Raw genomic sequence first — 54,911 nt, forward strand, 5'->3', positions numbered from 1 at the left:
CTCGGACCTCGGACCTCGGACCTCGGACCTCGGACCTCGGACCTCGGACCTCGGACCTCGGACCTCGGACCTCGGACCTCGGACGGGCAGAACTGGGCCTAAGCCCCGAAAAGCGCCGGCGCGGCCACGCTGTGCGCGGCACGGTGAAGTGGGGGCAGATGATGGAGGCCGCCCGCGAACAGGCCTTACGCTACGTGCGCGCCCTGCCGGCGAGTGAGCCCCGGCCGCCATTCATCGTGGTGGTGGACGTGGGGCACTGCCTCGACCTCTACGCCAACTTTGCCGGGGTGGGCGACAGCTACGTGCCCTTTCCCGATTCCAATAGTTTCCGGGTGATGCTGCCGGCGCTGGCCGATGCCCCGCAGCGCGAGCGACTCCGGCTGCTTTTCACCGACCCGCAGCAGCTCGACCAGAGCCGCCGGGCTGCCCTTGTTACGCGCCAGCTGGCCCGGCACCTGGCCGGCCTCAGCAGCCAGTTGGAGCGCGCCGGCCACGCCCCCGACGTGGTGGCGCAGTTCCTGATGCGCTGCCTGTTCACGATGTTTGCCGAGGACGTGGAGCTGATTCCGAAAAACTCGTTTTCGGACATGCTGCGCGAACACGCCAACGACCAGCGCCTCGCTCAGCTGCCCAAGGCGCTGGAGAACCTGTGGGCCGTGATGGACACTGGCGGCTACGCGCCCACGCTCTACGCCGACGTGCGCCGGTTCAATGGCAAGCTTTTCCACCACGCCACGGCGCTGCCCCTGAACGCCGACCAGCTCGAACTGCTCCGCGAAGCCGCCAAGGCCGACTGGACCCAAGTGGAACCCGCCATCTTCGGCACCCTGCTCGAACGCGCCCTCGACCCCCGCGAGCGCCACAGCCTGGGCGCGCACTACACCCCGCGCCGCTACGTGGAGCGCCTCGTGCTTCCCACCGTGATGGAGCCGCTGCGCCGCGAGTGGGCCGCCGCCCAGGCCGCCAGCGCCCAGCGCCTCGAAACCGGCAAGGGCAAAAAGGCCGTGGCCGAAGCCCGCGCCGAGCTGCTGCGCTTCCTGCACCGCCTCACCAGCGTGCGCATCCTGGACCCGGCCTGCGGCTCCGGCAATTTCCTATACGTGACCCTGGAGCACCTCAAGCGCCTGGAAGGGGAGGTGCTCGCCGCCCTGGCCCAGCTGGGCCAGTCGGGCCGCCTGGAGCTGGGCGACGGCATCACCGTGGGCCCGCGCCAGCTGCTGGGCCTGGAGCTGAACCCCCGCGCCGCCGCCATCGCCGACGTGGTGCTGCGCATCGGCTACCTGCAGTGGCACCTGCGCACCTACGGCCTCACCCAGCTGCGCGAGCCCCTGCTCGACGACTACCAGAACATCCGCCAGCAGGACGCCGTGCTCGCCGCCGACGGCCCCGACTACCGTAACCCGCGCCCCGCGCCGTGGCCCGAGGCCGAGTTCATCGTAGGCAACCCGCCGTTTTTGGGCGACAAAGCCATGCGCGGTTCGTTGGGAGATGTTTACGTGGAGGCGCTGCGCAAAGCATACAAAGGACAAGTGCCTGAATCGGCCGACTTGGTTATGTATTGGTGGGAAAAGGCCGCTGAAATCGTGCGACAGGGCAAAGCTGAGGCCTTCGGCTTTATCACGACGAATTCCATTGTCCAAACCTTTAACCGGCGCATCATTCAGCGTCACTTGGAAGCTGAGCCGCCGCTGTCTCTAACCTTCGCCATTGCTGACCATCCTTGGGTAGATAGTGCCCAAGGCGCTGCAGTCCGCATTGCGCTGAGTGTGGCAAGAGCGGGCAAACTGACTGGTAAAACAGGTGAGTTGCTTCGCGAAACAGCCACCAGCGACGATGATGCCCATGACGTTGAACTGAGTGAGCGCGAAGGCATCATCAATGCCGACTTCACGATTGGGGCTGACCTGAACAGCGCCACGAGTTTGCAAGCCAATAAAGACCTCGCTAATGTTGGTATGGGCCTATACGGCGGCGGTTTTCTGATTACTCCAGATGAAGCCCCACGATTGGGACTAGGCATTCGTCCTAGACTTGACAACTATATCAAACCATACCTGAATGGCCGTGATTTATCGCAGAAGTCGCGTGGGCTCTTGGTAATCGATTTATTTGGCTTGCAGCCAGCAGAAATTATTGACCGCTACCCCGAAGTTTATCAGCACATTTTCGAGCGGGTGAAGCCTGAGCGAGATAAAAACAACCGCGAATCCTACCGCAAAAAGTGGTGGATTTTTGGTGAGCCACGGGCAAATTTTCGCCCAGCAATGCCAGGACTTAAAAAGTATATCGTTACAACACAAACTGCCAAGCATCGCATTTTCAGCTTCGTTGACGGCAATACTATTTGTGATTCTAAGCTTGTTGTATTTGCATTGGAAGATGCGTATTGGCTTGGGATACTCTCAAGCCAAATGCATCAAGTATGGGCATTCGCTACTGGTGGATGGTTGGGTGTAGGCAACGACTCAGTATACAGCCATACGAGTTGCTTCTTGAAATTTCCATTCCCCGACGCCACGCCTGCCCAGCAAGCCCGCATCCGCGAGCTGGCCGAAGCCCTCGATGCCCACCGTAAGCGCCAGCAGGCCCTGCACCCCAGCCTCACCCTCACCGACCTCTACAACGTGGTGGAGAAGCTGCGCGCCGGCCAGCCCCTCACCGCCAAGGAGCAGGCCACCCACGAGCACGGCCTGGCCGCCGTCGTCCTCAGCCTGCACCAGCAGCTCGACGCCGCCGTGGCCGCCGCCTACCACTGGCCCGCCGACCTGCCCGCGCCCGACCTGCTCACCCGCCTCGTGCAGCTCAACCACCAGCGCCAGCAGGAAGAAGCCGCCGGCACCATCCGCTACCTGCGCCCCGCCTACCAGGCAAAATCAGTGAGCAGTGAACAGTTAACAATGAACAGTAGCCTGCCAAACGCTGCCAAATTGCTCACTGATAACTATTCACTGTCAACTGCCATTCCCTGGCCCCCCGAGCTCTACCAGCAAATGCAGCTCGTGCGCGGCGTCATCGTCGATTCACCCACACCCCTGGGCAGTGCGCAGGTGGCGGCCCGCTTCCAGCGCGGCAGCGTGAAGAAAATCCAGCCCCTGCTCGATACCCTGGCCGCCATGTTCCTGGTGCGGCAGGTGGAAGGGGAGCGGGCGTATGCGGGGTAAGGGCTGCTGCGTAGCTTGTGATAGGAAAGCACGAGTGCTTTTCGCCTTCCACCTTAATCAGTGGCCATGAAGCCCGTGTATTTCCCCGTCCACCCGGCCCTCCAGGCTTTTGTGAGCCACATCATGGTGGTCGACGTCCGGCTTGATGGTCCGGCCTACAGCCGGCTGGCCCCGTTTCCGCCCACGCCCCAAAATTGCCTCAATTTCTATCCCGGCGATGTGACCCGCAGCCGGCAGGGGCAGCACGCCTTTCACGACCTGCCGGCCTGCACCATCGTGGGCCCCCAAACCACCAAAGTTGATTTGGCGATGGGCCCGCGGCACCGGTTCGTGTCGGTGGCCTTCCAGCCCGGCGGGCTGTTTCGACTGCTGCGCCTGCCCCTGCACGAGCTGCGCGATGCACCCCTCAACGGCGCCGACCTGCTGGGGCCGGAACTGCGCGAAGTCAGCGAAAAGCTCCAGGCCGCCACTCAGCCCCAGGCCCTAAAAAACATCGTGGAAGCCTACCTGCTGCGCAAAATGAGCCCGGCGGCCACCAGCCCATTCGAGCGGGCCATCAAATTATTACTCAGCGGCAATCCTGCCTACGCCATCGATGACATCGCGGCGCTGGCCTGCCTCAGCAACCGCCAATTCGAGCGCAAATCCCACGACGTGCTGGGTTATTCGCCCAAGTTCTTCGCCCGCCTGGTGCGCTTCTCCAAAGCCTACCGCCTGAAAGTAAACCAGCCCCAGGCCAGCTGGACCACCATCAGCCACCGCAGCGGCTACTACGACCAGATGCACCTCATCCGGGACTTTAAAGCCTTCACCGCCACCACGCCCAAGCTTTTGGCGCTGGAAATGCTGAATTCCCCGCTGAAAATACAGGCCGGCCCGCGCCTCTAATGGCCCGACAGGCCCCGCCGGCCGCCCCCAGCGAAGGATGTCGTTTTCATACTATTTTCTGGCTTCCACGCCCGGTACTTTTGGCCCAACACCAGTACGGTATCCATGAAAGCAACGCTAGCAACGACCCTTTTACTGCTTATTACCACCCGTGCCTTTGCCCAGATGGACACGGTGAGCTACGCCAAAGAGCGCCGGGAAATAAAAACCCTGCTTCACAGCCCCGGTGCCGCCAACGGCCCCGCCACCTGCAACGATATTGTCATGGTGGGTGCCAAAGGCGACATTTCCTTCTCCGCCCAGGAGCACAAAGCCGTGCAGACCAAGGAAAAGCTGGTTTTCAAGTCCGTGAAGCCCGTGCCCGGCACCGAAATCATCCGCATCTACGGCGGCACCTCGGCCGTCGTCAACTGGCTGGCCGATGTGCAGTTGAACGTCGACGGGCGCGACATCGCCCTCAAAGTGCGCCGGCTGGAAGTTTACGTTAAAAAAGCCGCCGGCTGGTGCCGGGTGGCCGGCCAGGGGACCGAAGTCGATGAGAAGATGTTCCCCATCCGGTAGGCCGCTCCCTCACTCGCCCATCAGCGTGATGACCAACGAGCGCCGGCCGCCGTGGTCGCGGTGCTCGCCCAGGTAAATGCCCTGCCAGGTGCCCAGTGCCAGCCGTCCGTTCGCGACCGGGATACTGACGCTGCTGCCCAGCAGCGCCGCTTTTAGGTGGGCCGGCATGTCGTCGGGGCCCTCGGAGTTGTGGCGGAAGTAGGGGGCATTCTCGGGTGCCAGGCGATTAAAAAACTGCTCGAAATCATGCCGCACCGTGGGGTCGGCGTTTTCATTGATGCACAGGCTGGCCGAGGTGTGCTGAATGAACACATGCAGCAGGCCGGCCCGCACCCGCGCCAACTCAGGCAGTTCCTGCAGCACGTACTCGGTGATGAGGTGGAAGCCCCGGCGCATGGCCGGCAGCCGCAGCTGTTTCTGAAAAACCATTGGTCGGGCAAGGATAATATGGGAGTCATACGGCCGGCCGGTGCGAGGGTAGGTGTCGACCGCTGAAACCAAAGGAAATATTTCCCCGTTGTCAGGGAAATATTTCCCATCTTTGGGTAAGAACTCATTTCGCATCCCCATGACCGCCCTCGCCACTCCGCCCGCCGCCGTGTACTCGCCCGCCCTGCGGGGCCTGCAAGCCACCGTGGCCGATTCTTTCGCCCTCGTGATGGAAGCCCGCACCGGCGTGCCGGCCAAAATCGCCTTCGACGTGGCCGCTCTCCTCAAGCTCAGCGCCGACGAGCTGGCCGACCTCCTGCACACCACCACCAAAACCCTGCGCGCCTACCGCGAAGGCAAAAAGCGCCTTGGCCCCGCCGCCAGCGAGCAAATCCTCAAACTATTGGCCCTCGCCCGCCAGGGCGAAGAGGTCTTCGGCGCCCTGCCCGCCTTCCGCCGCTGGCTCGACAAGCCCGCCTACGGCCTCGACAACCAGCCCCCGCTAGCCCTGCTCGAAACCAGCGGCGGCATCGACCTAGTGGCCGACGAAGTCGACCGCATCGCCCACGGCGACTTTGCATAGGCTCAATTAGCAGGCCGTCATGCTGAGCGCAGTCGAAGCATCTCTACCGCGCAAGTAATTTTTCCGATTGGATTAGGTTGCGCGGTAGAGATGCTTCGACTGCGCTCAGCATGACGGCCCTTTTTGTCATTAGCTCCTTAGACTGCTCAACCCGCCCCCAGTGGAAATCTACCGCATCTGCCTGGCCAAATACGCAGGCGAGCTTGTCGCCTCCGGCAATCCCGGCCGCTGGAACCTGCGCGGCCAGCTGGTCATCTACGCTGCCGGCAGCCGCGCCTTGGCTTGCCTCGAAAACGTGGTGCACCGCAGCGGCGAAGGCCTCAACAGCCTCTTCAAAGTCGTCCGAATCGACGTGCCCGACGCCCTATCCGTCGAAGAGCTAACGCTGGACCAAATGCCGCCCGAGTGGCAGCTGCCGCGCCACTACGCCCGTTGCCAGCCCCTGGGCGCTGCCTGGTACCAGCGCCAAACGGCGGCCGTTCTGCGCGTCCCGTCCTCCATCATCGCCCACGAGCACAACTACGTACTCAACACCCGCCACCCGGATTTCGCGCAGATTCGCATTGCGGGCTGGGAGGATTTTGAGTTCGACCCGCGAATTAAGCAGGATGAACCTTAGCCGTTGCGCTCAAAAAGTCTCAGTCTTTTCAACAGGTAGGGAATGAATTTACAAACCTTGGAAGAAGCATTAATAGCGGGAAGCTTTCGCGGTTGGTACCTAAACGGCGGCTTGTTGAGCGAGACTTACACCATCGGTAAAACCGCTCAAGGCTGGGAGGTTTATTACAGCGAAAGGGACCAGAAGTCTAGTCGGAAAGATTTTGCCAGCGAATCCGAAGCGTGTCAATACTTTTTGAATACCATCAGTAGCGACAACTCAACGAAGATTTAAGTATTTATAACACCAGAAAGCCCAGCTGTCACAACCGGGCTTTCTGGTGTTATAAATGAAGGCCTACCGCACGCCCAGCCGGTTCCGCCGCCACCCAGATACCTCCGCGCCACCAGTTTCGCCAGTTGTGGCAGCTGCTTTGGGTTTCTTGGTTTCCAGCAGCAGGGCGCCCAGCGCGGCGGCTACTTTGGCCGTGGCCTCGTCCGGCGCGGCGGGGGCGAGGGTGGTGGGCGTGAAATGGTCTTTGATGAAATTGGTGTCGAAGTCGCCGCTCACGAAGGCGGGGTGCGTCAGCACGTAGCGGCCGAAGCCCAGCGTGGTTTCGATGCCCGTGATTTGATACTCCTCGATGGCGCGCAGCATGCGGGCGATGGCCTCGGCGCGGTCGGCCCCGAAGGTGACCAGCTTGGCAATCATCGGGTCGTAGTAAATCGGAATGTCCATACCCTGCTCGAAGCCGTCGTCGACGCGCACGCCGGGGCCTTGGGGGCGCACGTAAGTGGTCAGGGTGCCGATGTCGGGCAGGAAGTTGTTCTGCGGGTCTTCGGCGTACACGCGCAGCTCCAGGGCGTGGCCGGTGATGGTCAGGTCCTCCTGCGCGAAGGCGAGGGGTTCGCCCTGGGCCACTTTGATTTGCTCCTTTACCAGGTCGAGGCCGGTGATTTGCTCCGTCACGGGGTGCTCCACCTGCAGGCGGGTATTCATCTCCAGAAAGTAAAAATTGCGCTTATCATCCAGCAGGAATTCCACGGTGCCGGCGCCGGTATATTCGCAGGCGCGGGCCACGTCCACGGCGCACTGGCCCATGCGGGCGCGCAGCTCGGGCGTGAGCACCGATGAGGGCGCTTCCTCAATCACCTTCTGGTGGCGGCGCTGAATGCTGCACTCGCGCTCAAACAAATGCACGATGTTACCGTGCTCGTCGCCCAGCACCTGGATTTCGATATGGCGCGGACCGGTCACGAACTTCTCAATAAACACCGCGCCGTCGCCAAATGCCGACACGGCTTCATTAATGGCCAGTTGCATCTGCTCCTCAAACTCGTCGGCATTATTAACAATCCGCATCCCCTTGCCGCCGCCACCGGCCGAGGCTTTAATGAGGATAGGGAAGCCAACTTCCTGCGCAATCAGCTTGGCCGCGGGCACGTCGGAAATGGCTTCGGCCGTGCCGGGCACCAGGGGGATATTATAGGCCTGCACCGCCTGCTTGGCCGAGAGCTTGTCGCCCATGATTTCCATCGCCTCGGGGCTCGGCCCCACGAAAATCAGGCCCGCCTCACGCACGGCGCGGGCAAAGCCGGCATTCTCCGAGAGGAAGCCGTAGCCGGGGTGAATGGCATCGACGCCTAGCTGCTTGCAGACTTCCAGAATCTTGTCGCCGCGCAGGTAGCTGTCTTTCGAAGCGGGCGGGCCCACGCACACGGCCTCGTCGGCGTAGCGGACGTGCAGGGCGTGGCGGTCGGCCTCGGAGTAGATGGCCACGGTGGCAATGCCCATTTCCTTGGCCGAGCGCAGCACGCGCAGGGCAATTTCGCCCCGGTTGGCGACGAGCAGCTTGGTGATTTTTTTCATGTGGGTGGGAGGGGAGAACGGGGAAAAGCCTTTGGGTTTAATCGAACGTCATGCTGAGCGCAGTCGAAGCATCTTTACCGCGGTAGTAATTCAATCGACAGAATTAGTTGCGCGGTAAAGATGCTTCGCTGCGCTCTGCATGGCGTTCCGTTTACTCTGATTTGCTCGAATGGCCCGCAAAGAAACTGCGAAACCCGGGCCTAACCCCAAACCCCGCAGCCATTACCCGGTTGTTAAGCCCAAATTATGTACATCCGCAACGCGGGGTTACCTTTGTGGTTAGCCCCGTTTTAGGAGTGCGAAGCCAATTCGCACTCCTAAAACGACAGTTTTCCTGCCTTTTCTCACCCTATTTCCGTTTTTCAGTGGATATTTTTGACCGGGTTTCGGCCAACCGCGGGCCTTTGGGCTCGCATTCAAGCTACGCGCACGGCTACTTCGCCTTCCCCAAGCTGGAAGGTGAAATCAAGCCCCGCATGATTTTCCGGGGCAAAGAAGTGCTCACCTGGAGTTTGAATAACTACCTCGGCCTGGCCAACCACCCCGAGGTGCGCAAGGCCGACGCCGACGGTGCGGCCGAGTATGGCATGGCCCTGCCCATGGGCGCGCGCATGATGAGCGGCAACTCGACCCTGCACGAGCAGCTGGAAGACGAACTGGCCGAGATGGTGATGAAGCCCAGCGCCACGCTGCTCAACTTCGGCTACCAGGGCGTGGTGTCCATCATCGACGCCATGGTGAACCGCCACGACGTGATTGTGTACGACGCCGAGTCGCACGCCTGCATCATCGACGGGGTGCGCCTGCACGCCGGCAAGCGCTTTGTGTACACCCACAACAACATGGCCAGCCTCGAAAAGCAGCTGGAGCGCGCCAAGCGCCTGACCGACGAAACCGGCGGCGGCATCTTTGTCATCACCGAAGGCGTGTTCGGCATGTCGGGCAACCAGGGCGACCTGCGCGGCGTGGTGGCGCTGAAGGAAAAATACAGCTTCCGCCTGTTCGTCGACGATGCTCATGGTTTTGGCACGATGGGGGCCACCGGGGCCGGAACGGGCGAAGAACAGGGCGTACAGGACGGTATCGACCTTTATTTTTCGACCTTTGCTAAGAGCATGGCCAGCATCGGCGCGTTCGTGGCCGGGCCCGAAAGCGTAATTGACTATTTGCGTTACAACATGCGCAGCCAGATTTTCGCCAAATCGCTGCCCATGCCCCTGGTGGTGGGCGCGCTAAAGCGGTTGGAGTTGCTGCGCACCCAGCCGCAGCTCAAGGAAAACCTCTGGACGATTGTGCGGGCCATGCAGAGCGGCCTGCGCGAAAAAGGCTTCAACCTGGGCACCACCACCTCGTGCGTAACGCCCGTGCTGCTGGAGGGCGACATCCCCGACGCTACCCAAATAACGCTGGATTTGCGTGAAAATCACGGTATTTTCTGCTCCATCGTGGTGTATCCGGTGGTGCCCAAGGGCGTGATTATGCTGCGCATCATCCCCACGGCGGCCCACACGCTGGAAGACGTGGAGGAAACGATTGTGGCGTTTACCGCCGTGGCCGAGAAGCTCAAAAAGGGCCTCTACAGCCGTACGACTGCGATTCCGGAGGCGGTGTAAAAACACCTCGCCAAGTGCCGACGCGGGCTGCCTGAGAAGGTGGCCCGCGTTTTTGTTTTTGGACTATTCCAAGAGGGCGGCCGTTTGCTCGTTTTGTGCAAAGGGCCTTTTTATTGGCGAAATCGGCCTCTGAAAGCCGGAGAGGGGTTTTTAAAAAAAAGTGAAAAACTTGCTTGCATTTGAAATCCCTGTATATTAGGGCCGGCTTAACACCACCACAAACTCATTTTTCACCCCCAATCCCAACTTCCAATGAACAATTTTGGTAAACTGAAGGACCTCGTGATGTCGCTCGAAGACGATTTCTCGAAATTCTACGACAAGCAGAACGCTGCTGCCGGCACCCGCGTGCGCAAAGGCATGCAGGAGCTGAAGACGATGGCCCAGGCGTTCCGCACCGAAGTGCAGAACACCAAAAACGCTGGTGCTGCCACGGCTGCTCCCGCTGCTAAAAAAGCCGCTCCGGCTGCTAAAAAGGCTGCTCCAGCCAAAGCTGCTCCGGCCGCTAAGAAGCCCGCTGCTAAGAAGTAATTCCGACCACGGATTCGCGCGGATTCTTCGGATTTCGCGGATTTCGTAGACGAATGAAAAAAGCCCTACCGATTGGTGGGGCTTTTTTTGTGTGGTTGAACGTCATGCAGCGCGCGGCGAGGCATCTCGCGTGCGTGCCGACACTAACCTAATCTTTAGGCTTCCCTCTCTTTTGGAGAGGGGTCGGGGGTGGGGTTTCCCGCGTCGGACGGCGCGAGCGATATGCTGCGCTGCGCGCTGCATGACGTTCAATGGCACATTACACCAATTCCACGAGGAAGTAGTTCTTCTTGCCTTTCTGCACCACCAAATACTTGTCGGCCAGATGCTGCAAATCGGCCACCGACGCATCGGGCGAGGCTACTTTTTCGCGGTTAATGCTCACGCCGCCAGATTGAATCAACCTGCGGGCTTCGCCTTTGGATGGGAAGATTTTGTTCTCAGTAAAGTCGCTGAGGAAGGTGGCAGCGTCCAGGTCGGCCAGTCCGGTGCGGGGCACGCGCAGGTGCGGTACGCCGGCGAATACGTCGAGCAGCGTGGAGGCATCGAGCGAGGCGAGGTCGCCGCCGCCGAAGAGGACTTGCGAGGCAGCAATGGCCGCTTCGGTGGCTTCAGCGGAATGCACGCGGGTGGTGACGTCTGCGGCCAAGGCCTTTTGCAGGGTGCGTAGATGCGGGGCGGCGGCGTGCTCGGCTTCAATGGCCTCGATTTCCTCCTTGCTCAACAGCGTGAACACGCGGATGAGGCGCGGGGCGTCGGCATCGGCTGAGTTGAGGAAGAACTGGTAGAACTGGTAGGGCGAAGTCAGGGCCGGGTCGAGCCAGACGGTGCCGGTTTCAGACTTGCCGTACTTGGTGCCGTCGGCCTTGGTGATGAGCTGGCCGGTGAGGGCGTAGGCTTTAGCTTCGGTGCCCTCGGCATTGGCCAGGCGGCGGATGAGCTCGGTGCCGGTCGTGATGTTGCCCCACTGGTCGGAGGCGCCCATTTGCAGGGTGCAGCCGAGTGTTTTGTGGAGGTGCACGAAGTCATAGCCCTGCAGCAGCTGGTAGCTGAACTCTGTGTAGCTGATGCCGTCGGTGCCGCTGTCCTCGTTGCCACTGATGCGGCGCTTCACCGAATCCTTGGCCATCATATAATTCACCGTGAGGTGCTTGCCCACTTCGCGCAGGAAGCCCAGGAAGCCGATTTCCTTGAACCAGTCGTAGTTGTTTACGACCAGCGCGCCGGTGGGGCCTGCCGAGAAGTCCAGAAACTTCTCCAACTGGGCCTGGATGCCGGCCTGGTTATGGCGCAGGGTAGCTTCGTCGAGCAGGTTGCGCTCGGCCGATTTGCCGCTGGGGTCGCCAATCATGCCGGTGGCGCCGCCCACCAGGGCCACGGGGCGGTGGCCGGCGCGCTGCAGGTGCACCAGCAGCATGATGGTGGCCAGGTTGCCGATGTGCAGCGAGGCGGCCGTGGGGTCGAAGCCGATGTAGCCGGTGATGGGCGCGTTGGTGGCCAGGTGTTCGGCGGTGCCGGGCATGGCGTCGTGGTACATGCCGCGCCAGGTTAGTTCTTCAATCAGGGACATGGGGTCTTGGGGACTAGGGGACTTGGTTTTTGCTCGTCTGGGAACATCGAACGGCTAAACCACGTCGGTAATAAAGAGCGGCAAAGGTAGGGGCGGGCATAGGCAGGCGCTAATTTTGCGCCGGGGTAGCAAATCCAAGTCCCCAAGTTCTCAAGACCACCATGCCCCAATTAGAAGCCGACGCGATACTCAAGCAGCTGCAGCAGCGGCAGTTTCAGCCCGTGTATTTTTTGCAGGGCGAGGAGCCGTACTACATCGACGTGGTGGCTGATTTGATTGAGAAAACCGCGCTGGCTGAGCACGAGCGCAGTTTCAACCAGGTGGTGGTGTACGGCAAGGATGTGGACGTGACGGCTATTCTGGGCCAGGCCAAGCGGTTTCCGATGATGGCCGAGCGTTCGGTCGTCATCGTGAAAGAGGCCCAGACTGTGGCCGACCTGGAGCAGGAGCGGAGCTGGCCTTTCCTGGAGGCCTACCTTAAAAACCCGCTGCCCAGTACTGTTCTGGTGTTTTGCTACAAGCACAAAACGCTGGACTCGCGCAAGAAGCTGGGCAAGCTGCTGGCCGGCAAAGACTCGCCCGCTGTGCTCATGACCAGCAAGAAGCTCTACGAAAACCAGGTGCCGCAGTGGCTCACGGCCAACGTGCGGGCGCGCAACCTGCAGATTACCGGGCAGGCCACCGCCATGCTGGCCGAGTACATCGGGGCCGACCTGGGCCGGCTGGCGAATGAAGTGGATAAGCTGGCGCTCAACCTGAAGCCCAACCAACCCATCGACGAGGAGCTGGTGCAGCGCATGGTGGGCATCAGCAAGGACTACAACATTTTCGAGCTGCAAAAGGCGCTGGTGCAGCGCGACGTGCTCAAGGCCAACCGCATTCTGGCCTACTTCGCCGCCAACCCCAAGGCCAACCCGCTCATTCCGAACCTGACGCTGCTGTTCAACTTTTTCACGCGGTTGCTCGTGCTGCACCAGGCCGGCCCCAACCCGCCCGATGGCGTGTTCAAGAGCCTGGGCATTATGAACAGCTTCGCCCAGAAGGAGTATCAGCAGGCCCTGCGCGTGTTTCCGCCCGAGCGGGTGGTGGGCCTCATCCACAGCATCCGGCGGGCCGACGCGCAGAGCAAGGGCATCGAAAGCGGCTCGATGGACGACGCTGAGATTCTGCGGGAGCTGGTGTGGCTGATTCTGCACAACGTGCCCGCCGGGGTGCTGGCGTAACGCGCCCGGCGTGGGCGCCGTAGAAGTCAGATATTCACCTTAAATCTGATTTCACTCATGAGCAATACCCTTGGAGGCATGATTGCCAGCCTGTTTGGCGGACGTAAAAACGATGACGGTACCCGCGCCGGTGGTTCTACGGGCGGTAGCCTGGTTAAAGGCGCTCTGCTGGCGGCTGGTGCGGCTTATCTGTACAAGCGTTATAAGAATGGCAATTTGAACGTGCCCGGCATCACGCCCAAGTTCAAAGAGTAGAAAGCCAATAAATCAGGAAGGCTATGGCTTTCCAAAAACACAAGAAGCCCCGTTAGCGACTGCTGCCGGGGCTTTTCGTTTCTAGTTAAGGTGAGTTTCAATTGGCTGGTATTCATTCATTCTGCAACTCAAACGTGGCCCGCGGCTGCCATTGTTGGCCATCGTGCCTGAAAAGGGTGAAAGTGCGAACGGCAAACGTGCCGATATAAGTGCGGGCGGCAAACAGCTCGCGCAACGTCGGCACCTGCGCGGGCGGCAGGTCGCGGGTGGCCAGCGTGAGGTGGGGGGTAAAAGGGCGATTTTCGGGCCGCACTTCCGGCAAGTGGATTTGGCTCCAGCGCATAAGCGCCGCGTGAAAGGCCTGTAGCGCCTGTGCCTCACTCACCCGCACGAAAAGCGTGCGGTCGTAGAACCAGGCAAAACCGTCCAGGCTCACGCTAAACGGCCGTTGCGTGGCGGCAAAGCCGGCCAGCGCGGCCGTGCAGGCCGACTCAAACGCATCAAGGTGGCGGATAGGCGGCACGAGCGTGATGTGCGGCGGCAGGCGCACGGCGTTGCGGCTGCCGGTGAGGCGGTGCACCTCCTGCTTCAGGGCCCAGGTTTGGGAAAAAACCGGTTCCGGGGGCAGCAGGGCCACGAGGTAAAGCGCGTTCATAGCCAGAGCAACTATTGCGTGGGCAGCACCGGATACTTTTCAAACAGCGCCGCCACGGTCGCGTCAATCTGCTTGGCAAGTTTATCGGCCTTGGGGCTGAGGATGCTTTTGACGGAGCCCTGCCAGATGAGTTCCTGGCGGGCGGCATCCACGATTTCGACCGTGGCGGTGCCTTCTTCGTAGCGGCCCACCACCACGTCCTGGCTTTGCCAGTGGTAGTTGCGCTGGCCCAGGTAGATGGGCGCGTCGTGCAGGTCGGTTTCGCGGGTCTGCACCTTGTCCTGCGTCACCACGCCGATGTTCACCAACAAGTCGGGCGAGGCGGCCAGCTGGTAACCGCGGCGTTCCATTTCGCGGCCAATGGCTTGCTTGAGGGTTTCGATGCCGTTGCCCGGGCTCGGAAGCGCCGCTGCGTTGCGGGCGGTCACGTCCATGAAATTATAGGTTTTGTAAGCCCGGAAATCGACGTTGGGTTGCTGTTCGGTGCGCTGCACTTGTTCGGTGGCGCAGCCCATAAGCGCCAATAGGAGCAGCAAAAGGAAGAGTTTCATGAGCGACGACGGAGGCTTGAGTGGCTTGGGTATACGCTCAGGACCGGCTGGCGGCTGTGGTGGCGCTTAGCGGCCGGGTTGGTGAAATAAAAGGCCGTACAGCACACGTTATTTATTAATAAATAACGTCCAAAATTTCAGACAAGATGAAATCAGACGCACTGTGTTGGGGAATCGGAATCATTCTGGCCGTTGTGGCGGGGCACAGCTATTGGCAGCACCGACAGTCGCAAGTGGTGCTGCAGCTGCTGGATGCGGCGCTGCAGGTAAGCAACGAGCGCGCTCAAACCGAGGCGGAAATGACCATCCATAAAATGCACCAGCTGATGGAGCGAAACCAGAATCAGCCCCGCGACATGGTCCTGCTCCGGGAAACGGAAGAAATCCACCGCCGGGCCGACAAGGCGGTGAAAACCATCCGCGCAATTCGTCGTGATTTACAGCTGAAGCAAGCTGCAAAGCCCCACCAGGGCGGCCCGGCAGAGGCCCGGGAACGGGCCGGCCAGGAGGTGCTGGCCTACACGACCTACCTCAAACAGCTAATGACGGCCTCGACCGAAGGCAAAATGGCTGCCTTGCAATTTCTGGTCGCAAAACACCGCCAGGCCGGCTGGCCCACCGGCTATTCTCTGCCAGTCGAACTGGCGCTGCTCACGCAGCAGGAAGCGACCATTCGGGAGTACGAGCGGCTGGCTTTGCAGCATCAAAATGAAAAAATAGGCTGTGGCTTAAACATCATTTTTGATGCATTCGGCGCCTTTGCTTCTGCTGAAGCAAACACAGTGGCCGTGGGTGACAAATACAAAGCGGAGCTATTCCTGGCTTCCGCATACGGCTCGCCCGTGCTGGGCATGACCGTGAATGGCCGTCCCATAGCCGTAGGGCCGGACAAGCGCGGCCACGTAGAATTCACGGTGCCGCCGCCTGCGGGACCGGGCGGAAAAGCCTACTGGACCGGCCGGATTCGGGCCTTGGTGAAAGGCCGGGATTCCATCTTCACCGTGAAGGTGCCCTACACGGTGCGGGCCAACTAAAGCCGGGCAGGGCAGGCTCAGCATGGCAATGAAACCCGCCTTTCGGCGTTGGCTGGGCAACCTACGGGCATTTATCGCTACTTTTGGCGAGTTCCCGGGCCCAGTGCGGCCCCTCCACGACAGGTATTTTCATGAAGCTATTTCCCCGGCTGGCGCTGGCCGCCACCCTGAGCGCGGCGGCGCCTCTGGCCGCCCAGGCCCAGCAAACCCAGGTTTTCGCCTCCGATGAGCGGCACTTTCAGGAAGGGTTGGAATTGTTTGACCGCGGGCAGTACGGCGCGGCCCAGGAGGCGTTTCGGGCGTACCTGGCCATTGAGCCGGTGCGCGCTAGCCAGGCCGGCCCCGCGTCCGGCGACCGCACCGCCGATGCCGAGTACTATTACGCCGTGAGCGGCCTCTACCTCTCGCACCCCGACGCCGAGGGCCTGATTCTGGATTTCGCGGCCCACCACCCGGCCCACCCGCGCGCCGCCTCGGCCTATTTCGAGCTGGGCAAGTTCTACTTCGACCAGAAAAACTACGAGTCGGCCGTCCGCTACTTCACCAAAGTGGCGCCCGATAACCTGAGCAACGACCAGCGCGCCGAGTCCGATTTCAAGCTGGCCTACAGCTACTTCGAGCAGAAGGACTACGAAAAAGCCCGCCTGCTCTTCGACCGCAACAAGCAGGTGCAGAGCCAGTACAAGTACGCCAGCGCCTACTACGCCGGCTACTTGGGCTACCGCGCCGGCGACTACGCCGCCGCCCGCGCCGACCTGGCCGTGGCCGAGCAAAACGACGCCTACAAGCCCGTGGTGCCGGCCGTGATGACCCAGATTTACTACCGCGAGGGCAACTACGACGGCCTCATCAGCTACGCCACCAAGTCGCTGCAGGACACCCCGCCGCCCCAGAACGCCGACGAAATTCAACTGCTTCTCGGCGACGCCTATTACCAGAAAGGGCAGTACAAGGAAGCGGCTGAGAACTTCGACAAGTACGCCAGCCTGCACAAGGGCCGGATTGAGCCGGCGCTGGAGTACAAGATTGGTTTCGCCAACTACAAGATGGGCGACTTCAAGGGCGCCATTGCCAGCCTGCGCAACGTGGCCGTGCGCCGCGACTCGCTGGGCCAGAACGCCGCCTACCACCTGGGGTTGAGCTACATTCAGACCAACCAGAAGCCCCAGGCCGTGACGGCGTTTGACGCCGCCCGGCAGTCGACTATTGATAAGGGTATTGCCGAAAATGCCACGCTCAAGCTGGGCCAGGTGCAGTACGAATTGGGAAATTTGCCCGAAACCATTGCCGTGCTGCGCGATTTCCGCAAGAAATTCCCGCGCTCGAAAAACCAACCGGTAGTGGATGATTTGCTGAGCAAAAGCTTCCTGTCTTCCACCGACTACAACCAGGCGCTCACCTACCTCGAAAGCATCGACGACCGCAGCGCCCAGCTCGACGCTACCTACCAGCGCGTGGCTTACTCACAGGCCGCCACGCTCTACAACAACGGCAACTACGCCGAGGCGCTGCCGCTGCTGGACAAGTCGCTGAAATTCCCTTCGGATGACGCCTTGCGGGCGGCGGCCCAGGTGCTGCGCGGCGAGATTTTCAGCGTGGGCCAGCAATACCCCGATGCCATTACGGCCTACGTGGCGGCGGCCCGCTCGGCCCGGCAGGGTGGCGTGAGCCCCGAGGAAAAGGACTTCGAGCAAAAGGCCCGCTACGGCCTCGGCTACGCCTACTACAACACCAAACAGTACGACAAGGCCCGCCCGCAGTTCAACGCTTTCCTGAACGACGACGCGGCCAAGCCCGATGACCCCAACTACTACGACGCCACCCTGCGCCTGGCCGATACCTACTATGTATCGAAAAGCTACGCGCAGGCCCTGACGCTTTACGACAAAGTCATCACAGCCAACGCGGCCGATAAGGACTACGCCTACTACCAGAAAGGCCGCACCCTAGGCCTGATGGGCCGCCGCGACGAAGCCAACAGCACCCTGGCCGCGCTGCTCAAAAGCAGCCCCAACTCGCGCTACGCCGAGGACGCCGTGTTCCAGCAGGCGCAGCTTTCATTTGAGGCCGGCGAGTACCAGCCCGCCGTCGATGGGTTCTCTAAGCTGATTGCCAACCGGCCCAACAGCCCGCTGATTCCGCAGGCGCTGCAGAAGCGCGGCGTGTCGTACGCCAACCTGCAGCAGCAGGACAAAGCCGTGGCCGACTTCCAGAAAGTGCTGGCCGACTACCCACGCAGCGAGGCCGCCTCGCAGGCCATCTACAGCCTGCAGGAAAGCCTCACGGCCCTGGGCCGCACGGAGGAATTTGACGCGGCGCTGGCTTCGTTCAAGATTCAAAACCCCGACAGCAAAGCCACCGAGAGTGTGGAATTCGAGGCGGCGAAGTCGCTGTATCTGGCTGAGAAATACAAGCCCGCCATCCTGCGCCTGGAGTCTTACTTGAAGCAGTACCCGCAGTCGGCCCTGGGGCCCGATGCCCGGTTCTTCCTGGCCGATTCCTACGTAAAAACCGGCGACAAGCAGCAGGGGCTGACCCGCCTGCGCGATGTGGTGACCGAAGGCAAAAGCGAGTTCGTGAACCGCGCCGTGGGCCGCCTGGCCGACCTCGAATACGAAAACAAGAACTACGCCGAGGCCGCCAAATATTACGAGCGCCTGCGCGGCGCCAGCACCAACCGGCGCGAAGTAGCCAACGCCACCCTGGGCCAGATGCGCAGCCTCTACGAAGCTGGCGACTACCCCGGTACCCGCCGCGTGGCCGAAGAACTGCGAGCCCAGGCCGGCGCCACCGCCAACGCCACCAATTCAGCTCTGCTTTACCTAGGCAAGGCCAACTACCGCGCCGAGAACTACGACCAGGCCGCCACCGAGCTAGCCGCCGCCGTGGCCGCCGCGCCCAACGATGTGAACGGCGCCGAAGCCCAGTACTTCCTGGCCCAGACGCTGTTCAAGCAAAAGAAGAACCAAGAGGCCATCGCCGCTGCCCTGAAAGTGAATTCCGACTTCAGCAGCTACCCGCTGTGGCAGGGCCGGGCCTTCCTGCTGGTGGCTGATGTGTACGCGGCCGAGGGCGACAACTTCCAGGCCCGCGGCACGCTGAACTCCCTCATCGACAATAATTTCCCCGTGGCCGAAGTGCTGGAAGCCGCCAAGCAGCGCCTCAAAACCTTGGGCGCCGACCAGCCCGAGGAAACCGAGCCCACGCCCAAAGCGCCCACCAAAGCCCCGGCCAAGACGCCAACGCCCACCAAAGCCACTACGCCGGCTACCAAGCCCGCCACCGCGCCCGCGCCAGCCAAGGGCAAAACCACCGTGCCCCGCACCAACCTGCGCGGCACCACCACCGCCCCGGCCGATACGGCCACCCAACGCTAGGCCCGGCGTATTTTCTCATTGAATAATTATTTGCTGATGAAGCGTTTGCTCACCAAACAGAACTTGCCGAAAGCCCGTCGGGGCGCGGGTTGGGCGCTGGCCGCCGTGCTGGTGGCCGGCGCGGCCCCGGCCGCTTTGGCCCAGCCCACCAAGCCCCGAAACACGGGCAAGATTGAAGAAGCCGAGATTGAAATCGTGAAGGAGCGGGTGAACCAGCTGCCCGAGGCCACCCGCAACTTCAACAAAATCGCGCTGCCCGCGCCGCCCCAGGTGGAGCGTAAGGTGGCCTACACCTTCCCCGATTTCCGTCTGCCCGCCGACCGGCTCAACCCCTCGGTGAAGGTGCTCACCATCCGGGCCGAGGAGCCCGCGCCGCTCACCGGCAACCTCGTGAAAGTGGGCATCGGCAACTACGGCACGTTCTACGGGCGCGGCTACTTCCACAGCACCCGCAGCACCGACCACGCCTACGGCCTCGACGTGAAACACGTCAACTCCCTGAACGGGCCCGTGGACGGTAAAAACTCCGGCGTGGCTGAAACCAGCGCCCACCTCATGGGCGAAATCTACCGCGGCACGGCGGCCTTCGGCGCCAACCTGGACCTGGGCCGCGAGCGGTATAACTTCTACGGCTACGAAAAAGCGGCAAACGGTGCCGCTTTCGCCACGCCCGAAAATGGCGATATCAAGCAGGTGTTCAGCCGCTTCGGGGTGAAGGCCTACGCCCACAACCGCGCCCCCGACCAGCAGTTGCAGTACGACGCCAGCCTCGGCTACCGCTACTGGGGCGACAACTTTGACGCCAACGAAAACGACATCCGGCTCAACGCCAAAGTCGGCTACGCGCTGGGCGAGTCGAGCCGCATCACGCTGAACGCCGACGCCTCCTTCATCTCGGAAAAAGACCTGCCCGTCGCCACCCGCTTGCAGCCCGCGCCCACCGCGCAGCAAACCCGGTCGCGCACCTTCGTGCAGGCCACGCCGGCCTACGAGTTTCTGCGCAACAACATTGCCTTTTCGGTAGGCGCCACGGTGGGCTACTCCTCCGACACGGCCACCAGCGTGAGCAAGGGCGTGATTTACCCGGCCGTGCGCCTAGGCTACACCATCGAGCCCGAGAAATTCATGGTCTACGCCGGCCTGGGCGGCGCCCTGCAGCGCGTGACGCGCTACGACCTGAGCACCGAAAACCCCTGGCTGAACCGCGGCCTGAACGTGGCCGACACCCACCGCGGCCCTACGGTCTACGCCGGCTTCACGTCCACGCCGGCCCGCGGCCTGGAGTTCAATGTAAAGGCTACCTACGCCCGCGACCGCAACCTGTACTTCTACGCCAACAACCCCATCGACCCCTCGCGCTTCGACCTCGTGTACGACCAGAACGCCACGGGCGTACTCAACATCCACGGCGAGCTGCTGTACAACGCGGCCGAGAAGTTCCGCCTCGGCACGCGGATGGACTACAATAAGTACGCCCTCAAAAACCTGCCGCAGCCGTTTCACCGCCCCGAGTTCCAGGGCTCGGTATTCGGTACGTATAATGTGTTCGAAAAGCTGATGATTGGCGTAGAGGGCTATTTCTACGCGGCCAGCTACGGCATCAGCTACCGGCCAACCGCCACGGCGGGGGCTGTCCGGACGGCCGATTTTTACCGCGCCACCGACCCGGTTATCGACCTGAATCTGCGCGCCGACTACCGCATTACGCCAAAAATATCCATCTTTGTAATGGGTAATAACCTCGCAAACCGCCAATACCAGCGCTTCTACGCCTATCCGGTGAAGGGCATCAACGTTATCGGCGGCGCGGGCTATACCTTTTAAAATTTGGAACTTAGGTACTTGGGGTCTTGGGGACTTGGTTTTTTGGCCGGCTACCCAAGTCAACTAAGTCCCCAAGACCCCAAGTACCTAAGACCCCACCATGCATTTAGCCGACCACATCCGCCCCTTGCTCCGTGACCACGACTGCGTGATTATCCCGGATTTTGGGGGGCTCGTGGCCGATGCATCGTCGGCAAGGGCCCAGCCCGGTCGCCAGTCCCTGAGCCCGCCCTCTAAATTAGTGGCCTTCAACCAGGCCCTGACCCGCAACGACGGCCTGCTCGTCGATGCCCTCAGCCAGCACCTGGGCCTGCCCATTGCCCAGGCCCGCGAAGCCGTGCGCGCCGCCGTGGCCAACCTCCAGCAGGAACTCGACGACACCAACCGCACCGAGCTGCCGGGCATCGGCGTTTTCCGCCGGGCCGCCGGCCGGGGCCTGGCCTTCGAGTACACCGGCACCGACAACCTGCTGGCCTCCGCCTTTGGGCTGCCCGAGCTGGTGGCGCGGCCCGTGCGCGCCGCCAACACCCGGCCCAAGCAGCCGCAGCCGGCCCTGCGCGGCGCGGGGGCCCGGCGCACCCGGCTGGCCCGCCTGCTGCCCGGTGGCATCATCGCCATTGCGGCCAGCTTGTTGATTCTGGCTAATTATCAGCTTTTGCAGAACAAAGGCTACCTGGCGTCCCGCTGGCAGGGCCAACTGCCCAAAGTAGAATGGGCACAAAGTGCGACCGCACCCGCGTCATACCTGACGGAGCCACAGCAGGCCACCCTGGGCCAGCATAATTTTGGCGATAATGCCCTGGCCTCGGAAGGCATGACGCCCGTGGAAACCACGCCGGCCACTACGCCGTCCGCAACTGCCGCACCCGAAGCCACGCTGCCGGAAGTGCCGGTTGCGGCCGTTCCGAAAACCAATATTGCCGCCACAACTGCCCCTGCTACCGCCGAAGCAACAGTAGCAGCCAAAGCCGAAACGCCGGCAAAAGTTGAACCGACCAAACCGACCGCCACGCCCGCCGTAGCCAATACTCCGGCACTGACGTCTGCCTCGGCCACTCCGCCGCCCGTTGCAGCCGTAACTCCTGTAGCGAAGGCGCCCGCCGCCCCGGTTTCTACGACAATTAAAACCCGTACCGGCCGTTATTACGTCATTGCCGGCGCCTATGGCAGCCTGGCCAATGCCGAGAAGGGCCGGAAAGTGCTGGCCCGCACCGGTCACAAAACCCGGATTATTCTGCCGTACCCGGGCAGCCGCTACTTCCGCCTCACGGCCGGCGACTACTCCGACCTGGCTTCGGCCCAGCGCGAAGCCCAGCGCTTGCGCATCAGCACGCGCTGCGACTACAACACTCTGAAATTTTAATTCCCCGCATGTCCGCATTCCTCCTGCAAGTGGCGCCCGCCGCTGTCGATACTGCTACCACTGTTGCAACCGCCCCGGTTGCCGATACGAGCGTCCCGGTTATCGACCTGCTGCTGCGCGGCGGCCTGATTATGATTCCGCTAGTGGCACTGTCCCTCGTGTCGGTTTACATCATCATCGAGCGCTACTTCACCATCCGCCGCGCCGCCGGTGACCCCGATACCTTCATGAACGGCATTCGCTCGCTCATGGTGAAAGGCGATTTGGCCGGCGCCAAGCTGCTGTGCGCCCAAACGGCCTCGCCGCTGGCCCGCATGGTGGAGAAAGGCCTGCGCCGCATCGGCCTGCCGTTGAAGGAAATCGAAACCAGCGTGGAGAACGTGGGCAAGATTGAAATTGCCCGCCTCGAAAAGAACATCAGCATCCTGGGCATCATCGCCGGCATCGCGCCTATGATTGGCTTCGTGGGCACCATCATCGGCGTTATCAAGATTTTCTACTCCATTGCTGCTACCAAGGAATTCGGTATTCCGCAGGTAGCCGATGGTCTTTATGTTAAGCTGGTGACCTCGGCCACGGGCCTCATCGTGGGCATTATCGCCCACGTGGGCTACCACTGGCTCAGCATCCTCGTCGAGCGCATGGTGTTCCGCATGGAAAACTCGGCCATTGAGTTCATGGACATTCTACAGGACAATTAAGTGAATTATGAATTATGAGTTATGAATTATGAGTTGGGGCTTGAACCGATAAGGAAAGCCTTAAGTCAACAATTCTTAGCTCATAAATCATAATTCATAACTCATCCAGTTATGAATCTTTCCCGCCGCCATCGCCTCACCTCGCACGTCGAAACCGGGGCCATGAACGACATCATGTTCTTCCTGATGTTGTTCTTTCTGATTGCGTCGACGCTGGTTAACCCCAACGTCATCAAGTTGTTGCTGCCCAATGCCAAATCCAGCAAGCAGGTGATGAAGCAGCCCATCACCATTTCGGTGGATGCGGCGGGCATGTACTACGTCAACAAAAAACCGGTGAACCCGGCCATGGTAGAGCCCGAGTTGGTGGCCCTGGTGGGCACGGCGCCCACCGAGGAGCAGCCCACCGTGGTGCTGCGGGTCGACAACTCGTTGAACGTTCAGAAGCTGGTTGACATTCTGGAAATCGGCAACCGCCTCAAGCTGAAAATGGTGATGGCCACGCAGGCCCAGCAGGCGGCTGGCAAATAGTTTTCAGGGTAGGCGGGTGTGAGGGTAGGAGTTTGAAGTACAGCTAACTCTTTGGTGCCTTCGTACTGGCTGAGTTGCCAACTCCTGCCCTCATACCCCCTTACCCTCATACCCTATAGCTCATGGCCATTGACTATCAAGAACCGCATCGCCGCGAGGGCCTGATTGGCACCCTGGTGGTCCATGGGGTGCTGCTGCTGCTGTTCATCTTCATGGTGTTTAAAGGGCCGAACCCGCCACTGGCCCCGCTGGGTGGCGGCGATGGCGTGGAGTTGAATTACGGCCTCGACGAAGCCGGCTCGGGCGATGTGCAGAGCATGGCCACGGCCAACAACTCGCCCAACCGCGAGGACAGCCGCCCGCCCATCGCCAGCCCCGACCCGCAGCCGCGCCCCGCCACGGCCGCCACGCCCGACCCCACGCCGCCCTCTCAGGAAAAGATTATCACCAGTGAAGCCGAGGAAAGCCCCGTTTCAGAAGCCCCTGTTGAAACCCCTGCGCCTCCCAAAGAAGAAGTGAAGGTGGCCCCCAAGCCCAAGCGGCAGGTGGCCGTGACGTTCTCGCCCAAAGGCAGCGCTACCGGTGGCGGTAACGGCGTGAACGGCTCCAGCAATACACCCACCGGCAACAACAACGGCGACCGCCCCGGCGCCGTGGGCGACCAGGGCGACCCCAACGGTACGCTTGACGCCAAGGCACTGTACGGCGCGCCCGGCCGCGGCGGCTCGGGCAGCAGCCCCGGCAGCGGAGGGCTGGAGATGAGCGGCTGGCGCTTCGAAAGCACGCCCAACGTGGAGGCCGTGGATGACAACTCGGGCCAGATTCGCTTCAAGATTAAAATTGCCGATGATGGTGAAGTGCTGGCCGTCACGAAAGTGTCGGGCAACGTTTCGGCGGCGCAGGAGAAGCTGTGCCGCGACAAGCTGCTCGATGCCAATTTCGTTAAGACTAACGCGGCTGCCGGTGGCGCCACGGGCTTCTATACCTTCAAATTCACCGTTCGCTGATTCGCGTTTTACCCCTTGAAAGCCCCGCCTTCTGCTAGCCAGTCGGCGGGGCTTTTTAGTGAGGTTAAGTGACAGCGGGCTTAATTTGCGCTTTCACCCGATATTCTGGTTGCTGCCGTGACGTATTCCGAAACCCTTGCCTACCTCTACGAACAGCTGCCCATGTTTCAGCGCGTAGGGGCCGCGGGCTTCAAAAAAGGGCTGGGCAACACCTTGGCCCTGGCCGAAGCGCTGGGCCACCCGGAGCGCCGGTTTCGGAGCGTGCACGTGGCCGGCACCAACGGCAAGGGCAGCAGTTCGCACCTGCTGGCGGCCACGCTGCAGGCGGCCGGCTACAAAGTGGGCCTCTACACCTCGCCGCACCTGCGGGAGTTCACAGAGCGCATTCGGGTGAACGGGCAGGAGCTGCCGGCCGACTATCTGGTGGCGTGGGTGGCGCGCTGGCGGCCGTTGTTTGAGCAGGTGCAGCCGTCGTTTTTTGAGATGTGCGTGGCGCTGGCCTTCGCCTATTTCGCCGAGCAGCGGGTCGATGTGGCCATTATCGAAGTGGGTCTCGGCGGGCGGTTCGATTCCACGAATATCATCACGCCGCTGGTTTCGCTCATCACCAACATTAGCTTCGACCACCAGGCGTTGCTGGGCAACACACTGCCGGAAATTGCCGGGGAGAAAGCCGGCATCATCAAGCCGGGTATTCCGGTGGTGGTCAGCCAGACGCAGCCGGAGGTGGCGCCGGTTTTTGAGCGCGAAGCCGCCGCCAAGCTGGCCCACCTGGTTTTTGGCGACCAGGTTTATCAGGCTACTTTCGCCGGCGAGCCCGCGCCGGAAACCGGCCTGCGTCCCCTCAACGTGACGCAGCACGGCCGCCCGTACCTGCCCAATGCCGAGCTGGGCCTGCCCGGCGACTACCAGCAACACAACCTGCCCGGCGTGCTGGCTACCCTCGATGAGCTGCGAGCCCAGGGTTTCCGAATTACCGAAGCGGCCGTACGCACCGGCCTGCGGCAAGTCACGCAGCTCACCGGCCTGCGGGGCCGCTGGAGCATCATCGGCCAGCGCCCGCTGGTGGTGTGCGACACGGGCCACAACGCGGCGGGCCTAGCCATGGTGATGCGGCAGCTGCAGCGCGTGCCGCACCAGCGCCTGCACCTCGTCATTGGCACCGTGAACGACAAGGATGTGGCCGGTATGCTGGCGCTGCTGCCGCGCGAAGCCACTTACTATTTTTGCGCGGCCAACATTCCGCGCGCCCTGCCCACGGCCGAGTTGGCCCGGCAGGCCGCCGAGCTGGGGTTGGCGGGCCAGGCCTATGCCTCAGTAGCTGCCGCCGTGGCAGCTGCCCGAGCCGCTGCCGCGCCCGAAGATGTGGTCTTTATTGGGGGCAGCACCTTTGTGGTGGCGGAAGTCGATGAGCTTTATAACGATTAAGAAGGCAGAATAAGAAGTATAGAATCGGCGCAATTCGCGGTTCGGGCCCTTTTTCATTCTGCATTCCTCATTTTCATTAACTATAGAATTTGCCTCGCATTAAACTTCAGCGTTTTCAAGACAACGCCACCCGCCCCGACATCATCGAGCCGGGCAAACCCGAATACGAGCAGCTCGGCGGTCGTTGGCGCACCGATTTTTTTCAGGAGCCCCACCCGCTGACGCTGGAAGTGGGCTGCGGCAAAGGGGAGTACACCGTGGGCCTGGCCCAACGGCATCCCAGCCGCAACTTTTTGGGTCTTGATATCAAAGGGGAGCGCATCTGGCGCGGCAGCACCCGCGCTGCTGAGCTGGGCCTGACCAACGTAGGATTCGTACGCATGCGCGCGGAGGCGCTGGCGGCCCAGTTTGGTGCCCACGAGCTGGCTGAAATCTGGATAACCTTTCCCGACCCACGCCCGCGCGACCGTGACATCAAGCGCCGGCTCACGTCGCCGCGTTTTCTGGCGCTTTATGAGCAACTGCTGACGCCTGGCGGCCTGTTGCACCTTAAAACCGACAACGAAGGGCTATTTGAGTACACGCTGGAAACGCTGGCCGCCCGGCCCGGCGCCCGTATCGAGCGCTTCACCCGCGACCTGTACGCCGAAACCGGCGCGGAATTCACGGAAGCGCAGGCCATCCAAACAAATTTTGAGGGCAAGTACCGGGCGGTGGGCGTGCCCATCAAGTACGTGCAGTTCCGGCTGACTTAGGAAATGACCCAAGAGTCAAAGCTGGGAGTAAAGTTGTAACATCATGCTGAGCGCAGTCGAAGCATCTCTACCGCGCAACTAATTTGATTTAGTGCAGCAGTAGAGATGCTTCGGCTGCGCTCAGCATGACGTTCTCAATAATACTTTCTGCGTTTGCTAATCGACTTCCAGCGCTTCAAACACGGCTTCCAGCTGGTCGAAGTCGCGCAGGCCAGGCTTCACTTCATCACCCGAGGGGAATGAAAGGCCGGCGATGGGCAGTTGAGTAGCCATTTCGCGGGCTTGGTCGGGGAAGAGGCCAGGGCCCAGCCACAGTGGGCGCTCCAGCCCCAGCTGGCGCAGCAGGGCAAGGTCATTTTCAGAAGAAGGCAGTTCCAGTACCCAGCCGATTACGGCGGCAAATGAAGCTGGGGCGCTTTCAGCCGTGGCCAGCTCCACGTAAACCGGCGGGGCGATTTCGGCCAGCTCGTCGGCCGTGCGGGCGGAGCGGAGCAGCACGGCATCGAGGCCGCAGTCGGCGGCTACGGCGTTGATTTCGGGGGCACTGAGCTGGTCGAACTCGCCAATTAGCTCCACGCCGGCTATCCAGCCGGCCAGCTCTTTCACGGTTTTAACGTCGAGATGGCCGGGCAGGGCGGGGTCGAGGACGAAGGTGAGCTTGTCGGCGCCCATGCCGGCGCAGTAGCGGGCGTCGGAGAGGTTGTTGATGCCGCGGATGAGGAGAGGGACGAGGTGAGGCACTTCGGGTCAATTAACAGTAAGCAATGAACAATGAGCTGTGGGGTGCTCAACCGCCTGCATAAAAACGAATGGGTGGTGCCCGGTGGGCTGCCGCAAAAGTAGGGCCGGCAGCGCGGCCAAGGCGTATCGGGGAGGGCCCGGCGGCTGTATCTTCGCCACCATGAACGCAACCCGCCGCGCCCCTTTGCTGGCCCCGTCCTTTCTGGCCGCTGATTTGGCCAACCTGCAAGCCGAAACCGAGCGGCTGGCCGACAGCGCCGCCGACTGGCTGCACTTCGACGTGATGGACGGCCGCTTTGTGCCCAACATCTCCTTCGGCCTGCCTGTGCTGCAGGCCGTGGCTAAATACGCCAAGCAGCCCATCGACGTGCATTTGATGATTGAGGAGCCCCAGCACTACCTGGCGGCTTTCCGCGACGCGGGCGCGGCCAGCATCACGGTGCACTACGAGGCCTGCCCGCACCTGCACCGCGTGGTGCAGCAAATCAAGCAGTTGGGCTGCCGCGCCGGCGTGGCCCTGAACCCGCACACGCCCGTGGCGCTGCTCGAAGACATTGCCGCCGACCTCGACGTGGTGCTAGTGATGTCGGTGAACCCCGGCTTTGGCGGGCAGGCCTTCATTCCGAATACCCTGAAAAAAGTGGCCATGCTGAAAGAGCTGCTGGATAATGTGGGCTCCGATGCCTTGATTGAAGTAGATGGCGGCGTGAGCCTGGCCAATGCCGGGCCGCTGGTGGAAGCCGGCGCCGACGTGCTAGTGGCCGGCAATTTCGTGTTCAGCGCGCCCGAGGGGCCGGTGGCCACCCTGGCCCGGATGCGCGAGTACCTGTCGGGCCTGGAAACCCTTGACGCCGACACGGTGGCGCGACGCAGGCAATAGTGGCCGGCCCCCGGCGTTTTCTCGGTTGTGAAACAAACAATTACCCCTGTCTGCCGCCCATGAGGCCCTTCCTGACTGCCCCGGCGACGGCTTGCTGCCTCGTGCTTTTGCTGGCCTCGCCCGGCGTAATGGCCCAAACGCCCGCACTTTCCGTGCCGGCGCAAGCCGGTGTCATCACCCTGACGGGTACGCTGCGCGATGCCAATGGACAGCCGCTGGAGCTGGCTTCGGTGGGAGTGGAGGGCCAGCCCGGCGGGGCCAATACCTCGGCCGAAGGGGTTTTCTCGCTGTCGGTGCGGGTGCCCACGGGGGGCCAGGCCGCCGTGCTGGTGGTGCGCCGGCTGGGGTATCTGCCCCTGCGCATTCTGCTGCGCCTGCCGGCTGATGCCGACAAGCCCCTGGCCCTCACCATGCGCCTCGACACCAAGGCGCTGAGCAACGTGCGGGTGACGGCTCGCGCCGACCAGGCCGACACCCGCGAGCAGGTCAGCATCACGCGCATCGACCCGCGCGCCGCCAAGGAGATTCCTTCCCCGTTTGGCGATTTCAACGCCATTCTGAAGACGCTGCCCGGCGTGCAGTCCAACAACGAGCTGAGCAGCACCTACAACGTGCGCGGCGGCAACTACGACGAGAACCTGGTGTACGTCAACGGGTTTGAGATTTACCGGCCGTTTCTTGTCACCTCGGCGCAGCAGGAAGGCCTGAGCTTCGTCAATGCCGACCTGGTGAAGCAGGTCGAATTCAGCAGCGGCGGCTGGCAGCCCAAGTACGGCGATAAGCTGGCCTCGGTGCTGAGCGTGGATTACAAGACGCCGGAGAAATTCGCGGCCTCGCTCACGGCCAGCCTGGTGGGTGGCGCGGCCCACGCCGAGGCCCGCTCGGCCAATGGCCGGGTGAGCTACCTGGCCGGGGTGCGGTATAAAAATGCGCAGTACGTGCTCAGCTCGCTGCGGCAGCAGCAGGGCGGCTACAACCCCACGTTTTACGATGCGCAGGCATATGTAAACATCGGCCTGGGCAAAAAAGAGGACCTGCAGCGTACGACGCTGGGCCTGCTAGGCGTGATTGCGCACAACGACTACCGGTTTTCGCCCGAGACCGGGCAGGCTACGTTCTCGACCAATACCAACCAGTTCACCCGCGTTTTCATTGCCTACGATGGCCGGGAGCGCATGCAGTTCGACACCTACCAGAGTGGCTTCAACCTGAAGCACGACTTTTCGTCGCGCCTGCAGATGGAGCTGCTGGGCTCGGCCCTGATTTCGCGCGAGTTCGAATTTCGCGACGTGGAAGCAGCCTACCGGTTTGCCGACATCAACCGCGACCCTACCTCGCGCGATTTCAACCAAACGGTGCGGGAACGCGACATTGGCTCGCAGTTCCGGCACTCGCGCAACTTCCTCACGGCCCGCATCTTCACCGCCGAAACCCGTGGCCGCTGGACGCCCACCAGCGCCCACACGGTTCGCTGGGGCGCCAAAGTCGGCCGCGAAAAAATATCGGACACGCTCGACGAGTACAGCTTTGCCGATTCGGCCGACTTTGTGCCCGACGCGCGCCGCCTGCGCCTGCGCTCCGATTTGAGTTTGCTCAGCACCCGCAGCCAGGGCTTTGTGCAGGACACCTGGGCTTTCGATTCGCTGCGTACGCTCACCTACGGCGCCCGGGCCCACTACTGGAGCACCAACGGCCAACTCGTTATCAGCCCGCGGGTGCAGTACTCGCAAATCAGCCGCCGACACCCCAACCGCTCGTTCAAGGCGGCCGTGGGCGTGTATTACCAGCCGCCGTTCTACCGCGAGCTGCGCGACCAGACAACCATCAGCCAAGGCGTGCAGCAGGCCTACCTGAACCCCGAGCTGCGGGCCCAGAAGTCCTACCACTTCATCGTGGGCGAGGAAATCAACTTCAAGCAGTTTGGCCGGCCTTTTAAGCTTTCGGCCGAAGCCTACTACAAGCACCTCACCGACGTAGTGCCCTACGACGTGGACAACGTGCGGCTGCGCTACTTCGCCAAAAACAACGCCCGTGCCTACGTGGCCGGTTTCGACACCCGCCTGAGCGGTGAGTTTGTGAAGGGGGCTGAGTCGTGGTTCAGCCTCGGCGTGCTCACCACCCGCGAAAACGTGGCCGGCGACTCCATCAATGTGTACGACGGCGACGGCAACAAAACCGGGCGCGAGCCCAAGGGCTACATCCGCCGCCCGCAGGACCAGCGCCTGAATTTGGGCATTTTCTTCCAGGACCATTTGCCCAACAACCCCTCCGTGCGCGGCTACGTGAACTTGGTGTTTGGCACCGGCCTGCCCTTCAGCCCGCCCAACGAGCCCGACCTGCGCGGCACCGCCGACCTGGTGCGCAGCTACAAGCGCGTCGATTTGGGCTTTTCCAAAGTTATCGGCCTAAAAAACATCAACGCCCCCAAGCCGCATTTCTACAGCTTTGAGAGCCTGTGGCTGGGCCTGGAGATTCTGAATGTGCTGGCCGCCAACAACGTGGCCGGCTACAGCTACCTGCAGGACGTGAACGGCCGCACCTACGCCGTGCCCAGCTACCTCTCGCAGCGCGTAGTGAACCTGCGGCTGATTGCCCGGTTTTAACAAAATTGAATTACACGTGTCAGTTGGCGCACCGCGAAGGGTCCTATCACGTCGGAATTTCCTGACGTGATAAGGCCCTTCGCGGTGCGCCAACCGACAGAAAGCCTTACCCAGCCGACGGAATCACCTTTTCCGACGCCACGGCCTCTTTGGAAGGCGGGTTGATGCGGCGGCCGCGCGGGGTTTCTTCGTCGCCGAGCAGCATGCCCCAGGGCTTGAGGGGCGCAATGCGGTCGAACACGATTTTGAGGATGGCGATGACCGGCAGAGCCAGGAACATGCCCGCGATGCCGCCAATGGCATTGCCCACCAGCACGCCCACAATGGCCACCAGCGCGTTGACCTTGATTTTGGAGGCCACGATACGCGGAATAAGGTAGTGGTTGTCGACGAACTGAATCACCATGTACACGCCCAGCACCGCAATGGCGTGGCCGTAGCCAGGCTTCGTGACGAAGGCCATGAGCATGGGCAGGGCAATGGCAATGAGCCCGCCGATGTAGGGAATAAAATTCAGCAGCGCGCCCAGCACGCCCAGCAGCAGCGCATACGGCACCCCAATGATGAGCAGGCCGGTGGTATTGAGCGTGGCCACGATGCTGGCTTCGATGAGCAAACCCACCATGTAGCTCTGGATGGTGGCCTTGCTCTCGCGCAGCACCTCGGCCACGCCGGTGTCTTGCCGGTGCCCCGAGAACACCTGGGTGAGAAAATCGACTAGCCGCCGCTGGTACAGAAACAGCAAAAAGATATAGACCGGAATGAGCGTGGCCACCACCAGCAGCCCCGACACCGCCGAAAGCGTGCCGCCCAACAGGGCCGACGCTCGGTTGCCGGCTTCGCTGAGGTAGCCCTGCAGCTTCTGGTCGCTCACGCCGAAGCGCGATTGCAGCCACTGGTGCACCTCGGCCGTGGTTTCGGCAAACTTCTTCTTGAAGAGCGGCATCTGGCTGGAAAGCTGCGAGGCTTCGAGGTAGATGAAGTAGAGCAGGCCCAGCAGGGCCGTCACGCCCAGCACCACCGTGAGGGTGATGGCCAGCAGCTTGGGCACCCGGTGCCGCAGCAGCCACTGCTCCACGGGGTGCAGCATGATGGCGAAAATGGCCGCGAAAAACAGCGGAAAGATGATTTCGCTGGCAATGTGAATGGTGAACACGGCCAGGGCCAGGCCCAGCAGTATCAGCGGCGCCTTCACGTAGAGCGGAAATTGCAGCTCGCGGGCGGGTTCGTAGGAGTCGGGCATAGCGAAGGGAGTGGAGCCGGTGCCTGAAAAGTGGCCCGGCAGGCCCGCTTACGCGGCGCGGCGGCGCGCGTTGCTTCGCAAACGCAACGTTGGCGCGGCAGAAGGTGGGCCTGCCGAGCGCCGCCGAGGCATCTCGCGTGCGCAACGCAACTTAATCGGTGTAACGATTTTGGTCACTGCTGCCCGCGAGATGCCTCAGCGGCGCTCGGCAGGACGTTCAGGGCTTCCACGCACTTAGCGCGTGAAATCCTCTACCACCTGCACGAACATGGGCGAAGGCACCTCAATGGTCTGGCCAGTAGGAGCGAGCAGGCCGTTTTGGCCATCCACGCGGAAAGTCACCACATTGTTGGAATTCTGGTTGGCCACCAGCAGCAGGCGGCCCGAGGGCGTGAGCGCGAAGTTGCGCGGCGTCTTGCCCTGGGTGCTCATGTACTGGATGGGGGCCAGGGTGCCGTTGGACGTATCGATGGCAAACACGGCAATGCTATTGTGGCCGCGGTTGGAGGCGTATAGGTACAACCCGTCGGGCGAAACGTGCAGGTCGGCGCAGGAGTTCTCGCCGCTGAAGCCCTTGGGCAGCGTCGACACCGACTGCAGCTCCTTGAATTTGCCCGCCGACGCATCATAGGCCAGCGCCGTCACGGTCGAGTTCAGCTCGTTAATCAAGTACGCCTGCTTGCCGTTGGGATGGAAAACGAGGTGGCGCGGCCCAGCGCCCGGCTTGGCCGTGAAAGCAGGTTCAGGCAGCCGCGTGAGCTGGCCCTGGGCGGCGCCCAGGCGGTAGCCCACCACCTGGTCGGTGCCCAGGTCCACGGCAAAGGCGAAGGTGTTGGCCGGGTCGGGGATGATGCAGTGGGCGTGGGCGGCGGTTTGGTTTTTGTGCGGGCCGGAGCCCTGGTGCTGGTCGGCGGCGCTGGGGGCGGCCAGTTGGCCGTTGGCGGCAATGGGCAGCAGGGCCACGTTGCCGCCCACGTAGTTGGCCACCAGGGCGGCTTTCTCGGCGCGGTCGAGGCTGATGTAGCACGGCGACGCGCCGGCCGACGGTTGCTGGTTGAGCATCGTGAGGCCGCCGGTACGCTGGTCCACGGCAAAGGCGCTCACGCCCCCGCCTTTGGCCCCCTGAAACGTCTGGGTTTCGCTCACCGCATACAGGTAGCGCCGCCCGGCGGGCATCGTGAGGTAGGTGGGGCTGGCCCCGCCCCGGTGGGCGCTCACGGGCGTTAGCAGCCCGGTGGCGGTGGTGAGGCGGTAGAGGAAAATGGAGTTTTCCTGCTCGGAGCTCACATTGGTGCCGAAATAAACCAGGTAGTCGCGGCTCATGCTTTTGGCGGCCGGCTTGCTGCAGCCGGCTGCGGAAAGAAGGACAAGTGAACCAAAGCCGGCCGCCAGAGCCAAGCGAAATTTAGGGAACGAAGTAGGAGGAGTCATCAGCGCGAAAAGTATAGCTGCAAAGGTGCGAAAACTTAGGCCCCGGGGCCGCGGCCGGTGCCTTTGCTTTGGGTACGCATACGCACGATGGGCCCGCTGCGCTGCCTGGTGCGGCGCGGCAAGTAGGCCTGGTTACCTTGCGGGCATGTCTGATTTTCGCCTGCGGGTTTTCCAGGCCGTGGCCCGGCACCTCAACTTCACCAAGGCGGCGCAGGAGCTGTTCATCACGCAGCCAGCCGTCACCAAGCACATTCACGAGCTGGAGCGCGCCCACGGCCAGCGCCTGCTGGAGCGCAGCGGCAACCGCGTAGCCCTCACCGAGGCAGGCCGCCTGCTGCTGGCCCACGCCGACACCGTGGCCGCCTCCGCCCGGCTGCTCGACGACCAGCTCCAGGCCTTGCACCACCCCGACGAAGCCACCGGCCGCCTGCGCCTGGGCGCCAGCACCACACTCAGCCAGTACGTGCTGCCCGGCCTCCTGCCCGCCTTTCAGGCCGCCTACCCCCGGGTGCAGCTTACGCTGCTCAACGCCAATTCTGAGCACATTGCCCAGGCCCTGCTGCGCGGCGACCTCGACCTAGGCATGGTGGAAGGCCGCTCCCGCTCCCGCGACCTGCACTACGAACTCCTCTTACCCGACGAACTGGTGGCTGTGCGCCGGGCCACCCCCGGCCGGCCGCAACTGGCTTCCCTGCCGCTGGCCGAGGCGCTGGCCCATCCGCTGGTGTTGCGGGAGCGCGGCTCCGGCACCCTCGAAGTATTGGAATACGCCCTCCGCGAACTCCAAATCAAGCTCAGCAGCCTGCGAGTGGCGTTTTATTTCGATAATACCGAAGCCATCAAAGCGTATCTGGAGGCCGCGCCTGGGGCCATTGGCTTCGTGTCGCGCCGGGCGCTGGCCCGCGAGCTGGCTGGCGGCGCGCTCGAAATCGTGCCCATTGAGGGGCTGCATCTGCCCCGGCAGTTCGATGCGGTATGGGTGCAGGGCCAGCCGTTGCTGCGGGCGGCCCTGCGATTCCTCTCATTTGTGCAAGCCAGCGCTAAAAAGGCGCTCTAAACCAAATTAGAAGCGTTTGGCAATTTTATGCTGAAGCATGCTATTACCAATGGTAATTCATTATAACAACTTTGAATAACCCAGGCCATTGGCCTGGCCGTACCTTTGGGCTGTAACTACTATGGCCCCCATGAGTACTCCTACCACCGCACCACCGCAGCCTGCACCCCAGCCTGCCGCGCCAGTAGCGCCCGCTGCGGACACCGCCGCGGAGGCGGCCCGCCGAAGCCGTTTTTCCGAGGGCCTGCACGCGCCGCATCGGCTGTTTGGCTGGGAATTCTCGCTGCAGCAGGTGGTGTTTAGCGTCGTGCTTGTGTTTTGCCTCACGCCCTGGGCATCGCCGCCGCTGGCCCTGGCGTTGGGCCTGGTGCTGGCCCAAACCGTGGGCAATCCGTTTGCCCAGCAAACCAAGGGCCTCACGCAAAAGCTGCTGCAATTTTCGGTCATCGGCCTGGGTTTTGGCATGAATGCCCACGCGGCGGTGCAGGCCGGCCGGGAGGGCATTTTATTCACCGTGGTATCGTTGGTGGGCACGCTGGGGCTGGGCTATTTCGTGGGCCGGTGGCTGGGGCTGGGCCGCACCGTGGTGCACCTGATTTCGTGCGGCACGGCCATCTGCGGGGGCTCGGCCATCGCTGCCGTAGCGCCAGTGCTGCGGGCCAAGGACGAAGAAATATCGGTGGCCCTGGGCACGGTGTTCGTGCTCAATGCACTGGCGCTCTTTGCCTTTCCGCCCATCGGCCATGCCTTGGCTCTCACGCAAAATCAGTTTGGGCTTTGGTGCGCCATTGCCATCCACGACACCAGCTCGGTGGTAGGGGCGGCGGCCGCCTATGGCGCCCAGGCCCTGCAGGTAGCCACCACCGTGAAGCTGGCCCGCGCGCTCTGGATAATTCCGGTGTCCATCTGTACCGCCCTGGCGTTCCGGCAGCGGGGCGTGAAGGTGAAACTGCCTTATTTCATTGCGGGCTTCATCGCCGCCATGTTGCTTAATACCTACGTGCCCGCCGTGCGCCCTCTGGCGCCTTTCATAACGCACCTGGCCAAAATCGGACTCACCGTCACGCTGTTTTTTATCGGCGCGGGGCTGTCGGCCCGAGCAATACGGGCCGTAGGGGGGCGGCCCTTCGTGCTGGGCGTGGTGCTGTGGGTGGTCATCTCGCTGAGCTCACTCTACGTCATTCTGCATGCCGCGTAGGGTGCTATTTGTTTGATTATTAGGTTGATAATAGTTAATTTTAATTGGGGGGAGGCAGTTGCGATGAGCGAGTCGGCGCTAAAGGCAGCGATAAAGCCCAGCCAACTGCTGCAAAGCGCAGCCGGCCTAGTAGTGAGGATGGTCCGCGTTAAGGTTGCTGCTTTCTAAATCGGCATTCAGCAAAATGCGTTGGATTCACAAAAATACCCCGGCAGGCCCTGAAGCCTGCAGTCGTTGGGCCTTATTCAGACAGCACCGGGAGGCGGAGGCGCACGTAGGCCCCGGAGCCCGACAGCTTGCCCACCTCGATGACGCCGCCGAGTAGCGCCACCCGGTCGCGGATGCTGCGCAGGCCCAGGCCGGCTTTCGCCGCCGGTGCGTGGGCGGGAAAGCCCGGCCCGTTGTCTTCCACGCGCATCAGCACAAACCCCGGCACGTTTTCCAGGTCCACACTGGCGCGGGTGGCGCCAGTGGCGTGTCGCACCACGTTTTGCAGCAGCTCTTGGGCAATGCGGTAGAGGGCCAGCTGGAGCGCCCCCGGCAGAAGCGGCAATTCGGACTCGAGTTGCACCCGGCATTTCACGCGCAGGGTCACGCCTTTCATTTTCTGGCACAAGTCCTTAATGGCCGCCGCCAGCCCAAACTCTTCCAGCACCATCGGCACGAGCTCGTGCGAGAGGGCCCGGACCTGGCGAATGGCATCGGCCAGCAGGTCGTCGGTTTCCTGGCGCAGCTCGTTGATGGTGGCGCTGGGGGCGGGCAGCAGCACCCGCGACTGTTCCAGGCGCAGCTTGACTGCGAAAAGGGTTTGGCCGATGCCGTTGTGCAGGCCCTCGGCAATGCGCTTGCGCTCGGCCTCTTCGGCTTCCTGAACGGCGATGAACTGGGCGTGCTGCTGGTGAACCAATGCCTTTTCGGCCTGAATGCGCGGCGTCACGTTGATGGCCGTGCCCAGCCATTCGTTGATTTCGCCTTGGGCGTTGCGTACCGGCACGGCGCGCGACTGCACCCAGCCCACCGACCCGTCGGGTAGAAACACTTGATGTTCATGCTCAAACACGCCCTGGGCCCGAATGGCCTGGGCAATCCAGTCCAGCATTTCGCGCTGCTGCGGGGCCGGGATGTAGCGCGCCATCCATGTCTCGGTGGGCGCCAGGGTATCGGCCAGAAAGTCTTTGCCAATCAGCCGGTACATGTACTGCCAGTCGGCGCTCATTTTGTACACGATGTCGAAGCTGGCCGCTAAAAACAGCCGGAATTCCTCTTCAGAATTCAACAGGAGCAGCGCAGCGGCTGATTCGGGGGAAGGGTCTTTTTCCATTGAAATCCTATAAGTCCGGCGATGACTGGCACCGCCCAAGCGCCCTTTACAAACAGCTGAGTCGGTAATGCTTGCTTACTTACTACGGAAAAGCCTGCAGGTTTTGTACAACACCTGTGAAAAACTAAGGCTTCGGCTCCTCGCTGTTTGGGCAAGCTCTGCCGCGGCCTTCTCCCACCCACGGGAAAGCACGGGTGTAGGCCAGGCCCGTCTCTGTACATCAGTTGCTTTCCACTTTTGCCTGAATGTCACTTTTTCAAGAGCTCCATCACAATACCGGAAAGGCAAAAAAAAACCGACTTCCGCAAAGGTTGCGGGAAGTCGGTTTTTGTGCGATTTAAACTGCTTTTAAGCAGTTTAAACCAGGAGAAAAGTACCCGGAGCCGGAAGACCGTGCTATTCTGTCCCTTAGATTGTTGCCCGCCTATTTGTATGCAAACCGGGCCCTTACCAGTCCGATTTTCCGCCGCTGGTGCCGGCGGCCGGTTTGGCCATGCCCGACCGAATGGCGGTTACCAGCTGGTGCGCGGCGCCGTCCACTTGCTGCCGTTCCTGCCGGATGATACCCTTCACCATGCCCGATACTTTTTCTTTTAGCAGGATGCTTTCGGCCGAGGTGGGCGTGGGGTTGTACACGTATTTGGAAGGGTAGCTCTGGATTTCGAACTCGGTGACTTCGTAGCGGTACCGGCCATCCTTCACGGCCAGCTTCACGGTGTACCAAAGTTTGGAGGCTGAGGGAATGCCCATCGATTTGATGTAGATGTCCTGCCAGCCTTTGCCCTGTAGCACGCCGGCTTCTTTGTCTTCGGCCTGCACCACATCTTTAGCTGATTTGAAGGTGCTGGCAAACCAGAGCTTGGCGCGGGCATAGAGTTCGGCTTGGCTGGCACCCTCCACCGGCACCACCTCGGCGTAGGTGATGCGGTGAGTATCGGCATCGAGCGGAAACTTTAGCGAGTCGAGGGCCTGGGCCCGGGCGAAGCCGGTGCACAGGCAAAGCAGCAGTAGGGTAAGGGTAGATTTCATAAGAAAAGGGTTGGCTTTAGTGACACGCTTTGCACAGTTCCATTTTGTCCTTGGCCTGGCCGAGCGGCATGGACTTCACCCGCGCGTTGCACTGCTTCAGGTGTGAGCAGGTGGCGTCGGTGTGGTATTTCACGGCGTTCTCGCTGGCACAGTAATACACCGGGCGGGCATTGAGCTGCGTGGTGACCAGTGTGCCGCCGGCCAGAGCCAGCGCAGCAATTCCGCTACTTATCCAACCCCACCGAATGGGGCGACGGGGCTTTTGATGCGGGGCCTCGTGGTAGTGGTAGTTCGCGTCGCCCTTCACTTCGTGGATGTGTGGACTTTGGTGGTAGTCGTCGGGCATGAGTTGGAAAGGAGGGAAGGGCAAGTGGTAAGGCCCTATCGTGGTGGGGATTGGCTCATCAGTATTTGGATAGTGCGCTCTTTATCGGCGACCTGTGCTTGCAATAGTTCTATCTCGCGCTTCATCGCCGCCTCGGTGGCGGAACTGCCATGGGTTTGGGTGGCATTCCCAGCCACCTGGCCAATGACCTGGCTGCGCGAAAATTTTTTGTTTGTCTGGTAAATACCTGAGTCTTCAGCTGCTTCAGGGGAAAATGGGTCACCATCACCCGTCAGAAGCCAGTGGGCGTTGATGCTTTCAAAATTGAGCAGCACCTTCTCCAGGTAGTAAGCACCAGGTTCACGTGGGTTGGGTGGCAGGTAGTTCTGAGTATTGTTTTCAGGTACACCGAGTTGACGGCTGAACTTCCGGGCACTCAGTTTGAAGTGGTCGAGCAGAAATTTTATTCGCTCACCTACAGTCGTTTGCATATAATTGAAAGCTATTTCTGCAAAATGATTTCAGAAAGTGAATCAAATTGAAAGCTAGTACGGTATGTTTGTACCATCTTCCGGCAAGTAAAGCAGCCCACCGCGAAAACGTCCAAACACCATGACCGAAAAGCAGAAATACTATGCGTTGCAGGCCCTCGTCTGTGAGGCATTGCCCTACTACGCTGCCGCCACCACCATCAGCGCCGGCCACAAGGCCAGCCTGACCCGCCTCCAGAATGTGAAGCAGGGCAAGGCCATCAGCCTGACCGACTTGGTGGCCATGGTGAAACATTCCCTTCCGGATTTCAAGATTCCCGCCCACCTGCTGCCCGAAGAGGCGGCCGAGTCGGTGGCTGCCTAGCCTTTACCGCATTCTTTTCCTCCATTTATCTCATCACCAACACCATGAAAAAACCTGTTTGCCAGCCCGTTTCCCTCATTAGCGCCTTCACTGGCCGGCGCGTTCGTGTAGCGCCGCAAGCCGTGGCACCCACGCCCGGCAGCAAAGCCTGCCGCGTGATTGCCCTGCAGCCCGGCGCGGCCTTGGTGCTGGCCCCCCTGCTCATTGTGGGCTGCTGGTGGCGCCCCGATGGGGGCCTGACGGTGTACGTGAACGGCACCATGCCGCTGGCCATGCGCTCGGCCGTGGAGCAGAACGCCACCCACGCCGAACAGTGGCTGACGGCCGCGCCCGGCGGCATCCGCGAAATCGACCTCACCGACTGCCGGGAGGAATTCCATTTGCTGGAGCCTTCGGCCAAGGTGCTGGCCATGTACCCCACCTCCGGCGAAACGTCGGACGCCCAAGCCGCCTGATGGACCTGCAAGCCGAACTCAACGCCAAGCGGCTGGAGCTGGCCAGTACCGAGCAGCTCATCAGCCAGCTAACCAAAGACCGGGAAGGGCTGCGGCCCGGCCCGGGCTACGGCGATGCCAAGCAGCAGCTCACCGACAGCATCCTGCGCCACACCAAGGCCAGCGCCCGCCTGCAGCGGGAAATCAAGTCGCTCAATACTGCCCTCACCGAGTCCCTTCAACCCAAACTGCTCTAATCCGATGGAAATGCCCCAAGTGGCCGCACCGCAGAACCCCGCCGGCATGGTGGACCTGCTGCTGCAAATGACCGCCCCCGACCAGCAGGAGGCGAAGCTGCTCCAAGCCCTGCAGCGCGTGCAGGCAGGCGTGAAATCGCTGGAGGAGCAGCGCCTGGGCTACGAGGAGAACGGCTGGCACACGGCCTGGCAAATCCAATTCGACAATAAAACGGCACTGGTGGCCGCAATCACCCGCGTGTTGGCCGAGCGTTTCGGCCGCTGATACCCTCACTCTCACCTCTTTTTTATCTCATCATGTTATTCACCATTCCGTCGATGGTCGGCTCGGAGCCGGCCAAAGTCAACCTCAAAGAATTGGGCATTGTGCGCGAGCAGCACATGCCCGCCCACGTCGTGCGGTTTGCACCGGCTGAGGAGCTGGTCCGGGTGCGCGAGGAAACCAGCCGCGAGCACCCGCATTTGCGCGAGGAGCTGCTGTTCGTGGAAGGCGAGGAGCTGGGGCGCCGCGCGCGCCTCAGCCAGTCACCCCTGGTAGCGGTGAAAGGAGGCCTGCGCTGTGGGTAAGCTGGCCAAGAAAAACGAGGCGTTGATGATTGATATCGTCAGCCTTATCAGCGAGCTGGGCGACCAGCACGTGCGGCTGACGGAGGCCTGGCCTTCGCTCAGCCAACAGGAGCGCCAAACCGGCAAAGCCAAGTTTGAGGAAGTGGAGCAAACCATTCTCTCCAAGCTGCTGGAGGTGAAATACTTCCAGAGCCTGGGCGACAGCTTCATCAAGGTGAGCAAGCCGGAGGACGGCCGGCCCATGTACCTCGAAATCGTGACGGTGTTCGAAGGCAGCCAGGGCACCGGCGCCTTTGACTTTCCGGCCGAGTTCGAGTTTCAACTTCAACCCCTTACCGGCTGGCTGCCCATGTTTCGCAGCTGCCAACCCGCAACGGAGGCCGCTTACCAGGTGGCCGTCGAACGGGCCATTGAGAAAGGAGCGGTGGTCGTTGAATAAGCGCATCATTCAGTCCTGCCGCACCTGCGAAGGCGACTGCCGCGTGGTGCACCCGCACTGGAAGCAGTACCACGCCCAAGCCGGCAACTTCACCGTGGCCGAATTCTTCCTCCAGCTGGGCTACCTGCCGAGCGAGGCCCTGCCGCCCATCACGGTGGCGTGCCCCACCTGCCAGGGCGTGGGCGAAGTGCCGGCCCCGCGCGCGGCCGCTCAGCCGCTCAGCCTGTGGGAAGAATTCGCGCTGCTGCTCTACAAAATTTTGGGAGGAGCACCGCTATGACTGCCACCCGCCAATACTTCCAAAATGAGCGCGTGCCGCTCATTCCCCTGCCTTCCCGCACGCCCATGAACATCAAGAACTACACCTCCACGGTGCCGGCCATGAACTCGGCCGCCGCCATTGAGAAGCTGCTGGTGGAAGCCGGCGCCACGTCGGTGAGCAAGTGGTACGTGGAGAAGGAAGTGGCCGGCTTCCTCTTCCAAATGCAGGTGAACGGGGTACCCCGCGTGTTCCGGCTGCCCAGCGACGTGAATAAGGTGTACGGCCTGTTCATCCGTGGCAAGGCCCGGCTCGATGCCGGCCAGCGCCTGAAGCTGAAGGCGCAGGCCGGCCGTACGGCGTGGCGCACGCTGCACGAGCTGGTACAAATCCAGGTGGCCATGATTCTGCTCGAGCAGGTGGACCCGCTGCAAGTCTTCCTGGCCTACAACTACGACGAGGCCACCGGCCAAACCATTTACGACCAGGCGAAAGCCGGCAGCCTGAAGCTGCTGGGGGCTTAGTCATTCAACTTTTAATTCTTCGTTTTCAGATGAACATTTCCATCGAAAAGGCCAAAAGCATCCGCGAGGAACTTGGCGCTACCCACCTCATCATTTTAGCGGCCGACAGCGCCGGCGACTGCGTGGCCACCCACGGCAGCACAGAGCGCCACAGTTTGGCCGCCGCCAATACCGGCAATGAGTTGAAAAAGCTCCTCGGCTTCCCCGAGAACATGACCAACTCGCAGCCGGCGCTGTACCTGAATAAATTCATTTACAGTGCTGAGTACACGGCTTTCCGCCAGTATCTGGACCGTTACGATGACCACCTGAAATCCATGTTCGACGAGGGCGAAGATGAACACTATCAAAAGTGGCTCGACACCCGCGAGCCGGGTACCCAGTACCCTGGCCGCAGCGAGAACGACCAAGCCGAGGAGTTTTCTCCCCGTGTATGGGAGAAAAACGAGCGCGCGGCGCAGGGCGGCAGCGATTTCACGCTTGGGTTTTCGGGCTCCGAGCAGGTATTCGCGTTCGCGCTGGGCTGGGGCAAACGGCTTGCCGAGCTGGAGCAGGAGAAGCGCGGCGGTGAAGGCCTTGACCTGAGCATTCTCTATGAGCTTGAGCAACTCTGTGCCGGCTGGCGTGAGCGTTCAGAACGGGCGTTCAACGAAGATTTCAGCGAGTCGTCTGAAACCTACGATGCCTGCGCCAATGGGCTGCGCCGCTGGCTTTTCAAAGCCGAGCCCATGGTGCGCGCCGCACTGGCCTCGGCCCTCACGCCGCGTGAGCTGGAGGCCATCGAGCGGATTGAAGCCATTCTGAACAACGACCACAACCCAGATGCCGCCCACGATTGGGCCGATTGCGGCGAAGTGGACGTGCCGATTGTGCTCGATGCTGTGAAGCGGCTGAATAAGCTGGCTGTGGAATATGTGGCACCGGTGGTAGAGCAGGGGGAGGCCGAATAATGAAAGATTTCGGCAAATACTTCCTCGCTTCGGTGGTGGTGATTTCGGGGGCAGTGCTCACCGCCATCACCGGCGACGGCGACTATTTCACCGGTGCCCTGTCGGTGCTGGCATTCCTCGGATTTGTGTACCTGCTTTTCAAATGAAGACGACCGCCACACCCGCCCTCACGATGCCGGAGTTCAAGGCCGCCGGCATCAACCTGGCCACCCTCGGCATCAACTTGGCCGACCCGGCGGCCGACCGCGTGCGCGACGGCCTGGCTGCCCTGCGCACCCGCTCGCTCACCAAGGCCACCGACAGCCGCATGCGCATCAAGCAGACGATGCCGGGCCTCACGCCCACCGATGCCAAGCAGCTGGCCCACGCCATCAACAACAAGCAGATGTCGGACGGCATGGGCGCAGAAGGCAAGAAGGTGGCCCTGGAAGTGGCCGTGCGCCTGGCCGACACGCTCGATGCCTACCACGGCTACTTCGACATGCTCGACGCCGTGCCGCTCGACCTGAGCGACGTGGCCAGCTACGTGGACCCGCGCACCTGGGCCGCCACGCCGCGCCACGTGCAGCAGCTGGTGCCGCAGTTCATGGAAACCGACCGCAAGCTGACCATGAAGCAGGTGCGGCAGGAAATCGAGAACCTGATGGCCATGCTGCACCAGGTCGATAACGTGGGCGGCATTGGGCTGGAGTTGTTCGAGCGCCGGCGCCTGCAGCGCGAAGGCCTGCTGCCTAAAGCCATCGAGAAGGTGATTGCCGAGATGAAGGCCGATGGCCGGATTCCGGCGGCGAAGGAAGGAGGGGCGACGGTATGAATAAGACTACCAACCCCTCTCTGCTGCGCCAACTCGACCGGGCGGCGCGTACGCCAAACCCTGCCGCTCGCAACCGGCACCTGATTGTAAAGAAAGCCCGGCCCGATGGCCCCGACCGGCTCAGCGCCGACCGCGCCACCGGCACGGTGCGGCTGAACGATGCCCCGTTTCTGGAGGGCCTGCCGGATGCGATGTGGGTGTACGAGCTAGGCGGCAAAGCCGTCGTAGACCACGTGCTAAGCCAGTGGAACCAGCAGGTGCGCCCCTACAAAGACGCTACCTTGAACCAGCTTTTTCCGCGCTGCCGGCAGTTCACAGCCAGCGAGTTGAATCAGGTGGTGGACCTGCTCGGCCGCGTGGCGACGGTGGCAGTGAAAACGATGGCTATTGTAGAGGAACTGGCCCGTATTTCCCCGCTGAACCCGGCCAATCAAGTGGTTCCAACGCCGAATCAAGTGCCGGCGCCGCCTGCGCTGGTGCAGGCCATCCAATTGGCCCTGGACTTTAAGGCCGCGCCACCGGCCACGTTCACGCTGGCATTGAGTCGGAGCCAGTCCAATTTCTATCTGGAATGGCTTCACACCGAGCGCAGAGGCAACGCCCTGGAATGCCTACTTGATGCGCACGACCACGCTTGGGATAAGCGGGTGACGGAATATGCAGTCGTGGAGTATTGGCAGGGCCCTAAATATCGTCCCGGCTCATGGATTGCTTCGCTCGTGCTCACTCCTTCCAAGTTGCGCAAATGATACTCGGCTTTAAAGAAACCTTTATCCCGGCCATCGTTGCCGGCACGAAGCCCCACAGCATCCGCGCTGGCTTCCGGTGGCGCGCCAGCATGAGCATCCAGTTCTACCAAGGCTCCTACCACCAGAAGCGGAACAAGTTCCGGCCCGATGCGGTGGCCACGGCGGTGCAGCAGGTGCATTTCAAACGCGAAATCCGCGTGGCGCCCACGGCTGACCCCATCGTGCTCATCGACGAGCGCCGGCTCACCCCTGAGGAGCGGTAAGAACTGGCCCGGCGCGACGGCTTCGGCAGCTACCACGAACTGGCCCGCTTCATCGACCAGCTCTACGGCCTGCCTTTCACTGGCCAACTCATTCACTGGACGGACTTGCGGTACTAGTCATGCCCATTGACTACAAAGACTACCCGGCCGACTGGAAGACGGTCATCCGGCCCCGCATCCTGGCCCGCGAAGGCAACAAGTGCCAGTGCTGCGGCCTCGGCAACAACCTCTGGGGCTACCGCGACGCCGGCGGCAAGTTCCACTCGCTGCCGGAAGGCCGGCCGGCACCCGCCGGCTTCAAGGCCTTCCACATCCGGCTCAACGTGGTGCACCTCAGCCACACGCTCGACGACCACAGCGACGCCAACCTCGGCGTGATGTGCCAGCGGTGCCACGGCCACTACGACAAACACATTACCGCTCAACAGGCGGCTTACACCAACAAATACCCCGGCGCGGCGGCCACCGCCGTGCTGGAGTTTATCCCTTAGCTCCCCATGGCCACGCCCACCAACTTCAAAGAAACCACCCGCAAGCAGGCCGAATTCCGCCGGCAGAAAGCGCCCTTCAGCAAGCTCAAAACTGAAGCTGAGAAGATTGAATTCCTAGCCAATGCCGAGCCCTTTGCCCGCGAATTCTGGAACTTAGAAACAGGGGGCAAAATCGCTTGGTGGCCAACCCTAGCCAGCATTCCATTTATGAATACCGAGTACGGGGAGGGGTTCAAAACGCCGGAAGAAGCCTATGCCAAGGCGGTGGAGCTGAAAGCCGAATTCGCGGCAAAGCTGGCCGCCCTGCCCACGGCCGGCTAAAACACCCGCTGCTCACCTATTTCCTTCTGCCCAAGTACCCCCGCCCATGTCCAGTTATTCCCTAGAAAAGCATCCCAAGAAAAAAGGCCAGTGCCCCAGCTGCCACGAGAAAGGCGTGTTCCGCTATTTCCAGAACGCAGAAGGGGAGCGGCTCGACGAGAAGTATGGCATTTGCGACCGGGCGGCCAAATGCGGCTTCGATTACCGCCCCAGCGGCGAACTGTTTCCGGCCAAGGAGGCCAAGGAAGCGGCGCCCATCGAAACCATCCGGCCGGCCGAAGCCGTGGTGGTGGCGCTGCTGGAGAAAACCAAGGTGCACACCAGCGGCCTGCACCAGTGGGCCGAATTCAAGTTCAGCGAAACGCCGGAAGGCAACCTGAGCGCCGAACACCTGGAGCGGTGGTGCGTGGCCAGCGACGGCGACCGCACGGCCTTCGTGCACTGCGATGGCCAGGGCCGCGTGGTGAATGCCAAGTGGTTCGTGTACGGCCCGGACGGCAAGCGCGACAAGGCCCACGAGCCCTTCAGCATGCGGCAGCCGCCGGCCTCGGCCCGGCAGCGGTTCGGCTTCTGCCTCTACGGAGAGCACCTGCTGCGCCACGACGACCCGGCCCGGCCTATCTGCGTGGTGGAATCGGAGAAAACCGCCGTGCTGGCGTCATTCTTCTATTCGCACTTGGACTGGCTGGCCTGCGGCTCGGCCAACGGCATCAGCGACGAGAAGATTGGCCCGCTGCACAACCGGCCCATTTGGTGGGTGGCCGATGCCGACGGCAACGTGCCGGTGGAGAAGGACGGCCAGCCGGTGCTGGTGAACGGCAAGCCCAAGCTGAGCGAGGGCGGCCGCCGCAACTCGTCGCTGCGCAAGCTGAAGGCCTACGGGCTGGAGCACGTGGTGATTGACTTGTTTCCCGACCGCACCGACGGCTACGACTTGGGCGACGCCCTGCGCGAGGGCCTGCGCCCCGATATCGTGGCGCCGACGCCGCCGGCCCCGAAGGCGGTGGAGCTGCCGGCCGACATCGAGGAGTGGAGCATCCAGCTGAAGGACCGGTGGCACAAGGCCACCAAATTCATCGAGGAATTCGAGCGCCGCGAAATCGACCTGACAAAAAACGCTGACAACTGGATTAACACGGCCGACGCGCTGGCCACTTTCGGCGAGCACGGCCGCGAGCTGCTGCACCGCTTGGCCCGGCCCAATGCCAACTACCAAAAAGCGGGTGTTGACCAGTTGTTCGACGAGGCCGTGAAGACAGCCGCGTGCACGTCGCCGGCCAAGTTCTTTCAGATTGCTAACCACTACAACATCAAGCTGCGCGACCTGAAGGAGAAAAAGAGCAAGGAGGAGGAAATCCGCAGCGGTTTGCCCGCCGGCGTGAATGCCGAGGACTACTTCCTGCACGGCTTTTACGAGCTGGATAACTGCTACTACTCCATCAAAGACAACGTGCCGCGCATGGTGTGCGGCTTCGTGATTAAGGTGCTCTACCTGGTGAAGTCGAAAGACAACCCCAAGCGCATCGTGGAGCTGACCAACCAGTACGGCTACAAAACCACCCTCGACCTGCCCACCGACTCGTTTGTGAGCATTGGCGCCTTCAAAAAGGTGGTGGAGAGTGCCGGCAACTTCGTGTTCGAGGGCAACGAAACCGACCTGACGCGCCTCAAAAAGAAGCTGTTCCGGGAGGAGAAGGTGACCACCGAAATCAGCTCGCTGGGCTGGCACGAGCGGGGCCAGTTCTACGCCTTCGCCAACGGCATCTACAACGCGGCCTGGACGGCCACCGACCAGTACGGCATCGTGGAGCACGGCGGCTTCAACTACTACCTGCCCTTTCAGTCGGGCATCAATTTCGATGACCACGAGGCCTTTGCCAACGAAAAGAAGTTCGTGCACAAGCCCAGCAAGTTGGACTTCGCCACGTGGGCCGACCTGCTCTACAAAGTGTACGGCGACAACGGCATGATGGGGCTCTGCTTTTATGTCGCCGCGCTGTTTCGGGACCACATCTTCCAGGAGCACAACGCCTTTCCGCTGCTGTTTTGCTTCGGGGAGCGGCAATCGGGCAAGTCGGAGTTCATGATTTCGTTCAAGTACCCGTTCGGCCAGCCCCAGAAGTCGCTGAGCCTGGAGAACCCCAGCACCGTCATCGGCATGGTGCGCACGCTGGCCAACTTCGTGAACGCCGTGGTGATGCTCGACGAGTACAAGAACAGCATCGACAAAAAAACCATCGGCCTGCTCAAAGGCCTGTGGGGGGGCGACGGCCGCACCACCGGCGTGAAGTCGAACGACAACCAGACCCGGGTGACGAACCCCAAGTCGGCCGTCATCATCGCCGGCCAGGACATGCCCACGGTCGACAACGCCCTGTTCACGCGCTGCATTTTGCTGGAGTTTCGCAGCAAGGGCCGCGACTACGAAAGCTACTCGGCCCTGAAGACGCTGGAAAAGCAGGGCCTCACCGACATCACGCTGGAGGTGCTCACGCAGCGCCCGGCCCTGACGCAAGACTACGCGGCCGCCTTCAAGCTGGTGCACGCCCACCTGAAGGACGCGCTGAAAGGGGAGGGCATCGAGGACCGCATGCTGCAGAACATGGCGCAGCTGCTCACGCCGGTGCTCTACCTGCAGGAGAACGAGCTGCTGAAATTCCCGGTGACGGCCGAGCAGCTTTACGACATGGCCATTGCCCTCATCAAGCGGCAGCACGCCCAAATCAACCAGACCACCGACTCCCGCCGCTTTTGGGACGTGTTCGTGGGCCTGGCCACCCACAAGCCCATGCCGCTCGCGCAGGAAGGCGTGGACTACACCTTCCGCAAGGGCCAGCTCTGCATCCGGCTGGGCAACATTCACCCGCCCTACATGAGCGCCCACCGCAGCCAGTACAACGTGCCAGGCCTCGACAAGCAGACGCTGGACTATTACCTGAAGCACGACCCGGCCTTCGTGGAGGTGAAAAACCTGCGCTTCGATGTGCCGGCCCACATGAACAACGGGATTGCCACGCGCACGTCGCCTACGTCGGCCTACTGCTTTGATTTTGCCAAGTTGGGCATTGACCTGCCCATGATTTTGAACGACGTGGAAAACGTCTAACTCTTCTCAAACCATTAAGATGGATACCGAAACGACCCCTAAAGAGTGGGTAATCTTGGCCAAAAGGCACGAGCAAAGTGGGGGCCCCAACATTGGGGCTCCCTTTTACGGCCCCAACTATGGCGGCTACATCATGCGCCTCAGCGGTGCCGGGCTTTATACTGAAGCGGAAGCGCGGAAGGAAGCCGGCAATTGCGGCCCTGGTGAATTATTGCCTTACCATTTCGCTGACCCCAAGCTGCGTGAGTACTTGGACCATTGGCATAAAACGCGCAGCTCAGAGTTCGACCTCTTTCACCAAGTGCGAAGCCTGCAGGCCGAGCTGGTGGCGTTGGAGCAGCGTCGGCAGTACGGTGCTGACATCATCAACGACATGACGTTGGAGGCCGACCTGCAGGTGAAGGCCGAACTCACATTGGTCGGGGCGCTGGCTGAACTGCCCAAATACAAGATGGACGGTGAGAACTGGTTTGTGCCACTCGATGACCTGATTGCCACGCTGCAGGTGCACGCCAAGCACCGCGGCTGGGCTGATGCCGTGCCGGAAGGAGGGGCGGGCAAATGAAAACATTCGTCGTGACTGCTCACATTGAGCTAATCAGCCGGCTGAAACCCATTCCACCGCAGCAGCCCGTTCAGACCGGGCTGCTGCGTTTGGAAATTCCCGCCAAGAATGAAGAGGAGGCCCGGACGAAAGCCCGGGCCTTCTTGATGGGAAAGGTGGCCATCGTAGTAGATGAGTGCACGCTGAAGCCGGCAGGGAATGGCGTACCTAAAGCCGGCGGCTCATTCCAGGCCATTATGGATGACTTCAAAGACATCTTCAAAAACTGGAAAAAGCCATGAGCAGCGAGCAGCCCTACGAAATCGAGCTGGTGCGGTGCAAAGGCGACGACTGGCATGAATCGATGTTGGCCACCATCACCGGCCTGACTAAAAAGGAAATTCGCCGGAAGCTGCCGGCTGAGATGCAAAAGCCCGGAGGGTGGCGCGGCAGCTGGTTCCCGCGCGCGGCCCGCCTGCTCGGCTTCAGCACCACCGACAAGTTCCGCAAGTGGGACGCCGGCACGCCCTGGCCCTGCATCATGCGGGTGCAGGTGCCCGATGCCTGGGGATGGAAGGGGAAGTGGTGGGCCTTGGTCTATAACCAAGGCCTGGTGTACTGCGTGAATGCGCACCAGTACGTGCCCAGCATTCCGGGCGTGTGCCCACTGGCCGAGTGGCAGGCCATGTACCCGGGCTGCCGCGTGACCTCCATGCTCCAGATATGGATGAGTACCAGCAGCAGCCTGGCCGGCGCCGAACGGTGACTGCTCCAGTGCCACTTATCGACAACGAATAGAAAGGAGGGCCCCGGCCCTCCTTTTTTATTTTAAGTGCCCGGGCCTAGCCAGAATACCAAAAGGCACCTGTGCGCACACATGGGCGCATGTATAGGCGCGTGTAGAGGGGCTGCTGCAAAACATCGGTTTTTCCCTTCAACCCTTAAAAAGCCGACCTACACCGACCTACAGACCTACACGCCGTTTTGGCGGCTGGCGATGTGCGTTTGTAGGTCAGAAATAAGGTTTTTAGATTTTATAAGGTTAATAGAGGGCGTTAAAAGTGTAGGTCGGTGTAGGTCGGTGTAGGTCGGGGTACTTTTGGCCAACCTACACCAACCTACACTTTTCAGGGCCCGACCTACACTTCGGCGGCGAAGAATGTGGCCGTAGTAACTCCAATCGGCTTTTTTGCTCCGGTGTAGGTTTGTAGGTCGGTGTAGGTGAGGTATTCCAGCTTTTGGGCGTGAAACCGTGTTTTTTTCAGCGCGCGACATTTTTTTATAGGTCGATGGCCGGTTTTTGGCTCCACGCTGCCAATCAGCGGCCCGGGAACCAATCTTCGGCAAATCCAATATCTGCTTTTCGCTGGTACTCCTGCACTAGGTTCGACTCCGGAAGGGGCTTAATTTTCGCTCCAGACGCGGGAAAATCTATTCCGAATTGTCCTGTGCTACGCCTGGGGGCTTGGGTAGCTTTGAATCATGCCCCGCCTCCCGGAAAATATGCTTACTCATCACAGTATTCCGGTGCGTCCGGCTGTGGCCAAATACTTACGGCGGAAACTGCACTTGGCCGAGGGCCAGGCCTACCAACTCAGCAAGAAGCACCCGGTGGGCCGGTTGCTCTACCATTTGTTCCGCAACCCCCAAGAGGACAGGCAATACGTGATTTCGGAAGAGACCCACCCGGGCCGGTTCCCCCTCACCATTTCGCACCAGCTCAACTGGCTCAACGGCTGCCGCTACCTCAGCGCGCAGGGCATTCACGACTTCAACCGGCAGGTGGAGGACATGATGGAGGAGGAGTTTCTGACCACGGTGAAGACCCTGGCTGCCCATAGCGTGCAGTTTGAGACGAAGGCTGTGGCCCTGCGCTTCATGGACACCTACGACCTGACGGAAGAGGACATGACGCTCGATGCGCTCATCAAAGCCTACTACCGCTTCCGCAAAGCGCAGCATACCGCCCAAAATCGGGTAAATAATATTCCGAATTGTCCTGCGCTCCAGCTGCAGGTAGCCGCCTAACGCCTTGCTCACTCCCGCCCCCGCCGCCGCCGGCCAATTGCGCAATCTGGACCCGCTCCTCGTCGACAACACCGGCGGGGTGGAGGCGCTCTGGTATTGCGACGTGGCCGACGTGCTCAGCTACCCGCGCACGGCCGCCGCGGCCCTGGCCACCGACGTGGTGCTGGTGCCCGGGGCCAGCTGGTACCAGCTCATTGCCACGCGCGGCACGCTGAGCTACGGCCAGGCCGGCGCCACCGACCGCCACGGCGACTTTTTCAAGCCCCTGCTGAAGGGCGCGCTGGCCAAGGCCACGCCCACGGTGGCCGCCGGGCTGGAGGCGCTCGACGGCCGCCGCTTCCTGGTGCTCTACCGCGACCAAAACGGCTACGTGTGGCTGGTGGGCACGCCCGACAGCCCGCTGACGTGGAGCGAGAAGTACGAGAGCGGCAGCCCCACCACCCGCAACGGCTACGATTTCCAGTTCGCCGGCGAGGGCCCGCGCCGCGCCCGGCCCTACCTCGGCACCTGGACGGTGAGCGGCGTGGGCCTGGAAACCGGCGTGCAGCTGGGGGCCGGCACCGGCGGGCGCGTGGAAATCCGCGACGCCCATGGCAACCTCATGGCCACCGTGGCCGCCGGCCGCACCGTGGTGGTGCGCAGCGGCTTCCGGGTGGCCTTCACCATCAACTAACGACCCATGGCCGGAACCCGAACCAACGCCGCTGCCTGGCTGGCCAAGTGGCTGCCCATCTTCGGCGATAACCAGTACCAGAACATCACCGAGAAGACCTTTCGGGACAAGGACGAAGACATTGCGGCCACGTTCATGGCCTGGAAGGACTTCAACCCCAACGGGGCGCCTGGTATCGATAAGCGGGTGCGCTTTGAAACGGCGGCCCAGCTGGCCACGGCGGGCGGGGCCGGTGACTGCCTGGAAGGCCAGGACGACGAAACCTTCTGCCTCGGCATGCTGGCGTGGGTAGAGTTCCCGGAAGTCGGCCCCTACGGCACGTCGTTCCGGCTGATGTACGACGGCAACCCGGCGCGCACCCCCGGCGACAATGGCGTATGGGCTTACCGCACCGGCACGCTGGTGACCGGCTCGCGCCTGCCGGCTATTTGGGTGAAGCTCAGCGACCCGATTGCCGGCGTGCCGACCTACGACTACCTGCAAACCATTGCCGGCGCTGGTGGCTATGCTTTCAAGGTTGGCGAGCCCATTCGGGATTTTGCGGGCACCAACGCCGAATATTTCTTCGCCGCCCTGCAGCCCGGCCCGTTGCCGGCGCCCACGGCGGCCACCGGCGACGTGAACTGGCGCCGCATCGCGCCGGAGGAGGTGGCCACCGTGGCCCCGCCGTTCTTTCTGCGCATCAGCCAGGCCACGGCCATCCTGCTCGACGACGACGTGGCGGTGCAGGCGGGCGTGCGCTACGCGGTGGAGTTTCCGAGCGGCCAGTGCGTGGAGCTGGTGGGCACGGAGGCCAGGCGGTTTCCGGTGGTGGGCGTGCTCAATGGCGAGCCGGTGCGGGTGAACGTGCACACCGGAGCTATCACGCCCGCCGACTACGACGACACGGCCGTGCGTGGGCTCATCACGGCCCTGCAAACCGGCAAGGTGGAGGTGTGGACGGTCGGGCCGGTTTTTGCCAACCGCACCTATCTGGGCAATGGCTTCAGCGGCTGGGGTTTCTACCAGCCCAAAAACGACATCGGCACCAGCACCACCATCAGCAGCGCCTACTACAACCTGGTGGTGGCCTGGCCGAAGCTCTACTCCACGCTGGGGCTCTCGACGGACGGCGGCCTGACCCGCTTTGCGGCGACTCAGGCGTTTAGCACCAAGGCCAACCTTTATAATGCCCCCTACTTCGCCAATGAAACGGCACCCGGGGCAACGTTATTTCCCGGCATGGGTGGCGGGCAGTTTTACTCGTTGAACGGCACGGAAGTGAGCCTGGACGACCCGGCCGCCTACCCCGAAACCTTCGGCCGGGTCAACTTTTATCGCGCCGTGGGCCAGGCTGCTTCTACGCTCAAGCTCATTCAGCCCACCACCGCCTCCATTGAAGGCAGCAGTTCACTGATTCTTGAGCCCGGCGAGTGGCTGGTGCTGCGGCAGGTGCTGAGCGGCTACCAGATTCCCATGCGGGGCAATAACCTGGGCGCCGCGGCGCCGGGCGGTGGCAGCACCACCATGCTTTCCGAGCACTACACCGCCACCGTGGCCGGCGCCCAGCCCGCCATCGCGCGCGCCGATGCCGTGGCTTACTTCGACGTGAGCGTGAACGGTGAAGCATTGGTGCCCGGGCTACACTACACCGTAAGCGGCAACACCCTCACGCTGCTGGCCGCTGCCGGCGTGGACGTGGGCGAGGTGGTGGCGTTCAGCTACTTTAAAACCGTGGGCACGGTGGTGGCCCCGGCCACCGACGACCCCGACCTGCACACCACGACGTCGGGCAACCGCCACACCGGCCCCGATACCTACTTCACGCCGCGCACGGCCTTCAACATGAAGGCCGTGGACAACGTGGCCAGCGTGAATTATCAGGTGAGCTACCGCGACACGACCAACGCCAACGCCTGGGTGTATGGCACGCCCCGCGCCACCGAAGCCGCCGCCACCGCCGACCTGGGAGCCGTGCCGGCCGCGAGTTGGGCGCAGGGCGTGCAGCTGCGCTACGAGACCGTGCCCACCGATTCCACCAAAGAGGCGCAGTTCGCCACCAACGTTTCCTAATGAGCAAGGCTTTCGAGGGCCACAACCGCCCCTTCCCCAGCACCGTCATTGCGCCCCCAGTGGGCGCCGGGCACAGCACGTACGCCTACTTCGCCGGCTCGGCGTTGCAGTTCCCCACGCTGCCCAACGCCAAAGTAATGGCCGGGTTCATCAAGCGCCCCAATACCGGTAGCGGCTACGGGTTCGACAACCGGCCGGCCGGCTCGGGGTACTTTCTCAGCGGGGACCACCCCAACTTTTTGATTCAGAGTGACGGGGTGAGCATCGATACGCACGCGCCGTTTTCGGACGAATTGTGGCACATGTTCTACTTCGAGGCGGTGACCAACTTCATCTCGCCCAAGCTGCTGGCCCGCAACGCCGGCGACGAGTTCCTGGCCCTGACCAACCTGGCCGACTTGCGGGTGTACGACCGCGTGTGGACCCCGGCCGAGAAGGCAGCGGCCAGCGGGAACGGCACGCTGCCCACCGACAGCAGCGTGATTGCCCGCTACGATTTCGTGGGCATGACGGGCGTGCTGATTCCTGACGTGAGCGGCAACGGCCGCGACATCACAGTCACCGGCGCCGCCGGCGTGCTCTACACCAACGGCTAATTCCTTTCCCCCTTACGAGCTATGGCCATTCAACCCCACACCCCCACACCCATCGCCCTGCGCCTGCCCAACCGCACGGACGGCATCACCACCCTCGGTTTCGTGGCCGTGCAGCGCGTCTTCTCGCACCTGACGCCCCGCAACGGGGATACGGTCACGGTCAGCACCTTTGAAATCGAGGCCTACTTCCTGCTCGAAAACGACGAGCTGGGCAACCGCTTCGAATCGTTCAAGGCGCCCGACGTGACGCTGGTAGCCGATAACAACTGCCTGGTGAGCTCGGACGGGCTGACGATTCTGGCCACCCGGAGCATTGACCCGGCCACCGGCAAGCCCATGCGAGAAGAGGAGTTGCAGGAAGATTTCTACCGGCGCTGCGTGGCGCTGAGCGTCAACCAAGACACCTACTGGCAGGGCAATGCGATGGAGGTAATGCGGGAAAATCAGCCCATCGTCATGGGCCAACTCATGCGCTACCATGCCCAGCAGGCCATTGCCATGGGCCGCTTCGACGTGCCTTAGCCGTGCGCGCCACCCGCTTCGGCTGGCTGCTTTTCGCTGCGGCCGCCCTGCTGATTTACCTGCTCTGCCGCTGGCTGCCGGCCAATTATTTGCCCTCTTGATGCGCCTGAAAAACCAACTCCTGCTCAACAC

At 62.0% G+C, this 54,911-nt stretch carries 59 protein-coding genes and 1 pseudogene (1 of these 60 running past the window's edge); 48 read left to right on the forward strand and 12 right to left on the reverse strand.

The window, feature by feature from the left end; translation table 11 throughout:
* The 3 genes from Q5H92_RS22565 to Q5H92_RS22575 all read left to right on the forward strand — a co-directional run.
* Positions 1 to 3,161 (forward strand): class I SAM-dependent DNA methyltransferase (locus tag Q5H92_RS22565; protein ID WP_305013831.1); only part of this gene is annotated, 3,161 nt, incomplete at its 5' end.
* A 66-nt stretch (positions 3,162 to 3,227) separates the two neighbouring features.
* On the forward strand, positions 3,228 to 4,049 hold the full coding sequence (locus Q5H92_RS22570; protein WP_305013832.1) for a helix-turn-helix domain-containing protein: 822 nt from the start codon (positions 3,228 to 3,230) through the stop codon (positions 4,047 to 4,049).
* Positions 4,050 to 4,154: 105 nt separating this feature from the next.
* Complete coding sequence (locus tag Q5H92_RS22575) at positions 4,155 to 4,610, forward strand: hypothetical protein (protein WP_305013833.1); 456 nt, start codon at positions 4,155 to 4,157, stop codon at positions 4,608 to 4,610.
* Between the two features lie 9 nt (positions 4,611 to 4,619).
* On the opposite strand, the gene Q5H92_RS22580 is transcribed toward Q5H92_RS22575, so the two are convergent.
* The gene (locus Q5H92_RS22580) at positions 4,620 to 5,039 is read right to left on the reverse strand and encodes a secondary thiamine-phosphate synthase enzyme YjbQ (RefSeq protein ID WP_305013834.1); all 420 of its coding nucleotides are present in this window, start codon (positions 5,037 to 5,039) and stop codon (positions 4,620 to 4,622) included.
* Between the two features lie 139 nt (positions 5,040 to 5,178).
* Here Q5H92_RS22580 and Q5H92_RS22585 point away from each other — a divergent pair, with 139 nt between their 5' ends.
* The 3 genes from Q5H92_RS22585 (at position 5,179) to Q5H92_RS22595 (ending at position 6,514) form a co-directional block, all read left to right on the forward strand.
* Complete coding sequence (locus Q5H92_RS22585) at positions 5,179 to 5,622, forward strand: Xre family toxin-antitoxin system antitoxin (RefSeq protein WP_305013835.1); 444 nt, start codon at positions 5,179 to 5,181, stop codon at positions 5,620 to 5,622.
* Positions 5,623 to 5,782: 160 nt separating this feature from the next.
* Positions 5,783 to 6,241: an RES family NAD+ phosphorylase gene (locus tag Q5H92_RS22590; protein ID WP_305013836.1), complete on the forward strand. Its 459-nt coding sequence runs from the start codon at positions 5,783 to 5,785 to the stop codon at positions 6,239 to 6,241.
* A gap of 42 nt (positions 6,242 to 6,283) precedes the next feature.
* Positions 6,284 to 6,514: a hypothetical protein gene (locus tag Q5H92_RS22595; RefSeq protein ID WP_305013837.1), complete on the forward strand. Its 231-nt coding sequence runs from the start codon at positions 6,284 to 6,286 to the stop codon at positions 6,512 to 6,514.
* A gap of 63 nt (positions 6,515 to 6,577) precedes the next feature.
* Here the strand turns inward: Q5H92_RS22595 and accC are convergent, their stop codons facing one another.
* On the reverse strand, positions 6,578 to 8,089 hold the full coding sequence (accC, locus tag Q5H92_RS22600) for an acetyl-CoA carboxylase biotin carboxylase subunit (RefSeq protein ID WP_305013838.1): 1,512 nt from the start codon (positions 8,087 to 8,089) through the stop codon (positions 6,578 to 6,580).
* 365 nt (positions 8,090 to 8,454) lie between these two features.
* Between accC and Q5H92_RS22605 the strand changes: the two genes are divergently transcribed.
* Together Q5H92_RS22605 and Q5H92_RS26740 are read left to right on the forward strand one after the other, a co-directional pair.
* The gene (locus Q5H92_RS22605; RefSeq protein ID WP_305013839.1) at positions 8,455 to 9,702 is read left to right on the forward strand and encodes an aminotransferase class I/II-fold pyridoxal phosphate-dependent enzyme; all 1,248 of its coding nucleotides are present in this window, start codon (positions 8,455 to 8,457) and stop codon (positions 9,700 to 9,702) included.
* A gap of 252 nt (positions 9,703 to 9,954) precedes the next feature.
* A pseudogene (locus tag Q5H92_RS26740) lies at positions 9,955 to 10,125 on the forward strand (BF3379 family histone-like protein); the annotation flags it as partial.
* Positions 10,126 to 10,492: 367 nt separating this feature from the next.
* Here the strand turns inward: Q5H92_RS26740 and tyrS are convergent.
* A complete protein-coding gene (tyrS, locus tag Q5H92_RS22615; protein ID WP_305013841.1) occupies positions 10,493 to 11,803 on the reverse strand; it encodes a tyrosine--tRNA ligase in 1,311 nt (436 codons plus the stop codon).
* Between the two features lie 161 nt (positions 11,804 to 11,964).
* Between tyrS and holA the strand changes: the two genes are divergently transcribed.
* Positions 11,965 to 13,026 (forward strand): DNA polymerase III subunit delta, encoded by a 1,062-nt coding sequence (holA, locus tag Q5H92_RS22620; RefSeq protein WP_305013842.1) that lies wholly within the window; start codon positions 11,965 to 11,967, stop codon positions 13,024 to 13,026.
* 57 nt (positions 13,027 to 13,083) lie between these two features.
* Entirely contained in the window at positions 13,084 to 13,281 is a 198-nt protein-coding gene (locus tag Q5H92_RS22625) for a hypothetical protein (RefSeq protein WP_305013843.1), read from the forward strand.
* 112 nt (positions 13,282 to 13,393) lie between these two features.
* On the opposite strand, the gene Q5H92_RS22630 is transcribed toward Q5H92_RS22625, so the two are convergent.
* Complete coding sequence (locus tag Q5H92_RS22630) at positions 13,394 to 13,936, reverse strand: 2'-5' RNA ligase family protein (protein WP_305013844.1); 543 nt, start codon at positions 13,934 to 13,936, stop codon at positions 13,394 to 13,396.
* A gap of 11 nt (positions 13,937 to 13,947) precedes the next feature.
* Positions 13,948 to 14,487 (reverse strand): DUF4136 domain-containing protein, encoded by a 540-nt coding sequence (locus Q5H92_RS22635; protein ID WP_305013845.1) that lies wholly within the window; start codon positions 14,485 to 14,487, stop codon positions 13,948 to 13,950.
* A 146-nt stretch (positions 14,488 to 14,633) separates the two neighbouring features.
* On the opposite strand from Q5H92_RS22635, the gene Q5H92_RS22640 reads away from it, so the two are divergent.
* The 9 genes from Q5H92_RS22640 to trmB all read left to right on the forward strand — a co-directional run bounded on the left by Q5H92_RS22640 (position 14,634) and on the right by trmB (position 26,507).
* On the forward strand, positions 14,634 to 15,521 hold the full coding sequence (locus Q5H92_RS22640) for a hypothetical protein (RefSeq protein ID WP_305013846.1): 888 nt from the start codon (positions 14,634 to 14,636) through the stop codon (positions 15,519 to 15,521).
* A 131-nt stretch (positions 15,522 to 15,652) separates the two neighbouring features.
* Positions 15,653 to 18,898 carry a tetratricopeptide repeat protein gene (locus tag Q5H92_RS22645; RefSeq protein WP_305013847.1) on the forward strand — a complete coding sequence of 1,082 codons (3,246 nt, stop codon included), beginning with the start codon at positions 15,653 to 15,655 and terminating at the stop codon, positions 18,896 to 18,898.
* A gap of 36 nt (positions 18,899 to 18,934) precedes the next feature.
* Positions 18,935 to 20,722: a TonB-dependent receptor gene (locus Q5H92_RS22650; RefSeq protein WP_305013848.1), complete on the forward strand. Its 1,788-nt coding sequence runs from the start codon at positions 18,935 to 18,937 to the stop codon at positions 20,720 to 20,722.
* A 100-nt stretch (positions 20,723 to 20,822) separates the two neighbouring features.
* The gene (locus Q5H92_RS22655; RefSeq protein WP_305013849.1) at positions 20,823 to 22,085 is read left to right on the forward strand and encodes an HU domain-containing protein; all 1,263 of its coding nucleotides are present in this window, start codon (positions 20,823 to 20,825) and stop codon (positions 22,083 to 22,085) included.
* An 8-nt stretch (positions 22,086 to 22,093) separates the two neighbouring features.
* The gene (locus Q5H92_RS22660; RefSeq protein WP_305013850.1) at positions 22,094 to 22,786 is read left to right on the forward strand and encodes a MotA/TolQ/ExbB proton channel family protein; all 693 of its coding nucleotides are present in this window, start codon (positions 22,094 to 22,096) and stop codon (positions 22,784 to 22,786) included.
* Between the two features lie 111 nt (positions 22,787 to 22,897).
* Positions 22,898 to 23,317 (forward strand): ExbD/TolR family protein, encoded by a 420-nt coding sequence (locus tag Q5H92_RS22665; RefSeq protein ID WP_305013851.1) that lies wholly within the window; start codon positions 22,898 to 22,900, stop codon positions 23,315 to 23,317.
* Between the two features lie 122 nt (positions 23,318 to 23,439).
* The gene (locus Q5H92_RS22670) at positions 23,440 to 24,324 is read left to right on the forward strand and encodes a hypothetical protein (RefSeq protein WP_305013852.1); all 885 of its coding nucleotides are present in this window, start codon (positions 23,440 to 23,442) and stop codon (positions 24,322 to 24,324) included.
* 117 nt (positions 24,325 to 24,441) lie between these two features.
* Entirely contained in the window at positions 24,442 to 25,752 is a 1,311-nt protein-coding gene (locus tag Q5H92_RS22675) for a bifunctional folylpolyglutamate synthase/dihydrofolate synthase (protein ID WP_305013853.1), read from the forward strand.
* 89 nt (positions 25,753 to 25,841) lie between these two features.
* A complete protein-coding gene (gene trmB / locus Q5H92_RS22680) occupies positions 25,842 to 26,507 on the forward strand; it encodes a tRNA (guanosine(46)-N7)-methyltransferase TrmB (protein ID WP_305013854.1) in 666 nt (221 codons plus the stop codon).
* Between the two features lie 156 nt (positions 26,508 to 26,663).
* Here trmB and Q5H92_RS22685 read toward each other — a convergent pair whose 3' ends face one another.
* The gene (locus Q5H92_RS22685; RefSeq protein ID WP_305013855.1) at positions 26,664 to 27,248 is read right to left on the reverse strand and encodes a beta/alpha barrel domain-containing protein; all 585 of its coding nucleotides are present in this window, start codon (positions 27,246 to 27,248) and stop codon (positions 26,664 to 26,666) included.
* A gap of 160 nt (positions 27,249 to 27,408) precedes the next feature.
* Between Q5H92_RS22685 and rpe the strand changes: the two genes are divergently transcribed.
* Positions 27,409 to 28,128: a ribulose-phosphate 3-epimerase gene (gene rpe, locus Q5H92_RS22690; protein WP_305013856.1), complete on the forward strand. Its 720-nt coding sequence runs from the start codon at positions 27,409 to 27,411 to the stop codon at positions 28,126 to 28,128.
* A gap of 59 nt (positions 28,129 to 28,187) precedes the next feature.
* Positions 28,188 to 30,731: a TonB-dependent receptor gene (locus tag Q5H92_RS22695; RefSeq protein WP_305013857.1), complete on the forward strand. Its 2,544-nt coding sequence runs from the start codon at positions 28,188 to 28,190 to the stop codon at positions 30,729 to 30,731.
* Between the two features lie 106 nt (positions 30,732 to 30,837).
* On the opposite strand, the gene Q5H92_RS22700 is transcribed toward Q5H92_RS22695, so the two are convergent.
* Positions 30,838 to 31,974: an AI-2E family transporter gene (locus Q5H92_RS22700; protein ID WP_305013858.1), complete on the reverse strand. Its 1,137-nt coding sequence runs from the start codon at positions 31,972 to 31,974 to the stop codon at positions 30,838 to 30,840.
* Positions 31,975 to 32,208: 234 nt separating this feature from the next.
* Positions 32,209 to 33,297 (reverse strand): lactonase family protein, encoded by a 1,089-nt coding sequence (locus Q5H92_RS22705; protein WP_305013859.1) that lies wholly within the window; start codon positions 33,295 to 33,297, stop codon positions 32,209 to 32,211.
* A 253-nt stretch (positions 33,298 to 33,550) separates the two neighbouring features.
* Between Q5H92_RS22705 and Q5H92_RS22710 the strand changes: the two genes are divergently transcribed.
* Both Q5H92_RS22710 and Q5H92_RS22715 read left to right on the forward strand, forming a co-directional pair.
* Positions 33,551 to 34,462 (forward strand): LysR substrate-binding domain-containing protein, encoded by a 912-nt coding sequence (locus tag Q5H92_RS22710; RefSeq protein WP_305013860.1) that lies wholly within the window; start codon positions 33,551 to 33,553, stop codon positions 34,460 to 34,462.
* Between the two features lie 130 nt (positions 34,463 to 34,592).
* Complete coding sequence (locus Q5H92_RS22715) at positions 34,593 to 35,660, forward strand: YeiH family protein (protein WP_305013861.1); 1,068 nt, start codon at positions 34,593 to 34,595, stop codon at positions 35,658 to 35,660.
* A gap of 241 nt (positions 35,661 to 35,901) precedes the next feature.
* Here Q5H92_RS22715 and Q5H92_RS22720 read toward each other — a convergent pair whose 3' ends face one another.
* From Q5H92_RS22720 to Q5H92_RS22735, 4 genes are all read right to left on the reverse strand, one after another.
* Positions 35,902 to 36,981, reverse strand: coding sequence for a PAS domain-containing sensor histidine kinase (locus Q5H92_RS22720; RefSeq protein ID WP_305013862.1), 1,080 nt, complete (start codon positions 36,979 to 36,981; stop codon positions 35,902 to 35,904).
* Positions 36,982 to 37,428: 447 nt separating this feature from the next.
* Complete coding sequence (locus Q5H92_RS22725) at positions 37,429 to 38,010, reverse strand: DUF4468 domain-containing protein (protein WP_305013863.1); 582 nt, start codon at positions 38,008 to 38,010, stop codon at positions 37,429 to 37,431.
* 16 nt (positions 38,011 to 38,026) lie between these two features.
* Positions 38,027 to 38,356, reverse strand: a complete 330-nt coding sequence (locus tag Q5H92_RS22730; RefSeq protein ID WP_305013864.1) for a hypothetical protein — start codon at positions 38,354 to 38,356, stop codon at positions 38,027 to 38,029.
* Positions 38,357 to 38,391: 35 nt separating this feature from the next.
* Complete coding sequence (locus tag Q5H92_RS22735) at positions 38,392 to 38,826, reverse strand: helix-turn-helix domain-containing protein (protein ID WP_305013865.1); 435 nt, start codon at positions 38,824 to 38,826, stop codon at positions 38,392 to 38,394.
* Between the two features lie 121 nt (positions 38,827 to 38,947).
* Here Q5H92_RS22735 and Q5H92_RS22740 point away from each other — a divergent pair, with 121 nt between their 5' ends.
* The 25 genes from Q5H92_RS22740 to Q5H92_RS22860 all read left to right on the forward strand — a co-directional run.
* Positions 38,948 to 39,190, forward strand: coding sequence for a hypothetical protein (locus Q5H92_RS22740; RefSeq protein WP_305013866.1), 243 nt, complete (start codon positions 38,948 to 38,950; stop codon positions 39,188 to 39,190).
* 44 nt (positions 39,191 to 39,234) lie between these two features.
* On the forward strand, positions 39,235 to 39,645 hold the full coding sequence (locus Q5H92_RS22745; protein ID WP_305013867.1) for a hypothetical protein: 411 nt from the start codon (positions 39,235 to 39,237) through the stop codon (positions 39,643 to 39,645).
* The gene (locus Q5H92_RS22750) at positions 39,645 to 39,881 is read left to right on the forward strand and encodes a hypothetical protein (RefSeq protein WP_305013868.1); all 237 of its coding nucleotides are present in this window, start codon (positions 39,645 to 39,647) and stop codon (positions 39,879 to 39,881) included. Before Q5H92_RS22745 ends, Q5H92_RS22750 begins: the two co-directional genes overlap by 1 nt.
* Positions 39,882 to 39,891: 10 nt before the next feature.
* Positions 39,892 to 40,146 (forward strand): hypothetical protein, encoded by a 255-nt coding sequence (locus Q5H92_RS22755; protein WP_305013869.1) that lies wholly within the window; start codon positions 39,892 to 39,894, stop codon positions 40,144 to 40,146.
* 32 nt (positions 40,147 to 40,178) lie between these two features.
* Positions 40,179 to 40,448 (forward strand): hypothetical protein, encoded by a 270-nt coding sequence (locus Q5H92_RS22760; RefSeq protein WP_305013870.1) that lies wholly within the window; start codon positions 40,179 to 40,181, stop codon positions 40,446 to 40,448.
* A 25-nt stretch (positions 40,449 to 40,473) separates the two neighbouring features.
* Complete coding sequence (locus tag Q5H92_RS22765; protein ID WP_305013871.1) at positions 40,474 to 40,887, forward strand: hypothetical protein; 414 nt, start codon at positions 40,474 to 40,476, stop codon at positions 40,885 to 40,887.
* Entirely contained in the window at positions 40,880 to 41,167 is a 288-nt protein-coding gene (locus Q5H92_RS22770; protein ID WP_305013872.1) for a hypothetical protein, read from the forward strand. Before Q5H92_RS22765 ends, Q5H92_RS22770 begins: the two co-directional genes overlap by 8 nt.
* Positions 41,164 to 41,670, forward strand: coding sequence for a hypothetical protein (locus Q5H92_RS22775; protein WP_305013873.1), 507 nt, complete (start codon positions 41,164 to 41,166; stop codon positions 41,668 to 41,670). Before Q5H92_RS22770 ends, Q5H92_RS22775 begins: the two co-directional genes overlap by 4 nt.
* 29 nt (positions 41,671 to 41,699) lie before the next feature.
* On the forward strand, positions 41,700 to 42,620 hold the full coding sequence (locus Q5H92_RS22780; protein ID WP_305013874.1) for a hypothetical protein: 921 nt from the start codon (positions 41,700 to 41,702) through the stop codon (positions 42,618 to 42,620).
* Complete coding sequence (locus tag Q5H92_RS22785; RefSeq protein WP_305013875.1) at positions 42,620 to 42,766, forward strand: hypothetical protein; 147 nt, start codon at positions 42,620 to 42,622, stop codon at positions 42,764 to 42,766. The genes Q5H92_RS22780 and Q5H92_RS22785 overlap by 1 nt, the downstream gene beginning before the upstream one ends.
* On the forward strand, positions 42,763 to 43,434 hold the full coding sequence (locus tag Q5H92_RS22790) for a hypothetical protein (RefSeq protein WP_305013876.1): 672 nt from the start codon (positions 42,763 to 42,765) through the stop codon (positions 43,432 to 43,434). The genes Q5H92_RS22785 and Q5H92_RS22790 overlap by 4 nt, the downstream gene beginning before the upstream one ends.
* On the forward strand, positions 43,431 to 44,183 hold the full coding sequence (locus Q5H92_RS22795) for a hypothetical protein (protein ID WP_305013877.1): 753 nt from the start codon (positions 43,431 to 43,433) through the stop codon (positions 44,181 to 44,183). The genes Q5H92_RS22790 and Q5H92_RS22795 overlap by 4 nt, the downstream gene beginning before the upstream one ends.
* Positions 44,180 to 44,446 carry a hypothetical protein gene (locus tag Q5H92_RS22800; protein WP_305013878.1) on the forward strand — a complete coding sequence of 89 codons (267 nt, stop codon included), beginning with the start codon at positions 44,180 to 44,182 and terminating at the stop codon, positions 44,444 to 44,446. The genes Q5H92_RS22795 and Q5H92_RS22800 overlap by 4 nt, the downstream gene beginning before the upstream one ends.
* A gap of 119 nt (positions 44,447 to 44,565) precedes the next feature.
* A complete protein-coding gene (locus tag Q5H92_RS22805; RefSeq protein ID WP_305013879.1) occupies positions 44,566 to 44,937 on the forward strand; it encodes a hypothetical protein in 372 nt (123 codons plus the stop codon).
* 6 nt (positions 44,938 to 44,943) lie between these two features.
* Positions 44,944 to 45,258: a hypothetical protein gene (locus Q5H92_RS22810; RefSeq protein WP_305013880.1), complete on the forward strand. Its 315-nt coding sequence runs from the start codon at positions 44,944 to 44,946 to the stop codon at positions 45,256 to 45,258.
* A gap of 46 nt (positions 45,259 to 45,304) precedes the next feature.
* Complete coding sequence (locus Q5H92_RS22815) at positions 45,305 to 48,364, forward strand: DUF6371 domain-containing protein (RefSeq protein ID WP_305013881.1); 3,060 nt, start codon at positions 45,305 to 45,307, stop codon at positions 48,362 to 48,364.
* 19 nt (positions 48,365 to 48,383) lie between these two features.
* Positions 48,384 to 48,929 carry a hypothetical protein gene (locus Q5H92_RS22820; protein ID WP_305013882.1) on the forward strand — a complete coding sequence of 182 codons (546 nt, stop codon included), beginning with the start codon at positions 48,384 to 48,386 and terminating at the stop codon, positions 48,927 to 48,929.
* The gene (locus Q5H92_RS22825; RefSeq protein WP_305013883.1) at positions 48,926 to 49,210 is read left to right on the forward strand and encodes a hypothetical protein; all 285 of its coding nucleotides are present in this window, start codon (positions 48,926 to 48,928) and stop codon (positions 49,208 to 49,210) included. Before Q5H92_RS22820 ends, Q5H92_RS22825 begins: the two co-directional genes overlap by 4 nt.
* Positions 49,207 to 49,674 (forward strand): hypothetical protein, encoded by a 468-nt coding sequence (locus Q5H92_RS22830; RefSeq protein ID WP_305013884.1) that lies wholly within the window; start codon positions 49,207 to 49,209, stop codon positions 49,672 to 49,674. Before Q5H92_RS22825 ends, Q5H92_RS22830 begins: the two co-directional genes overlap by 4 nt.
* Before the next feature lie 773 nt (positions 49,675 to 50,447).
* On the forward strand, positions 50,448 to 50,936 hold the full coding sequence (locus tag Q5H92_RS22835) for a hypothetical protein (protein WP_305013885.1): 489 nt from the start codon (positions 50,448 to 50,450) through the stop codon (positions 50,934 to 50,936).
* A gap of 4 nt (positions 50,937 to 50,940) precedes the next feature.
* A complete protein-coding gene (locus tag Q5H92_RS22840; RefSeq protein WP_305013886.1) occupies positions 50,941 to 51,609 on the forward strand; it encodes a hypothetical protein in 669 nt (222 codons plus the stop codon).
* A 6-nt stretch (positions 51,610 to 51,615) separates the two neighbouring features.
* The gene (locus Q5H92_RS22845) at positions 51,616 to 53,661 is read left to right on the forward strand and encodes a hypothetical protein (protein ID WP_305013887.1); all 2,046 of its coding nucleotides are present in this window, start codon (positions 51,616 to 51,618) and stop codon (positions 53,659 to 53,661) included.
* Positions 53,661 to 54,257 (forward strand): hypothetical protein, encoded by a 597-nt coding sequence (locus Q5H92_RS22850; RefSeq protein ID WP_305013888.1) that lies wholly within the window; start codon positions 53,661 to 53,663, stop codon positions 54,255 to 54,257. Before Q5H92_RS22845 ends, Q5H92_RS22850 begins: the two co-directional genes overlap by 1 nt.
* A 21-nt stretch (positions 54,258 to 54,278) precedes the next feature.
* On the forward strand, positions 54,279 to 54,779 hold the full coding sequence (locus Q5H92_RS22855; protein WP_305013889.1) for a hypothetical protein: 501 nt from the start codon (positions 54,279 to 54,281) through the stop codon (positions 54,777 to 54,779).
* Between the two features lie 100 nt (positions 54,780 to 54,879).
* Positions 54,880 to 54,911, forward strand: the beginning of a protein-coding gene (locus tag Q5H92_RS22860) for a hypothetical protein (protein ID WP_305013890.1). It continues 982 nt past the right edge of the window; 32 of the gene's 1,014 nt are visible here — the first part of the coding sequence; it begins with the start codon at positions 54,880 to 54,882; the stop codon falls past the right edge of the window.

This window comes from Hymenobacter mellowenesis (assembly GCF_030581005.1).
Classification (GTDB): Bacteria; Bacteroidota; Bacteroidia; order Cytophagales; family Hymenobacteraceae; genus Hymenobacter; species Hymenobacter mellowenesis.

Excerpts from the sequence above, each read along its gene's own strand:
- Q5H92_RS22570 (WP_305013832.1), top strand. The coding sequence starts at position 3,228 with ATGAAGCCCGTGTATTTCCCCGTCCACCCGGCCCTCCAGGCTTTTGTG.
- Q5H92_RS22575 (WP_305013833.1), top strand. The coding sequence starts at position 4,155 with ATGAAAGCAACGCTAGCAACGACCCTTTTACTGCTTATTACCACCCGT.
- Q5H92_RS22580 (WP_305013834.1), bottom strand. The coding sequence starts at position 5,039 with ATGGTTTTTCAGAAACAGCTGCGGCTGCCGGCCATGCGCCGGGGCTTC.
- Q5H92_RS22585 (WP_305013835.1), top strand. The coding sequence starts at position 5,179 with ATGACCGCCCTCGCCACTCCGCCCGCCGCCGTGTACTCGCCCGCCCTG.
- Q5H92_RS22595 (WP_305013837.1), top strand. The coding sequence starts at position 6,284 with ATGAATTTACAAACCTTGGAAGAAGCATTAATAGCGGGAAGCTTTCGC.
- accC (WP_305013838.1), bottom strand. The coding sequence starts at position 8,089 with ATGAAAAAAATCACCAAGCTGCTCGTCGCCAACCGGGGCGAAATTGCC.
- tyrS (WP_305013841.1), bottom strand. The coding sequence starts at position 11,803 with ATGTCCCTGATTGAAGAACTAACCTGGCGCGGCATGTACCACGACGCC.
- holA (WP_305013842.1), top strand. The coding sequence starts at position 11,965 with ATGCCCCAATTAGAAGCCGACGCGATACTCAAGCAGCTGCAGCAGCGG.
- Q5H92_RS22625 (WP_305013843.1), top strand. The coding sequence starts at position 13,084 with ATGAGCAATACCCTTGGAGGCATGATTGCCAGCCTGTTTGGCGGACGT.
- Q5H92_RS22630 (WP_305013844.1), bottom strand. The coding sequence starts at position 13,936 with ATGAACGCGCTTTACCTCGTGGCCCTGCTGCCCCCGGAACCGGTTTTT.
- Q5H92_RS22635 (WP_305013845.1), bottom strand. The coding sequence starts at position 14,487 with ATGAAACTCTTCCTTTTGCTGCTCCTATTGGCGCTTATGGGCTGCGCC.
- Q5H92_RS22640 (WP_305013846.1), top strand. The coding sequence starts at position 14,634 with ATGAAATCAGACGCACTGTGTTGGGGAATCGGAATCATTCTGGCCGTT.
- Q5H92_RS22645 (WP_305013847.1), top strand. The coding sequence starts at position 15,653 with ATGAAGCTATTTCCCCGGCTGGCGCTGGCCGCCACCCTGAGCGCGGCG.
- Q5H92_RS22650 (WP_305013848.1), top strand. The coding sequence starts at position 18,935 with ATGAAGCGTTTGCTCACCAAACAGAACTTGCCGAAAGCCCGTCGGGGC.
- Q5H92_RS22655 (WP_305013849.1), top strand. The coding sequence starts at position 20,823 with ATGCATTTAGCCGACCACATCCGCCCCTTGCTCCGTGACCACGACTGC.
- Q5H92_RS22660 (WP_305013850.1), top strand. The coding sequence starts at position 22,094 with ATGTCCGCATTCCTCCTGCAAGTGGCGCCCGCCGCTGTCGATACTGCT.
- Q5H92_RS22665 (WP_305013851.1), top strand. The coding sequence starts at position 22,898 with ATGAATCTTTCCCGCCGCCATCGCCTCACCTCGCACGTCGAAACCGGG.
- Q5H92_RS22670 (WP_305013852.1), top strand. The coding sequence starts at position 23,440 with ATGGCCATTGACTATCAAGAACCGCATCGCCGCGAGGGCCTGATTGGC.
- rpe (WP_305013856.1), top strand. The coding sequence starts at position 27,409 with ATGAACGCAACCCGCCGCGCCCCTTTGCTGGCCCCGTCCTTTCTGGCC.
- Q5H92_RS22695 (WP_305013857.1), top strand. The coding sequence starts at position 28,188 with ATGAGGCCCTTCCTGACTGCCCCGGCGACGGCTTGCTGCCTCGTGCTT.
- Q5H92_RS22700 (WP_305013858.1), bottom strand. The coding sequence starts at position 31,974 with ATGCCCGACTCCTACGAACCCGCCCGCGAGCTGCAATTTCCGCTCTAC.
- Q5H92_RS22705 (WP_305013859.1), bottom strand. The coding sequence starts at position 33,297 with ATGAGCCGCGACTACCTGGTTTATTTCGGCACCAATGTGAGCTCCGAG.
- Q5H92_RS22710 (WP_305013860.1), top strand. The coding sequence starts at position 33,551 with ATGTCTGATTTTCGCCTGCGGGTTTTCCAGGCCGTGGCCCGGCACCTC.
- Q5H92_RS22715 (WP_305013861.1), top strand. The coding sequence starts at position 34,593 with ATGAGTACTCCTACCACCGCACCACCGCAGCCTGCACCCCAGCCTGCC.
- Q5H92_RS22720 (WP_305013862.1), bottom strand. The coding sequence starts at position 36,981 with ATGGAAAAAGACCCTTCCCCCGAATCAGCCGCTGCGCTGCTCCTGTTG.
- Q5H92_RS22725 (WP_305013863.1), bottom strand. The coding sequence starts at position 38,010 with ATGAAATCTACCCTTACCCTACTGCTGCTTTGCCTGTGCACCGGCTTC.
- Q5H92_RS22730 (WP_305013864.1), bottom strand. The coding sequence starts at position 38,356 with ATGCCCGACGACTACCACCAAAGTCCACACATCCACGAAGTGAAGGGC.
- Q5H92_RS22735 (WP_305013865.1), bottom strand. The coding sequence starts at position 38,826 with ATGCAAACGACTGTAGGTGAGCGAATAAAATTTCTGCTCGACCACTTC.
- Q5H92_RS22740 (WP_305013866.1), top strand. The coding sequence starts at position 38,948 with ATGACCGAAAAGCAGAAATACTATGCGTTGCAGGCCCTCGTCTGTGAG.
- Q5H92_RS22745 (WP_305013867.1), top strand. The coding sequence starts at position 39,235 with ATGAAAAAACCTGTTTGCCAGCCCGTTTCCCTCATTAGCGCCTTCACT.
- Q5H92_RS22750 (WP_305013868.1), top strand. The coding sequence starts at position 39,645 with ATGGACCTGCAAGCCGAACTCAACGCCAAGCGGCTGGAGCTGGCCAGT.
- Q5H92_RS22755 (WP_305013869.1), top strand. The coding sequence starts at position 39,892 with ATGCCCCAAGTGGCCGCACCGCAGAACCCCGCCGGCATGGTGGACCTG.
- Q5H92_RS22760 (WP_305013870.1), top strand. The coding sequence starts at position 40,179 with ATGTTATTCACCATTCCGTCGATGGTCGGCTCGGAGCCGGCCAAAGTC.
- Q5H92_RS22765 (WP_305013871.1), top strand. The coding sequence starts at position 40,474 with ATGATTGATATCGTCAGCCTTATCAGCGAGCTGGGCGACCAGCACGTG.
- Q5H92_RS22775 (WP_305013873.1), top strand. The coding sequence starts at position 41,164 with ATGACTGCCACCCGCCAATACTTCCAAAATGAGCGCGTGCCGCTCATT.
- Q5H92_RS22780 (WP_305013874.1), top strand. The coding sequence starts at position 41,700 with ATGAACATTTCCATCGAAAAGGCCAAAAGCATCCGCGAGGAACTTGGC.
- Q5H92_RS22785 (WP_305013875.1), top strand. The coding sequence starts at position 42,620 with ATGAAAGATTTCGGCAAATACTTCCTCGCTTCGGTGGTGGTGATTTCG.
- Q5H92_RS22790 (WP_305013876.1), top strand. The coding sequence starts at position 42,763 with ATGAAGACGACCGCCACACCCGCCCTCACGATGCCGGAGTTCAAGGCC.
- Q5H92_RS22795 (WP_305013877.1), top strand. The coding sequence starts at position 43,431 with ATGAATAAGACTACCAACCCCTCTCTGCTGCGCCAACTCGACCGGGCG.
- Q5H92_RS22800 (WP_305013878.1), top strand. The coding sequence starts at position 44,180 with ATGATACTCGGCTTTAAAGAAACCTTTATCCCGGCCATCGTTGCCGGC.
- Q5H92_RS22805 (WP_305013879.1), top strand. The coding sequence starts at position 44,566 with ATGCCCATTGACTACAAAGACTACCCGGCCGACTGGAAGACGGTCATC.
- Q5H92_RS22810 (WP_305013880.1), top strand. The coding sequence starts at position 44,944 with ATGGCCACGCCCACCAACTTCAAAGAAACCACCCGCAAGCAGGCCGAA.
- Q5H92_RS22815 (WP_305013881.1), top strand. The coding sequence starts at position 45,305 with ATGTCCAGTTATTCCCTAGAAAAGCATCCCAAGAAAAAAGGCCAGTGC.
- Q5H92_RS22820 (WP_305013882.1), top strand. The coding sequence starts at position 48,384 with ATGGATACCGAAACGACCCCTAAAGAGTGGGTAATCTTGGCCAAAAGG.
- Q5H92_RS22825 (WP_305013883.1), top strand. The coding sequence starts at position 48,926 with ATGAAAACATTCGTCGTGACTGCTCACATTGAGCTAATCAGCCGGCTG.
- Q5H92_RS22830 (WP_305013884.1), top strand. The coding sequence starts at position 49,207 with ATGAGCAGCGAGCAGCCCTACGAAATCGAGCTGGTGCGGTGCAAAGGC.
- Q5H92_RS22845 (WP_305013887.1), top strand. The coding sequence starts at position 51,616 with ATGGCCGGAACCCGAACCAACGCCGCTGCCTGGCTGGCCAAGTGGCTG.
- Q5H92_RS22850 (WP_305013888.1), top strand. The coding sequence starts at position 53,661 with ATGAGCAAGGCTTTCGAGGGCCACAACCGCCCCTTCCCCAGCACCGTC.
- Q5H92_RS22855 (WP_305013889.1), top strand. The coding sequence starts at position 54,279 with ATGGCCATTCAACCCCACACCCCCACACCCATCGCCCTGCGCCTGCCC.